This is a genomic window from Zoogloea sp. (assembly GCF_041904905.1).
Lineage (GTDB): Bacteria > Pseudomonadota > Gammaproteobacteria > Burkholderiales > Rhodocyclaceae > Zoogloea.
In genome coordinates this window covers 1-40,739 of record NZ_JAYRMI010000035.1, presented here as the reverse complement: position 1 = coordinate 40,739, position 40,739 = coordinate 1, and the positions used below count along the sequence as shown (strand labels likewise).

Genomic DNA, 40,739 nt, shown 5'->3' with positions numbered 1-40,739 from the left:
CCCGCTCCGCCTCCACCCCCCCCCGGCCGACGCACACCACGCCGCCCCCCTCCTCGCCGCCCACGGCGCCTACACCGCCGGCGACCTGCCCCAGGCCGACGCCCTCTACCGCCGGGCCCTCGCGGTCGACCCGCACAGCGCCGACGCCCACAACGGCCTGGGCGCGATCGCCCTCGTCCGGCAGCGGCCGGCCGACGCGGAAGCCCACTTCCGGCGCGCCCTCCAGGCCCGCCCCGACGACCCCACCGCCCTCGCCGGCCTTGCCCGCCTCCCGTCCGGCAACCCCGCACCGCCCGACAGCCGGCTCCGCGACACCCTCGCCACCCTCGGCGACGCCCCGGAAAGCCTCGCGCCACGGCTCGCCCTGGCCGACCGGCTCGCCCGCCAGCAACGCTGGGCCGAAGCCCAGCAAGCCTACTTCGACGCCCACCGCCTTGCCCCCGCCAGCGCCGACATCGTCTACAACCTCGCCGTCAGCCTCGACCACCTCGGCCAGCAACGCCAGGCCGCCATCCACTACCGCAAGGCCCTCACCCTCGCCGCCCGGCAACCCGACGCCGCCGCCCGCTTCCCCCGGGCCCGCTGCGCCGAACGTCTCGCCGCGCTCCAGCCCACCGCGCCCACCCCATGAACGCCCCCGCCCCCATCGGCCAAACCCTGCTCCAGCTCGGCCTCATCAGCGCCGACCAGCTCCACATCGCCCTGCGCGAGCAGCACCGCAGCGGCGAAGCCCTCGGTCGCCAACTGGTTCGGCTGGGCTTCCTCACCGAAGCCACCCTGCGCGACGCCCTCGCCCAGACCCTCGCCCGAGAAAGCGTCGATCTCACCCACGTCCTGCCCGATCCGGCCGCCCTGGCCCTGGTGCCCCAGTCCGTCGCCAAGCGCCTCAAGCTCATCCCCCTGAGCTACGACCAAGCCCGCCGGACACTGGTGATCGCCTCCGCCGAAGTCGACAACCTCGTCGCCCTCGACCAGCTGCGCAGCCAGCTCCCGCCAGGCAGCACCATCGAAACCCTGCTGGCCGGCGACTCCGAGATCGCCCGCGCCATCGACCAGCTCTACGGCCACACCCTGTCCATCGACGGCATCCTCCACGAACTCGAAACCGGCGAACCCGAACGCCTGGGAGCCGCCGGCACCGGCGGCGAATACACCCAGCCCACCGTGCGGCTCATCGACGCCCTCCTCGCCGACGCGGTTCGCCGCGAAGCCTCCGACCTCCACTTCGAGCCCGAAGCCGGCTTCCTGCGCATCCGCTACCGCATCGACGGCATGCTCCGCCAGATCCGCGCCCTGCACCGGGGCTGCTGGCCGGCGATGGCCGTGCGCCTCAAGGTGATGGCCGGCCTCAACATCGCCGACACCCGCTCCGCCCAGGACGGCCGGATCTCCCTCCACGTCAGCGGCCGCCCCGTCGACTTCCGGGTCTCCACCCTCCCCACGCTGCACGGCGAGAACATCGTGCTGCGCATCCTCGACCGGCAGAAGGGCCTCGTGCCCTTGGGCGAACTCGGCCTCCCCGACACCCAGCTCGACCTCCTCAAGCGCATGCTCGCCCGCCCCGAAGGGCTCATCCTCGTCACCGGCCCCACCGGCAGCGGCAAGACCACCACCCTCTACTCCATCCTCGGCCACCTCAACGCCGAAGGCGTCAACATCATGACGCTCGAAGACCCGGTCGAGTACCCGATGCCGCAGATCCGCCAGACCGCCGTCTCCGAAGCCACCCGCCTCGACTTCGCCAACGGCGTGCGGGCCATGCTGCGCCAGGATCCCGACGTGATCCTGGTGGGTGAAATCCGCGACGGGGACACCGCCCGGATGGCCTTCCAGGCCGCCATGACCGGCCACCAGGTGTTCTCCACCCTCCACACCGGCTCGGCCATCGGCGCCATCCCCCGCCTGCTCGACATCGGCATCCAGCCCAGCATCCTCGCCGGCAACATCATCGGCATCGTCGCCCAGCGGCTAGTCCGCCGACTCTGCCCGGCCTGCCGCAGCGGGCGGCCGGCCCGCGACGCCGAACTCCCCCTGCTCGCCCTCGCCGACACCGCCGAACGCCCGCTCATCTTCGACGCCACCGGCTGCCCCCAGTGCGACCACCAGGGCTACCGCGGCCGCCTCGCCATCATGGAGGTCCTGCGCCTCGACGCCGACCTCGACGAACTCATCGCCCGGCGCGCCACCGCCCGCGAGATCCTCGAATCCGCCCGCCAGAAGGGGTTCCGTGCCCTCGCCGACGACGGCTGCCGTCGCGTGCTCGCCGGCGACACCAGCCTCGACGAACTCCGCCGCGTCATCGACCTCACCGACCGCATGGCCCCATGACCACCTACGCCTACCGGGCCCTCGACCCGCTGGGCCGCCTCGTCCGCGGCCGGCTCGACGCCCTCAACCCGGCCGAACTCGAACAGCGCCTGCAGCGGCGCCAGCTCGAACTCATCCACGCCCGCCCCGCCCTGCGCTGGCCCGGCGCCGACCGGCCGCCCCGGCGCGAACTCATCAACTTCTGCTTCCACCTCGAACAGTTCCTCCAGGCCGGCGTGCCCATCCTCGAAAGCCTCGACGACCTCCACGACGCCACCGACCACCCGGCCTTCCGCGCAACCATCGCCGCAGTGCGTCGCGCCGTCGAAGGTGGCGACAGCCTCTCCCGCGCCCTCGAGAACCACCCCCACGCCTTCGACGCCGTGTTCTGCAGCCTCGTCCGGGCGGGCGAACGGGCCGGCGAGCTGCCCACCGTCCTGCGCGCCATCAGCGCCAGCCTCAAGCGCGACGACGAACTCGCCGCCTTCACCCGCCGCATCGCCATCTACCCCGCCATCGTCCTCGCCATCGTCCTGCTCGCCGTCGGCGTCGCCCTCATCCATGTGGTGCCCGAACTCGCCAAACTGTTCCAGACCGCCGGCCAGCCCCTTCCCCTCCAGACCCGCGCCCTCATCGGCCTCTCCGGCCTCCTCCGCCAGCACGGCGCCGTGCTCGCCGGCATCGCCCTGATCGGCGCCCTCGGCCTGCGCCACGCCATCGCCACCCGCCCCGCCGTGCGCTACCGCCGCGACGCCTGGCTGCTGCGCACACCCATTCTGGGCGAAGTCCGCCGCAAGCTCATCCTCGCCCGCTTCACCAGCCTCTTCGCCCTCATGTACGGCGCCGGCATCACCATCGTCGACGCCTTGCGCGTCGCCGCCGACACCCTCGGCAACCTCCCGATGGAACGCGCCCTCGCCCTCGCCGCCCATCGCATCGAGCACGGCCACTCGCTCTCCGACGCCTTTGGCAGCAGCACCCTGTTCCCACCCCTCGTCGCCCGCATGCTGCGCATTGGCGAGACCACCGGCGCCCTCGACGACGCCCTCACCAACGTCAGCTACTTCTACGAACGCGACGTCCGCGAAGCCATCGCCCGCCTCCAGGCCAGCATCGAACCCGCGCTCACCGTCATCCTCGGCCTGCTGCTGCTCGCCGTAATGAGCGCCGTGATGCTCCCCATCTACGACATCGTCACCCAACTCAAGCTCTGAGCCATGGCCGGACGCACCCTCCTCCACCTCACCCGCGACGGCCTCGCCTGGCACCCCCAGCCCCCGTCCGACGCCACGCCGCCGCAGCGCTTCAGCCCCACGCACGACGGGCTCGCCCGCTTCGCCGAGCACCTCGCCCAGCACCCCACCCTCCGCTTCACCCTGCTGGTAGACGTCCCGGACGAGTTCTTCACCGTCGAACCCCTGCCCAAGCTCTCCGCCGGCGACCGCCGCGCCCTCCTGGCCCGGCGCCGCGAACGCCTCGCCCACGAAACGCCCTACTTCACCGAAGCCCCCCTCCCCGCCCTGGCCGGCGACGCCCCCGCCGACGACTGCCTGTTCGCCAGCCTCGTACGCCCGGACCAACTCAAGCCCTGGCTCGACGCCCTCCGGCACGCCAACGCCGCGCTCACCGGCATCCACTCCGCCCCCTTCGCCGCGCTCCCCCTGCTCCGCCACCTGCCGCCGCCGCCCGGCCCGGCGCAGGCCCGGCTGGTCGCCAGCCTCGGGCCCGCCGGGCTACGGGTCTCCTGCTACACCGGCCCTCACCTGCGCTTCAGCCGCCTCACCCCGGCCGAACCCCACGCCTGGCACACCCACGTCCAGGAACTCCTGCGCACCCGCCAACACCTCGCCAGCCAGCGCCTCCTCCCGCGGGAAACCCCGCTCCAGCTCCTGTTCATCGCCCCTCAGGCCGCCCACGGTGCAATCCGCCAGCTCGCCCCGCCCGACCTCGACTGCGTCGATCTCGCCGCCCTCGCCCGAGCCTGCGGCGCCCCCGAACCGCCCGACGCCGATCTCACCCCGCTCCTCCACCGCACCCTCGCCCGGCACCGGCGCATCCCGTCGATCCACACCCCGGGCCTGCAGCGCCAGCACACCCTCCGGCGCGCCGGCACCGCCCTCATCCTTGGCGCCGCCCTGTTCGCCAGCGCAGCGGGCGTCGTTGCCTACGGCACCCTCGACGCCACCCAGACCACCCGGCAAGACATCGACCGCCTGCGCCAGCACATCGCAAACGCCGAGCGCGCCATCGCCCAAGCCCAAGCCGCGATCCCCCCAACCCCCATGCCCCCCGAGCGCATCCACGCCGCCCACCAACGCCTCCCCCAACTGCTCGCCGGCAGCCAGCCCACCGCCGCGCTCCACGCAATCTCCCGCGCCCTCACCCGCTTTCCCCAGGTCAGCCTCACCCGCCTCGACTGGTCCTTCGACCCCCACGACACCCACACCGCGCCCCGCCTCGACCTCCGCCTCGACCTCCCCGACGCCTCCCCCGATCTCGCCGACGCCTTCACCCAGGCCCTCCGCGAGCAAACCCGTGCCACCGTCAGCCCCATCGACGGCGACACCCTCGACACCGACGCCCCCCGCCAGCGCCTCGGCCTGCGCCTGACATTCGACACCCCGCCCCGATGACCCCGCTCCTCGCCCGCATCCCGCCACCGCTGCGGCGGCCCCTCGCCATCGCCGGCACAGCCATCGCCACCGGCGCCACCCTGCTCGCCTTCGCGCTCCACGCCCACCAAGCCGCCCAGGATGAGCACCAAGCCCTGCGCCAGCGCCTCCAACAACTCGCGCACAATCACCAAACCCTCCTCGCCCGGCAAGCCGACGCCCGCCAGGCTCTCGCCGAATGGGCCGACCTGCGCCAGGCCGGCCTCCTCGCAGACACCCCGTCCCACCGCCTCGCCGCCCAACTCGCCGCCCAACTCGCCGCCCGGCCCGCGGCCGCCTCGTCCACCGCGCTGCGCCTCGCCCCGGCCCCCTCCCACGACACCCCCGAATCGCCCTTCATCCTCGTCGGCATCGGCGTACAGGGCAGGCTCGCCCACGACGGGCACCTGCTAAACTTGCTGGAAGAGCTTGGCGCCCTCAAGCTCGGACTGCTCGTGCCGCTCGCCTGCCGGGTCGAACGCGCCGCCGACGACGGCCCGCCGATCGACATCGACTGCCGGTTTGCGTGGGTCTCGCTCCGCCGCGACACCTGAGCGACCGCGCCGGGCGCCAACGGGCAACGCGCCGGCAAGGCCGCGCCCCGCCTGCACCGGCAGCCGGCAGCCCACCCGCCAGGACGAACCATGCGCAAACAGAACATCCTTCTCGTCGCCCACGATGTCACCCTGGCCCACCTGGCTCGACCGCTGCGGCTCGCCGGTCTGCTCCACGAAGCCGGCCACGACGTGACGCTGGCCGCCTCCGCCGATTCCGCCCCCTTCCTGCGCGACTTCCCCGCCCGCCTCCACACCCTCACCCCCACCGGCAAAGCCCGCTTCATCCGCAACCTCGCCGAAGGCAAGCCCGTCTTCGATCTGGAAACGCTCAAAGGCTTCGCCGCCGAAGACGACGCGCTCCTCGCGCAGTACCGGCCCGACATGGTCATCGGCGACTTCCGCATCACCCTCTCGGCCACTGCCCGGCGCGCCGGCGTACCCTACGCCACCATCACCAACGCCTACTGGAGCCCGGCCTTCGCCCCCCACTTCGTCGTGCCGGATCTACCGATGGTCCCCTACCTCGGCGTCAGCCTGTCCCAGTGGCTGTTCGACCTCGCCCGACCCCTCGCCTTCGCCTACCACAGCCGCCCGATGAACGCGCTGCGCCAGCACTACGGCCTGCCCTCCCTCGGCAACGACCTGCGCCGCGTCTACACCGACGCCGACCTCACCCTCTTCAGCGACATCCCCGAACTCTACGGCCTCACCGACGAACATCACCCCGGCGGCCGCTTCCTCGGCCCCATCCAGTGGGCCCCCAACCTGCCCCGGCCCGACTGGTGGGATCGCCTCAGCCCCGACGCCTCCACCATCTACATCACCCTCGGCAGCTCGGGCGACCCGCTGCTGCTCCCCTCGCTGGTCGAAGCCCTCCGGCCAAGCGGCTTCCAGCTCATCGTCGCCACCGCCGGCGCCGGCGGCGTCACGACCGGCGGCAAGGTCTTCTGCGCCGACTACCTGCCCGGCGACGAAGCCGCCGCCCGCGCATCCCTGGTGATCTGCAACGGAGGCAGCCCCACCTCGTTCCAGGCACTCGCTCAAGGAACACCCATTCTGGGCATTCCGTCGAACCTCGACCAGCACCTCAACATGCACTTCGTCACCCGCGCCGGCGCCGGGCTGGTGCTGCGCCGCTACGCGATGACCCCGGAAACCATCCGCGCCGCCACTGGCCGCCTGCTGTCCGAAAGCACCTTCCGCAACGCCGCCGCAAGCCTCGCCGCAGCCATCAAAAAGCGTGATATTCGCCGCACTCTGAACGACATCGCGATTGACTTTCCAAGCAGAAAATCCGGGGCTTGAAAACCCATTTCAGGCCTCCCCGTAATAGGGCGTCGACATTTTTTACACATGTCACAGCCCCCCACCCAAATCATAAATTTCTTCTTTAAAAATCATCACACTAAAAAATTGGCACAGGACATGCTTAATAGAAGCCGTGAGACAGCGGTCTCCTCACTTCCAACACACTAGGAGTTACACAATGAAGAAATTCAAGCTCGCAGCAGTTGCCGGTGCCCTCGCTCTGGCCGCGGCTTCCGCCCAAGCCGGCATCGTCACCATCTCCCCGCAGGGCAACGGCTCCACCATCTCCGTTGGCTCCCTCGACTGGGCTGCTAACGGCGTTCTGGTGACTCCCGTTTCCGGCACCAACGCTGCCCAACCCGCCGTCGGCGACATCCTCCAGAGCTACGCCCAAGCTGCCCTGTCCGGCTTCCTGGACAACAACGGCGACAACATCGGCGTTGCCGGCCTGAACAGCACCTTCGAGTGGACCTTCGTTGCCGGCTTCCAGGAGCTCGTCACCTCCCGCTCCGTGGGCATCGATCCGGTCACCTTCCTGCCGACCGGTGTTGACTCCCTGAACCTGCAAACCACCACCGGTGGCGACAACTTCTTCAAGATCTACGTGTCCGCGAAGAACGCCAACTCCCTGGCTGGTACCGGCTACGCCGACGGCACCCTGATCATGTCCGGCTCGATCCTGCCGTACAACTCCACCACCAACCGTGGCCAGACCTTGTTCTCCACCTCCGGCGCTGCCCTGATCACCGATCTGGACAAGTCCCCGAACGGTAACGACTACCCGGGCATCAAGAGCGTCACCGGTAGCGGCTCCGCCACCGTCGATGCCGTGGTCCAGTACATCAACAAGGACTACTTCACCGACTACCCCACCGGCCTGAAGCTGGGCGACGTGCTGTCCATCTACCTGGACACCCAAGCCAACGACCCCTTCACCCAAGCCAACCCGTCCGCCCTCTTCACCAAGGGTGACGGCTCCACCCTGGTTGGCGCTCCGTCCGTCGGCCCCATCAACGGCGTGACCGGCCCCAACTTCCTGCTGCAGTCCGACGCTGCCAGCAACTTCCAGGTTCCGGAACCCACCTCCATGGCCCTGGCTGGCCTGGCCCTGGCTGGTGTTGGCCTGACCCGTCGTCGCGCCTCCAAGTAAGAAGCGCCTCGATGGCATGAGCACCCGCAAGGGTGCTTCATGGCACCGGAAGGTAAAGGAAAACCCCCGCCCTGCGGGGGTTTTCCTTTTTCAGGTCTGGGACGAGCCCGCCGCTGCCGACCGCGCATATATGTATACGCTCACAAGCCGGATGCCGGCCACGCCAGCCAGCCCTCGATCGCTCCGCGCAAGAAACAGGATTACGCCCGAACCCCGCCAACATATAATCCCAACCGTTACCCGCGCCCGCCGCCCCGCCCGGCACAGCCCCAATGTCATTCGACGTCTACCGCCGCGACCTGTCCCTTGCCCTGCGTAATGTCGTTCGCCAGAAGCGGCGATCGCTGTTCGCCCTGGCCACCATCTCGGGCGGCGTGATTGCGCTCATCATCGCGGGTGGTTTCATCCAGTGGATCTTCGACAACATGCGCGAGTCCACCATCCACTCCCATCTCGGCCACGTGCAGGTGGTCCGCCCCGAGTTCTTCGAGAAGGGCATCGCCAACCCCTACGCCTATCTCCTGCCCAAGGACGACCCCCTGCAGGGCCAGCTTGCGGGCATGCCCGGGGTCACCACAGTCACGCCGCGCCTGGTGTTCTCCGGCCTCATCAGCCACGACGAGTCGAGCATCGGCTTCTCCGGCGAGGGCGTGGACCCGGCCCGCGAGACCGATCTCAGCCGCAACGTGCACATCGTGTCGGGGGAACCCCTGTCGCCGGCAGAACCGAACGGCATCATCGTCGGCGAGGGGCTTGCTGCCAACCTGGGCGTCAAGACCGGGGACACGGTGGTACTGCTCGCGGCCACCCGCCAGGGCAGCCTCAACGCGGTGGAGTGCCGGGTGCGCGGCCTCTTCATGACCGCCACCAAGGCCTACGACGACGCCTTCCTGCGCGCCCCCCTGCCCATCGCCCAGCAGCTGGCGCGCAGCGTCGGCGCCACCAGCTGGGTCGTGCTCCTCGACCGGACGGAGAACACCGACGCCTTCATCGCCAAGGCCAGGGAAGCCGGACGGACGGACATCCAGTTCGTCGCCTGGCACGAGCTTGCCGACTTCTACAAGAAGACCGTCACCCTCATGTCCAAGCAGATCGACAGCGTGAAGCTGATGATCGCGCTCATCATCGTCTTGTCGATCAGCAACACCCTCACCGCGGCGGTCATCGAGCGCACCGGCGAGATCGGCACCATCATGGCCATCGGCCTGCGGACCCGCGACGTGCTGCGCATGTTCATCATCGAGGGGCTGGTGCTGGGCGTGATCGGCGGGGTGATCGGGGTGATCGTCGGCTCGCTGATCGCCTCGGTGGTGTCCTACGTCGGCATCCCCATGCCGCCGCCGCCCGGCATGGCCCACGGCTTCACCGGCCACATCAACGTGAATCCGCTGATCGCCGCCGAGGCGTTTGCCCTGGCGGTGGTCACCACCCTGCTGGCGAGCATCCTGCCCGCCTGGAAGGCCTCGAAAATGGTCATCGTCGACGCCCTGCGTCACCAGCGCTGAGGGCTGCAAAGCATGTCGAACATCCAGCGCCTCTCCGATCTCTTCGCCCGCATCGGCCTTGGCGGCCTCACCTTCAAGCTGGCGTTCCGCAACGTGCTGCGCCAGAAGGTGCGCAGCGGCATGACCCTCGGCGCGGTCATCATCGGCGTCGTCAGCCTGATCCTCGCCGGCGGCTTTGTGCACGACACCTTCATCCAGCTGGGCGAGGTCATCATCCACTCCCAGACCGGCCACCTCCAGATCTTCAAGAAGGATTTCCTCGAGAAGGGCACCCGCTCACCCGAGCGCTACCTCATCGAGAACCCGGCAAAGCTCGCCGCGGCCACCGCAGCGCACCCAGGCGTCCAGGACGTGATGGGCCGCCTGTTCTTCACCGGCCTGCTCAACAACGGCAAGCGCGACCTGTCGATCGTCGGCGAAGGGGTGGAGCCGGACAAGGAAGCCCGACTGGGCAGCTTCATCCGCATCTCCGAAGGACGGCAGCTCACCGACAAGGATCGGGACGGCATCCTGGTGGGGGCAGGCGTCGCCCGAACCCTCGGGCTCAAGCCTGGCGACCGGGTCACCCTGCTGATGTCCGCAGCGGAAGGCGGCCTCAACACCCTGGACGTCGAGGTGGTGGGCGTCTTCCAGAGCTTCTCGAAGGATTTCGACGCCCGCGCCGTGCGCATCCACCTGGGCGCGGCGCAGGAGCAGATGTTCACCACCGGCGTCAATCTGCTGGTGGTGGCGCTGGACAAGACCGAGGACACCGACCGGGTGCGCGACGCCGTGGCCACGCAGATCGCCGGCGGCCCCTACGACGTGCGGCGCTGGAAGGATCTCTCGGATTTCTACGACAAGACCGTCCAGCTCTACGACCGGCAGTTTGGCGTACTCCAGTTCATCATCCTGCTGATGGTGCTGCTGTCGGTCACCAACAGCGTGAACATGAGCGTCTTTGAGCGTCAGGGGGAGTTCGGCACGATGCAGGCGCTGGGCAACCGCTCGCGGGACGTGGCGCTGCTGATCGTGGTGGAGAGCGCGATCCTGGGCTTTGCCGGTGCCGTGCTGGGGGTGGTGCTCGGCGTGGGCCTTGCCGAACTGATTTCCTTCATCGGCATCCCGATGCCCCCGCCCCCCAACGCGGACGTGGGCTACACCGCTTACATCCAGGTGGTGCCGGGCACCCTGGCCAGCGCGGCCCTGGTGGGCTTCCTTGGCACGGTGCTCGCTTCAATCGTGCCGTCGCTGAAGGTGACCCGGCTGCAGATCGTGGACGCCCTGCGCCAGAACGTCTGACGCGGGCGCCCGCCGTGCCGGCGCTCAGGAGCGGTAGTCGGCGTTGATCTTCACGTAGTCGTACGAGAAGTCGCAGCTCCACAGGGTGGCTGCCGCGTCGCCCCGGGCGAGGTCGACCCGCACCGTGATCTCCGCCGCCGCCATCACGCGGGCGCCGGCTTCCTCACGATAGCTCTCGGCGCGGCCGCCCTTCTCGGCCACCAGCACCTCCTCACCGTTGCTGCCCAGCCACACGCGCAGCTGCGACACGTCCAGATCGTCGATGCCGGCGTAGCCGATGGCGGCCAGGATGCGGCCCAGGTTGGGGTCGGACGCGAAGAAGGCGGTCTTCACCAGCGGCGAATGGCCGATGGCGTAGCCCACCTTGCGGCACTCCTCGCGGGTCTTGCCACCTTCGATCTGCAGGGTGATGAACTTGGTGGCGCCCTCGCCGTCGCGCACGATGGCCTGGGCCAGGAGGATCGACACCTCCAGCACCGCCTGGCGGAAAGCCACGTAGTCGGCCGACGCCGTATCGGCGATGGTCGCATTGCCGGCCTGGCCGGTGGCAATCAGGATGTAGCTGTCGTTGGTGGAGGTGTCGCCATCCACGGTGATGCTGTTGAAGCTCAGGTCGGCCACTTCCTTCAGCAGGGCGTCCAGCACCGGCTGGGCCACGTCGGCGTCGGTGGCGAGGAAGCCGAGCATGGTCGCCATGTTGGGCTTGATCATCCCGGCGCCCTTGGAGATGCCGGTCAGGGTGATGGTCTTGCCGCCGATCTGCACCTGGCGCGAAACCGCCTTGGGGATGGTGTCGGTGGTCATGATGCCGTGGGCGGCGTCGAACCAGCCGTCGGCCTTGAGGGCGACCTTGGCGGCGGGCAGGCCGGCGACGATGCGTTCTACCGGCAGCGGCTCGAGGATCACGCCCGTCGAGAACGGCAGCACCTGGCTCGCCGCGATGCCCAGCTGGCCGGCCACCGCCTCGCAGGTGGCGCGGGCAGCGGCCAGCCCTGGCTCGCCGGTGCCGGCGTTGGCGACGCCGGTGTTGATGACCAGCGCGCGGATCCCGCCGGCCGGCAGATGGGCCTTGCACACCTGCACCGGCGCGGCGCAGAAGCGGTTCTGGGTGAACACCCCGGCCACCCGGGCGCCCGGCGCCAGTTCGATCAGCGTGAGATCCTTGCGATTGACCTTGCGCACCCCCGCCTCGGTGACGCCAAGGCGGACACCGGGCACGGGAAACAGGGCAGCGGCTTCAGGGGGGGAAAGCAGGACAGGCATGAAAGACTCCAGGAACAGGCGCCGATTGGCAGAAGAACGCCATGATAATCCGGGAGACGTTACCGGGACACCTGCCCGTCAGCCCGAACCCCCATCGGCTGCGCACAGCGCCACCGCCAGGCTGGCCTGGAGGGCGAAATGCTGGACGGCCCGCCAGCTCTCGTCGTCCAGCAGCCGGCCGTTGCGGTCGGCGTAGAGCACGCCGATCCGCCGGGTCGCCGACCCGAAAGGCACCACGAAGCCCGACTCGCTGGCGGTGACCGCCAGCAGCCGCTCGGTGCCGCCACGCTCGACGCGGGCCGGATTGACCCAGCACGCCTTGCCGCTGTCGATGGCGTCGTCCACCACGTCGTCCGGGTCGCCATCCATCGAAAACGCAAAACGCGCACACAGCGCCTCGCCGCCTGCACCGAGGCCCATCTTGCCCTGCAGGTGAAGGCGGTCCGGCGTGAGCAGCGCCACCACCACCCGCTCGCAGCCCACGCCCCGCAGGACGCCCTCGGCAGCGAGCTGCAGGATGTCGGCGATGGCCACGCGCTCCAGGCTCATGGCGGCCAGATCCTGCAGGATGCGAAGCTGCAGCGCCGCATCGGGCGCCGCCGGAACGGCCGCCGCCTCCGGCTCCGGCGCCGCGGTGAAAGGCGCCCCCCTGGGAATGGCCCGACCGGCCTCGGGCGCGCCGAAGAAGGCGGCCACCCGGGCGGCCTCGTCGGCGTTGGCGACGACCTCGGCGCTCACCGCCGATGGCGGCAGCGCGAGATAATCGGCCGCCTCGCGGATCGCCCGCCGGGCCGCCGCGGAATCCCAGCCCTCCTCGGCTGCCCGGGCCAGGCGCTCGCCGATCACCACGGCCCGCTCTGGGCCGCGGCTGCGCACATCGCCTTCGATGGCCGCCGCCGCAAGAGAGCCCAGCCGCCACTCGCGCACCAGCCCGGCAGAAAGGTGGCGCAGCGAAAAGCCCAGCACCATCTGCTGGGCCTCCTCCTCGCGCACGCCGCCCTGGCTCATGCAGCGCTCCAGCGCCTGCGCCTGCTCGCCGCCAAAGCACCAGAAGGCCATTTCACCGACCCGCGACAGCAGGGCCGCGATGAAGACCTCCTCGCCCAGCGACTCGCCCCGCCGCTGGATCGCCCAGCGGGCCTGGACCGCCGCATGGAAGCTGCGCGCCATCTCCCGATGAACCCGGCAGCGCACGCCGCCGCCCAGGAGCGCGTCGATGAGCGCCACCGACAGGGCGAGCTGGGCCACCGGGTCGAAGCCCAGCACCACGATGGCCCGCGAGACGGTGTTGATGCCCTGGTGCGCGTGATTGAAGTAGGCGCTGTTGGCGAGCCGCAGCACCTTGGTGGTCATCGGCGCATCCTTGAGGATGACCTGCGACAAGGCGGAGGCCGACGCCCGCTCGTCCCCGACGATTCGTCGCAGGGCGTCGACGGTGCGGGCAAACACCGGCATGTCGCGGCCGCGGATGCGGTCGATCCAGGCCGCCAGATCGGAAGGCACTGCGCTCGTGGAATTCATGGGGTCACCTCTTCCGCGGATAACGGCAGGCGACGTTGCAGCTTGAGGCACCGTCAACGCACAAGGCCCGCTCGAAAGCGGGCCTTGTCAAAGAACGACTACCCCGTTGAAAAGGGGCGGGAAACCGTAGCGAACGGCCCGAGGCTGCGGGGAGGCGCGCAGCTGTACTGGAGTACAGCGAGCACCGCAGTCGCAGGATCGGGTCGCGCAGTAGGTTTATCGCTCCTTTTTCAGGAGAGCTTGCCGTGGCAGTGCTTGTACTTCTTGCCGGAGCCGCAGGGGCACGGGTCGTTGCGGCCGACCTTCGGCGCGAGGTTGGTTTCCGGCTGATTGACGTCGCGGTCCGGGTTGGCAGTGGCCAGCGCTTCGTCGTAGTCGGCGTGGTGATACTGGACGTTCTCCAGCGCCGGCGTCAATTCGGCTTCCTCGATCTGCGCCTCGGAGCGGATCTGGACGGTCATCAGCAGCTTGGTGACTTCAGTGCGCACGACCTGCAGGAGGTTCTTGAACAGCTCGAAGGCTTCGCGCTTGTATTCCTGCTTGGGGTTCTTCTGGGCGTAGCCGCGCAGGTGGATGCCCTGGCGCAGGTGATCCAGCGCGGAGAGGTGTTCGCGCCAGTGGGTGTCGAGGCTCTGCAGCATCACGTTGCGCTCGAAGCCGTGCCAGGCGGCCGGGTCGACCAGGGCGATCTTGTCGGCGTAGGCCTGGGCGGAGGCGTCCAGCAGGCGCTGCAGGATGTCGTCGTCGCTGATGGACGGATCGGCCTTGATCCATTCGCCCACCGGCAGCTTGAGCTGGTAGTCGGATTCGAGAGCCAGCTCGAGGCCCGGGATGTCCCACTGCTCCTCGACCGAGTTCTCGGGCACGTACACGCGGAACAGGTCGTGGAGCACGCCTTCGCGCATGCCGGCGATGGTCTCGGAGATGTCGGTGGTTTCGAGCAACTCGTTGCGCTGCTGGTAGATCACCTTGCGCTGGTCGTTGGAGACGTCGTCGTACTCGAGCAGCTGCTTGCGGATGTCGAAGTTGCGCTGCTCGACCTTGCGCTGGGCGGTTTCGAGGGAGCGGGTCACCATGCCGGCTTCGATGGCCTCGCCTTCGGGCATCTTGAGGCGGACCATGATGGCGTTGAGCCGCTCGCCGGCGAAGATCTTCATCAGCGGATCTTCGAGGGAGAGGTAGAAGCGGCTCTCGCCCGGGTCGCCCTGACGACCGGAACGGCCCCGCAGCTGATTGTCGATACGACGGGATTCGTGGCGCTCGGTGCCGATGATCTTGAGACCGCCGGCCTGCAGCACCTGTTCGTGGCGGACCTTCCACTCGTCGCGCAGCTGGGTGATCTGGGCTTCCTTCTCGGCGTCGGAGAGGCTTTCGTCCTCGCGGATGAGGGAGACAGGCTTCTCGACGTTGCCGCCCAGCACGATGTCGGTGCCGCGACCGGCCATGTTGGTGGCGATGGTGATGACGCCCGGCCGGCCGGCTTCGGCCACGATCTCGGCCTCGCGGGCGTGCTGCTTGGCGTTGAGCACGTTGTGGGGCAGCTTGGCCGCGGTGAGCATGGCGGACAGCAGCTCGGAGTTCTCGATGGAGGTGGTGCCCACCAGCACCGGCTGGCCGCGCTGCACGCAATCCTTGATGTCGGCGGTGATCGCGTCGTGCTTTTCCTTCATCGTGCGGTACACCTTGTCGTTCTGGTCCTTGCGGATCATCGGACGGGTGGTGGGCACGACAACGGTTTCGAGGCCGTAGATCTGGTGGAATTCGTAGGCTTCGGTGTCGGCGGTGCCGGTCATGCCGGCAAGCTTGCCGTACATCCGGAAGTAGTTCTGGAAGGTGATCGAGGCGAGGGTCTGGTTCTCAGCCTGGATCTTCACGCCTTCCTTGGCCTCGACGGCCTGGTGCAGGCCCTCGGACCAGCGACGGCCAGCCATGAGGCGGCCGGTGAATTCGTCGACGATGACGACTTCGCCGTTCTGCACCACGTAGTGCTGGTCCTTGTGATACAGCGCGTGGGCCCGCAGGGCGGCGTAGAGGTGGTGGATCAACAGGATGTTGCCCGGATCGTACAGGCTGGCCCCTTCGGGCAGCAGGCCCAGGTTGCCCAGAATCTCTTCGGCGTGCTCGTGGCCTTGTTCGGTGAGGAGCACCGAGTGGGCCTTGAGGTCGACGGTGTAGTCGCCCGGCGTGGTGATGTTCTCGCCCTCGCCTTCCTGACGGGTCAGCAGGGTGGGCACGGCGTTCATGCGCACGTAGAGTTCGGTGTGATCCTCGGCCTGGCCGGAGATGATCAGCGGCGTGCGGGCTTCGTCGATGAGGATCGAATCCACTTCGTCGACGATGGCATAGTTGAGGCCACGCTGCACCCGCTCGGCCACGTCGTAGACCATGTTGTCGCGCAGGTAGTCGAAGCCGAACTCGTTGTTGGTGCCGTAGGTGATGTCCGCCGCGTAGGCGTCCTTCTTCTGGTCGTGGGGCATCTGCGACAGGTTGCAGCCCACGGTGAGGCCCAGGAAGCGGTAGATGCGCCCCATCCAGTCCGAGTCGCGGCTGGCGAGGTAGTCATTGACGGTGATGACATGCACGCCCTTGCCCGAGAGCGCGTTGAGGTACACCGGCAGCGTGGCGGTGAGGGTCTTGCCTTCGCCGGTGCGCATTTCGGCGATCTTGCCGGCGTGCAGCACCATCCCGCCCACCATCTGCATGTCGAAGTGGCGCATGCCGTGCACCCGCTTGCCGGCTTCGCGGACCACCGCGAAGGCTTCGGGCAGCAGGTCGTCGAGGCTCTCGCCCTTGGCGACGCGCTGGCGGAATTCATCCGTCTTGCCGCGCAGCTCCTCGTCGGTCAGGGCCTGGATCTTCGGCTCGAGGGCGTTGATGGTGCGCACCGTCTGGCTGTACTGGCGGATCAGGCGGTCGTTGCGGCTGCCGAAAATTTTCTTGAGAAGGCCTGCGATCATTTGATTTGGAAGGGAAAACGCGGCAAAGGGCGGATTCTATCATGTCGTCCGGACACGACCGTGACGCAGGACAAGACGCCGCTCACTCTTGTCCGCGGAAAGGCTTCCCCATAGGATGGGGGCGCTTCTCAGAATTCCAAGCCCCGATGGCCAAGACCAACCCGATCGACACCTATCTCGGCAGCGGCGACAGCCTTGCCCGCCTGCAGGCCCACGCGGCCCGACTGCTGCGCCTGCAGCGCCAGCTGGCCAGCCTGCTCCCCGACTACATGGCCGCCGCCTGCAAGGTGGCCAACCTGAAGGGCGAGGATCTGGTGATCCACGTGGAGAGCGCCGGGCTGGCCGTCAAGCTGCGCCAGGCGGTGCCCAGCCTGCTGGCCGACTTCGCCCGCGCCGGCGTGCTGCTGCGGGACATCAAGGTGAAGGTGTCGGTGCCCGAATACCGCCCGCCCGCCCCGCCACCGCCGGATCGCCATGTGAGCGAATCCACCCGCAGCGGGCTGGGCGACCTGGCCGCCAGCCTGCCGGCGGATTCGCCGCTGGCCAAGGCGCTCAGGCGGTTTGTGAAGAGTGCGGGCTAAACGAAGGGAACGAGCACCCGCTCGAGAATCAGCAGCGCAAAGAACACCAGCGCCATGACGAGCGCCCAGCGGAAGAGCTTCCACGCCAGCGCCAGATAGCGCGGTTCGCGGGTGAAGAAGTAGGCGAAGACCGAAGCGCCGATGCCGATCCCGACCAGCACGGCGAGCAGCCGGAGCAGGAGCATCGCGCCAGCCTCAGCCCAGGGCCAGGTCGAAGAGCTGGGCGACCGCCGGCGGGGTGCTGGCGTCTTCCTCGAAGGCGACGATGTCCCAGGCGGTCTTGTCTTCCAGCAGCACGCGGAGGATCTGGTTGTTGAGGGCGTGCCCGGCCTTGTAGGCGCTGTAGGACGCCAGCAGCGGATGGCCGGCGAGGTAGAGGTCGCCGATGGCGTCGAGCACCTTGTGCTTCACGAACTCGTCGGCGTAGCGCAGGCCGTCGGCGTTGAGCACCCGGTATTCATCCATCACGATGGCGTTGTCGAGGCTGCCGCCCAAGCCGAGGCCGTTGGCGCGCATGAACTCCACGTCCTGCATGAAGCCGAAGGTGCGCGCCCGGGAGACCTCGCGCACGTAGGAGTGATCGGCAAAATCGACGGTGACCGAGGTGCCGGTGCTGTCGATGGCCGGGTGGTTGAAGACGATGGAGAAGCTCAGCTTGAAGCCGTCGTGAGGCTCGAGGCGAACCCACTTGTCGCCCTCGACGTACTCGACGGGCTTCTTGACGCGCAGGAAACGCTTGGGGGCCTTCTGCTCCTCGATGCCGGCGGACTGGATCAGGAACACGAAGGGGCCGGCGCTGCCGTCGAGGATGGGGATCTCGGCCGCGTCCACGTCGATGTGGGCGTTGTCGACGCCCAGCCCGGCGAGGGCCGACATGAGGTGCTCGACGGTATTGACCTTGGCGCCCTCGCGCTGCAGGCCGGAGCACATGCGGGTATCGCAGACGGCGTAGGGGTCGGCGGGCAGATCGACCACCGGGTCGAGATCGACGCGATGGAACACGATGCCAGTATCCGGCGCGGCGGGGCGCAGGGTGAGCGTGACCTTGTTGCCGCTGTGCAGGCCGACGCCGGTGGCGGTAACGACGGTTTTGAGGGTGCGCTGCTTCAACATGGCCGGGATCCTGATTCAAGTCACTGAATTTTAACATACGCACCCTGCTGCACCGCAGCAGCGCGTGTCCCGTGTTGCCTGCAAACGACAAACGCGCAGCCGGACGGAGGCGACGTCCGGCTGCGCGTTTGAATGAGCCACCGAGGCGGCCCGGGTGCGGCTTAGTCTGCCTGCTTGCGCAGGAAGGCCGGAATGTCGAGGGTCGACATGCCGTTGGCGCTCATGGCTTCGACGGTGGTGCGGGAGGTGCGGCGGATCACGGCCGGCAGTTCCAGGTTGCCGTAGTCCACTTCCATGCCGATGTTGTCGGTACCGGTGCGGATCACTTCCATCTTGCGCGGCATGGCGGCGGCGCGGACGGCACCCAGGCCGGTGGCGACGACGGTGACGCGGATGCGGTCTTCCATGTTCTCGTCGAACACGGTGCCGTACTTGACGAAGGCTTCCTTGGCGGCGAAGGCCTGGACGGTGCGCACGGCATCGCGGACTTCGGCCATCTTGAGCGAACGGCTGGCGGTGATGTTCACCAGCACGCAGCGGGCGCCGGAGAGCTCGGTGCCTTCGAGCAGCGGCGACACGGCGGCCTGCTCGGCGGCGATGCGGGCGCGGTCGAGGCCGGAAGCCTGGGCGGAGCCCATCATCGCGCGGCCCATCTCGGCCATCGCGGTGCGCACGTCCTGGAAGTCGACGTTGACGAGGCCGGGCACGTTGATGATCTCGGCGATGCCACCGACGGCGCTGGTCAGCACGTTGTCGGCGGAGCGGAAGCAGTCTTCGAAGCCGGCGTCGTCGCCGTAGACTTCGAGCAGCTTGTCGTTGAGCACAACGATCAGCGAGTCGACCTGCTTGGAGAGTTCCTCGACGCCGCTCTCGGCGACGCGGATGCGGTTCTCGAAGTCGAAGGGCTTGGTGACCACGGCCACGGTGAGGATGCCCATTTCCTTGGCGATCTCGGCCACCACCGGGGCTGCGCCGGTGCCCGTGCCACCGCCCATGCCGGCGGTGATGAAGCACATGTGGGCGCCATCGAGGGCGGCCGCGATGGCATCGCGGGATTCCTGAGCCGCAGCACGACCGGCTTCGGGCTTGGACCCGGCACCCAGGCCGGTCTTGCCAAGCTGGACCTTCACCGGGGACAGGCAACGGGAGAGGGCCTGCGCGTCGGTGTTGGCGGTGATGAAGTCGACGCCCTGCACGCCTTCGCGGATCATGTGATCCACGGCGTTGCCGCCGGCGCCACCGACGCCGATCACCTTGATATTGGTGCCGCCGGATGCCTTTTCAACAATTTCAAACATTTAACTCGCCTCCAAGAGAAACTGCACTTGATATTGCCGACGTGCAACCGGACCGTATTTAGTATTAATCGCAAATTTTACAACTAAATAAGGGGGTATTGCACATCAAAGTTCGTTCGGATTCAGGCCGCCGGAGCGGCCGCATCCCCCATCAGAAATTGCGCTCGAACCACGAACGCATCCTCGAAAAAACCTGCCCGACGTTACGCGTCTGGCGTGCCTGGATGCCGCGCCGCTTCTGGGCTGCGCCTTCCATCACGAGCCCCATCGCATTGGCGTAGCGGGGCTCGCAGACCACCTCGGCGAGGGGGCCGTCGTACTTGGGATAACCGATGCGCACCGGCATGTGGAAGACCTCTTCGCCCAGCTCGACCATCCCCTGCATCACGGCGGCGCCACCGGAGAGCACGATGCCGGAGGACAGCAGCTCTTCGTAACCGCTGCGGCGCAGTTCGGCCTGGACCAGCTCGTAGAGTTCGCAGACGCGGGGTTCGATCACGTCGGCCAGGGCCTGACGCGACAGCTTGCGCGGCGGGCGGTCGCCCACGCCCGGCACTTCGATCATCTCGGAGGCATCGGCCAGGGTGTGCATGGCTACGCCGTGGCGGATCTTGATCTCCTCGGCATCGGCGGTCGGGGTGCGCAGGGCCACCGCGATGTCGTTGGTCACCTGGTCGCCGGCGATGGGGATCACCGCGGTGTGACGGATCGCGCCCTGGGTGAACACGGCGAGGTCGGTGGTGCCGCCGCCCACGTCCACCAGGCACACGCCCAACTCCTTCTCGTCCTCGGAGAGGGTGGCGTAGCTGGAGGCCAGCGGCTGGAGCACCAGATCGAGCACCTCGAGGCCGCAGCGGCGCACGCACTTGACGATGTTCTGGGCGGCGGACACCGCGCCGGTGACGATGTGCACCTTCACCTCGAGGCGCACGCCGCTCATCCCGATGGGCTCGCGCACGCCGTCCTGGCCGTCGATCACGAATTCCTGGGTCAGGATGTGCAGGATCTGCTGGTCGGCCGGCAGCGGCATGGCGCGGGCGGTTTCGATGACGCGCTCCACATCCAGCGGAGAGACCTCCTTGTCCTTGATCGCCACCATCCCGTTGGAGTTGAAGCTGCGGATGTGGCTGCCGGCGATGCCGGTGTACACGTCGCGGATCTTGCACTCGGCCATCAGCTCGACTTCCTGGATGACCTTGGAGATCGCGTCCACGGTGGCCTCGATGTTGACCACGACGCCCTTCTTCAGGCCCGACGACGGCTGCGAGCCCAGCCCGATCACCTCCATGCGGCCGTCCGACTTCAACTCGGCCACCACACAGGTGATCTTGGAGGTGCCGATGTCGAGGCCGACGATCAGTTCCTTGTATTCTTTGCTCATCACTTCCCTTTTTTGCTGTCTTGCTTGCCCGTCGGCTCGGCGGAGGCGATCGGCCGGAGGGCAAAACCACTGGGGTAGCGGAGATCCACCACCGCCACGTTCATGTTCAGTCGGCTCCTGGCCTTGGGGTAGTAGCCCACGAAACGGGCCAGCCGGTCGTCGATGGGGGCCTTGGCCTGATCGTGGCCAAGCTCGATGGTGAGGCCGTCTTCCATCTTGAGCTGCCAGGCCTCGCGGGCCGACAGCGAGACGCCCACCAGCTGCTTGCCCAGGGGGCCGAGCTTGCTCGAGAACTCGTCGAACTTGGCGAGGAGCACCCCGGACGAACCCTCGGGCCCGCTGAAGACCGGCATCTTGGCGTTGCTGGCGGCGGTGAAAACCTCGCCGTAGCGATTGACGAGGCGCATGTCGCCGGTCTCGCCCACCCGCCAGTAGGCCGACGCCACGTGCTCTTCGAGGCGCACCTCGATGCCGCCCGGCCACTTGCGGCGCACGTCGGCGCGACGCACCCAGGGCAGCTTCTCGAAGGCGCCGCGCACGTCGTCCAGATCGACGGTGAAGAAGTTGCCGCGCAGGGACGACCGGGCGGCGTATTCGAGCTGGGCGGTGGTCACCTGGGCCAGCGGCGTGGTGACGACGACTTCCTTCAGCGGGTAGATCGGCAGGCGCGACAGCGACGCCACGGCGGCGTAGCCAAGCCCGGCCGCGCCCATCACCAGCAGGACATCGGAGATCAGGTTGAGGAGCTGGGGACGATCCCACAGCCCGTTGCCACCGCCCTCCCGCTGCGGACGCGCGGCGGCGCGCGTGCGCTTGCCGGCCGACGGCTTGGCGCCAGGCTCGGGCGGGACGTTGGAGGTGCTGCGCTCGTCAGCCAAGGCGGGCTCCGGAGAGGATCTCGAGGCACAGGGCCTCGAAGGACAGCCCGGCCACCCGGGCCGACATGGGCACCAGCGAGTGGTTGGTCATGCCCGGCGCGGTGTTGATCTCGAGCAGGGTGAAGGAGCCGTCGTCCCGCAGGATCAGGTCGGCCCGGCCCCAGCCGCGGCAGCCCAGCACCTTGGCGCAGCGCACGATGGCGACCTGGATTTCCTTTTCCTGGGCTTCGGGCAGGCCGCTCGGGCAGAAATACTGGGTGTCGTCGGTGAAGTACTTGTTCTGATAATCGTAGTTGCCGCCGGGGGCGACGATGCGCACCAGCGGCAGCGCCCGGTCGCCCAGGAAGGGCGCGGTGAGTTCCTGGCCGGTGACGAACTCTTCGGCCAGCACCAGCGAGTCGAACCTGGCGGCAAGCTCCCACGCGGCCTTGAGCTGGCCGGCCTCGGTGACCTTGGTGGCGCCCATGCTGGAGCCTTCGTGCACGGGTTTGACGAAGATCGGCAGGCCCAGATCGGCCACCACGGCATCCCAATCGGTGTTGGCGTCGAGGATCGCGAAGCGCGGCGTGGGCAGGCCGGACGACAGCCACACCAGCTTGGTGCGCCACTTGTCCATGGCGATGGCGGAGGCCATCACGCCGCTGCCGGTGTAGGGAATGCCCATCAGCTCGAGGGCGCCCTGGACGGTTCCGTCCTCGCCGCCACGGCCGTGCAGCGCGATGAAGGCGCGGTCATAGCCCTGCTCCTTGAGGATGTGCAGGTCGGTCTCGGCCGGATCGAAGGCGTGGGCATCGACCCCTGCCGCCTGCAGCGCGGCCAGCACGGCGCCGCCCGACATCAGGGAAATCTCGCGCTCGGCGGAGGTTCCGCCCAGCAGCACCGCAACCTTGCCAAATCGATTCTTCACATCCGTCACCACGTCCGCACTCACCTTCTTAAATTTCGCCACTGACCAGCTTGCCCGGCACTGCGCCGATGCTGCCCGCACCCATCGTGATCACCACGTCGCCGTTGCGCGCGGCGGCAAGGATGGCCGCCGGCATCTCCTCGATGTGCTCCACGAAGACCGGCTCGATCTTGCCCGCCACGCGCAGCGCCCGGGCCAGAGAGCGGCCGTCCGCCGCCACGATGGGCGCCTCGCCGGCGGCGTACACCTCGCCCAGCAGCAGCGCGTCGACGGTGGACAGCACCTTCACGAAGTCTTCGAAGCAGTCCCGCGTGCGGGTGTAGCGGTGGGGCTGGAAGGCCAGCACCAGACGCTTGTCGGGGAAGGCGCCACGGGCGGCGGCGATGGTGGCTGCCATCTCCACCGGGTGGTGGCCATAGTCGTCGATGATCGTGGCGGTGCCGCCGTCGGGCAACGCCACCTCGCCGTAGCGCTGGAAGCGCCGGCCCACGCCCTTGAACTCGGCCAACGCCTTGACGATGGCTTCGTCGGAGACGCCGACCTCGGTGGCCACGGCAATCGCCGCAAGGGCGTTGAGCACGTTGTGGCGGCCGGGCAGGTTGAGCACGACCTTGAGCCGGCTGGTGGTGCCATTGACGCGCACCACATCGAAGACCATCCGGCCTTCTTCGGCGTGGATGTTCTCGGCGCGCACATTGGCCGATTCGGAGAAGCCGTAGCGGACGATCTGCTTGGACACCAGCGGCACGATCGAGCGCACGTGCTTGTCGTCGTCGCACAGCACGGCCACGCCGTAGAAGGGCAGGTGCTGCAGGAAATCGACGAAGGACTGCTTGAGCCGCGCGAAGTCGTGCCCGTAGGTTTCCATGTGGTCGGCGTCGATGTTGGTGACGACCGAGATCACGGGCGTGAGGAGCAGGAAGGAGGCGTCGGATTCGTCCGCCTCGGCCACCAGAAAGTCGCCCTTGCCCAGGCGCGCGTTGGCGCCGGCGGCGTTGAGCTTGCCGCCGATCACGAAGGTGGGGTCGAGCCCGCCCTCGGCCAGGATGCTGGCCACCAGCGAGGTGGTGGTGGTCTTGCCGTGGGTGCCGGCGATGGCGATGCCCTGCTTGAGGCGCATCAGCTCGGCCAGCATCTGGGCGCGGGGCACCACCGGGATCTGACGCGCGCGGGCGGCGATCACCTCGGGGTTGTCGCCCTTGACGGCGGTGGAGGTGACGACCGCATCGGCGTCGTCGACGTTTTCGGCCGCGTGGCCCTGGATCACCCGGGCGCCCAGCGACTTCAGGCGGCGGGTGGCGGCGTTGTCGCCCAGATCCGACCCGCTGACCTTGTAACCCAGATTGACCAGCACCTCGGCGATCCCGCTCATGCCGGCACCGCCGATGCCGACGAAGTGGATGCTCTTGACTTTGTGTTTCACATCGATTCCTTTAGGCAGCGAGCCCGGCGCACACATCGGCGACCCGGGCCGTAGCATCCGGCTTGGCACATCCGCGAGCCTTGACGGCCATGGCCAGCAGGCGTTCGCGATTCATCTGCTGCAGCAGCGCGGCGAGGCGCTGCGGCGTGAGTTCGGTTTGCGGCATCAGCACCGCCGCGCCGGCCTCGGCCAGGAAGCGGGCGTTGCCGGTCTGGTGGTCGTCCACCGCATGGGGATAGGGCACCAGCACGCTGGCCACGCCCGCGGCGGCCAGCTCGGCCACGGTGAGGGCGCCGGCCCGGCAGATCACCAGATCGGCGTCGGCGTAGCGGTCGGCCATGTCTTCGATGAAGGGCAGCAGCTCGCCCTCGACCCCGGCAGCCTGATAGCCGGCGCGCAGGGCGTCGATCTGCTTGGTGCCGGCCTGGTGGGTGACCTGCGGCCGGGCGGCCGGCTCGAGCAGCGCCAGCGCCTGGGGCACCGTCTCGTTGAGGGCCGTGGCACCGAGGCTGCCGCCCACCACCAGCACCCGCAGCGGGCCCGTGCGGCCGGCGAAGCGCTCGGCCGGCGGCGCGACGGCGGTGATGTCGGCGCGCACCGGGTTGCCCAGCCACTCCCCCTTCGTGAGCACATCGGGGAAGCCAGTGACGACCCGGTCGGCCACGCCCGCGAGCACCTTGTTGGCGAGGCCGGCAACGGAATTCTGCTCGTGCACCACCACCGGACGCCCCAGCAGGGACGCCATCATCCCGCCCGGAAAGGTGACGTAGCCGCCCATCCCGAGCACCACGTCGGGCTTCACCCGGCGGATCTGGGCGAAGGCCTGGGCGAAGCCCCGCAGCAGATTGAGGGGCAGCAGCAACTTGCGCAGGATGCCCTTGCCGCGCAGGGCGGCGAAGCGCACCCAGGCAACTTCATAGCCACTGGCCGGCACGATGCGGGCTTCCATCCCTTCCGGGTTGCCCATCCACACCACCTTCCAGCCGCGATCACGCAAGGCGTCCGCCACGGCGAGGCCAGGGTAGATGTGGCCGCCGGTGCCGCCGGCCATGACCATCAGCGTGGGCATCAGGCGCTGCCTCCGCATTTCACGAGATTTTGACTCCGCGCCGCCGCAAGCGAGCTTGCGACGCTCCGTCGAAACAGACGAATCATGCGCTGCCTCCGCGCATGATTTGTCTGTTTTCCCAGTCGATCCGCAGCAGGATGGCCAGCGCGACGCAGTTGGCCAGGATGCCGGAACCGCCAAAGCTCATCAGCGGCAGGGTGAGGCCCTTGGTGGGCAGCAGGCCCATGTTCACGCCCATGTTGATGAAGGACTGCACCCCCAGCCAGATGCCGATGCCCTGCGCCACCAGGGCGGCGTAGGTGCGCTCCAGGGTGACGGCCTGCTTGCCGATGGCGAAGGCGCGCTGGATCAGGATCGCGAACATCAGCACCACGAAGCACACGCCGGCAAAGCCCAGCTCTTCGGCGATCACCGCCAGCAGGAAGTCGGTGTGGGCCTCGGGCAGGTAGAACAGCTTCTCGATGCTGCCGCCCAGCCCGACCCCGAACCACTCGCCCCGCCCGAAGGCGATGAGCGCGTGGGAGAGCTGGTAGCCCTTGCCGTAGGCGTCCTGCCACGGATCCATGAAACCCAGGATGCGCTGGCGGCGGTATTCGGAGAAGGTGATGAGGAGCACGAAGCCGATGGCCGCAACGACCGCCAGCAGCACGAACAGCCGCACGTTGATGCCGCCCAGGAACAGCACGCCGAAGGCAATGGCGGTGATGACCACGAAGGCGCCGAAGTCGGGCTCCTTGAGGAGCAGGAAACCGACGAACAGGATCACCCCGGCCATGGGCATGAAGCCCTGCTTGAAGCTGCCCATCAGCGGCAGCTTGCGGGTGGTGTAGTCGGCGGCGTAAAGGGCGGCGAAGAGCTTCATCAGCTCGGAGGGCTGGAGGTTAACCACCCCCAGCGGCAGCCAGCGGCGGGCGCCGTTCACGTCGCGCCCGACGTGGGGGATCAGCACCACGAGGAGCAGCACCACCCCGGCGATGAACAGCCACGGCGCCATCTCCTGCCAGGCGCGCATGGGGATCTGGAAAGCCACCACCCCGGCGATCAGCCCGATGGCGAGGAACACCGCATGGCGCACCAGAAAGTAGGCCGGCTGGTGGCCGAACATGCGGCTGCCTTCGGCGGTGGCGATGGAGGCGGAGAAGACCATCACCAGACCGAGCAGCAGCAGCGCGGCGGCGGACCAGATCAGCCACGGGTCGAGTTCCCGGGGCTGGCCGAGGGGCTGCATCAGCCGCCCGACGGCGCGGCTCGTCACCGGCGCGGCGCTGTCCTCCGCGTGACGGGCGAGGAAACCGGAGATGCTGGCGGCGAGCTTCATACGGGGCGGACGTCGGGCAGGCGCCTGACCGCGTCGATGAAGACCTGGGCGCGGTGGGCGTAGTTGCGGAACATGTCGAGGCTGGCGCAGGCGGGCGAGAGCAGCACCACGTCGCCGGCCTGGGCGCGGGCGTTGGCGTCGAGCACCGCGGCGTCCATGTCGGCAGCGTGGATCAGCGGCACGCCGCAGCCGGCCACGGCGGCTTCGATGGCGCGGGCGTCGCGACCGATCAGCACCACGGCGCGGGCGTAGCGGGCGAAGGCGCCCTTGAGGGGGGAGAAATCCTGGCCCTTTCCGTCGCCGCCGGCGATCAGCACCACCTTGCGGCGCAGGCCTTCGAGGGCGGCCACGGTGGCGCCCACGTTGGTGCCCTTGGAATCGTCGTAGAAGATGACGCCGTCGGCCCGCTCGGCCACCGGCTCGACCCGATGGGGCAGGCCGCGGAAGGCCTTGAGGGCGGCGATCAGCGGCGCCCGCGGCAGGCCGGCGGCTTCGCACAGGGCCAGCGCAGCCAGGGCATTGGCCACGTTGTGGCTGCCGGCCAGCTGCATGTCGGCGCGACGCAGCAGTTCTTCGGCGCCGCGGACGAGCCATTCGCCGTCGTCGGCGTGCAGGGTGCCGAAATCGTCGGGGCCCGCCGGGGTGTCGATGCCAAAGGTGAACACCCGGCGGCCCGGCAGGGCCATGGCCTGGACGCGGGCGTCCTCGCGGTTGAGCACCTGCACGCCCGCCCCATGGAAGACGGCGGCCTTGGCGGCGGCGTAGCCATCCAGCCCGGCGTAGCGGTCGAGGTGGTCGTCGGTGACGTTGAGCACGGTAGCCGACGCAGCGGCCAGCGGCGGCCGGGTTTCGAGCTGGAAGCTGGAGAGTTCGAGCACCCACAGCTGCGGCAACGGCTGGCCGGCATCGAGCCGATCCATCAGCACGTCCAGCGCGGCCGGGCTGATGTTGCCGGCGACGACGCCATCCACGCCCGCCGCCTTGACCATCTCGCCGGCCAGGGTGGTGGTGGTGGTCTTGCCGTTGGTGCCGGTGATGGCGATGACGCGGGTCCGATCCCAGGCGCCAAGCGCTTGCAGGGCCTCGACGAACAGCGTCATCTCGCCGATGACCGGGATGCCGCGCCGGTGGGCGGCGTCGATAAGCGGCTGGCGGGGGTCGAGGCCGGGGCTGATGGCCACGCGGGCCACGCCCGCCAGCAGCGCGTCCGAGAACGGGCCGGTGACGATCTCGGCCGCGGGCGCGTCGGCACGCAGGCGATCGACGCCCGGCGGGGCCTCGCGGGAATCCGCCACCCGCAGGGCCACGCCCTGACGAGCCAGCCAGCGCGCCATGGCCAGACCGGATTCACCGAGGCCGAGGACGAGGGTGAGATCAGCGCTTACCATCGTCGCTTACCGCAGTTTGAGGGTGGACAGACCGAACAGCACCAGCATGATCGTGATGATCCAGAAACGGACCACGACCTGCGTCTCCTTCCAGCCGCCAAGCTCGTAGTGGTGGTGCAGCGGCGCCATTCGGAAGATGCGCTTGCCGCCGGTGTACTTGAAGTAGAGCACCTGCACCATCACCGACATGGCTTCGGCCACGAACAGGCCGCCCATGATGAAGAGCACGATCTCCTGGCGCACCACCACCGCGATGGTGCCCATCGCCGCGCCCAGCGCCAGCGCGCCCACGTCGCCCATGAAGACTTCGGCCGGGTAGGCGTTGAACCACAGGAAGCCCAGGCCCGCCCCGGCGATGGCGCCGCAGATCACCGCCAGCTCGCCCGCGCCGGGGATGTAGGGCACGCCCAGATACTTGGAGAAACCCATGTGACCGGCCACGTAGGCGAAGATCGCCAGCGCGGCGCTGACCATCACCGTTGGCATGATGGCGAGGCCGTCGAGGCCGTCGGTGAGGTTCACCGAGTGGCTGGTGCCGTTGATGACGAAGTAGGTGAGCACGATGAAGCCCACCACGCCCAGCGGGTAGGACACCGCCTTGAAGAAGGGCACGATCAGTTCGAGCTGCGCCGGGATGGTGGCGGTGAGCCCGAGGAAACTCGCGGCCGCCAGGGCGATGGCGGAAGTCCAGAAGTACTTCCAGCGGCTCGCCAGCCCCTTCGGGTCGCGGTAGACCACCTTGCGCCAGTCATCCACCCAGCCCACGGCGCCGAACCCGAGGGTGACGAGCAGCACCACCCACACGTACTTGTTGCGCAGGTCGCCCCACAGCAGGGTGGTGACGGCGATGGAGATGAGAATCAGGGCGCCGCCCATGGTGGGCGTGCCGGCCTTGGTGAGGTGGGACTTCGGGCCGTCGTCGCGCACCGCCTGGCCGATCTTTTTTGCGGCCAGCCAGCGGATCACCGGCGGGCCGAAGACCAGCGACAGCACCAGCGCGGTGCCGGCAGCCAGCACCGTGCGCAGCGTGATGTAGCCGAACACATTGAAGAAGCGCGCATCTTTGCCAAGCCACAGGGCCAGTTCAAGCAGCATGGTGCTCCCCCGGGTTCATTGCGGAAGAAACTGCAGCCAAGCCGGTACAACACAAACTCATCTCAAGCCTTCTCCGCGATGGCGTCCACGACCCGTTCCATCTTCATGAAACGCGAGCCCTTGACGAGCACCACGGTGTCTTCGTTCAGTTCCGCCTTCACCGCCGCGACGAGGTCGTCGAGCCTGGTGAAGTGGCGGCCACCTTCTCCGAAGTTGCGCGCCGCAACCTCGCTCATCTCACCCAGCCCGAACAGGAAGTCGACGCCCTCGCTCTTCGCGTAGCCGCCAATCTCGTCGTGGTACTGGAAACTCTGTTCGCCGATCTCCCCCATGTCGCCGATCACCAGGATCTTGCGGCCGGGGGTGGCGGCCAACACCGCGATGCCGGCGCGCATCGAGTCGGGGTTGGCGTTGTAGCTATCGTCGATCACCACCGCGCCGCCGAGGCCCTTGCGCAGGTGCAGGCGGCCCGGGGTGCCGGCGTAGCCGCCCAGGCCTTCGGCCACCGCGGCCAGCGAGGCGCCCGCGGCCAGACAGGCGGTGGCCGCCGCCAGGGCGTTGCGCACGTTGTGCCGACCCGGCACGTTGAGCCGGAAGTGGGCCTCGCCCTGGGGCGCGACGAGCACCATGTCGTTGGCGAAGCCATGGCTGGTGCAGCGGGCGGTCACGTCGGCATCGGCGGACAGCCCGAAGGTGAGGGTGCGACGCCCGGCGTTGAGGGCCTTCCAGTAGCCGGCGAAGGCGTCGTCGGCGTTGACCACCGCCACGCCGTCGGACGACAGGCCTTCGTAGATCGCCCCCTTCTCGCGGGCCACCTCGTTCACGCTGCCCATGCCCTGGAGGTGGGCGCGCTGGGCGTTGTTGACCAGCGCCACGGTGGGGCGGGCGAGGTGGGTGAGGTAGCCGATCTCGCCGGGGTGGTTCATCCCCATCTCGATGACCGCCGAGCGGTGGTTGCCGGACAGGCGCAGCAGCATCAGCGGCAGGCCGATGTCGTTGTTCAGGTTGCCCTTGGTGGCGAGCACCGCCAGCTCCGGGTCGAAGCCGTCGAGGCGGGCCTGGGCACGCAGGATGGCGGCGCACATTTCCTTCACCGAGGTCTTGCCGTTGCTGCCGGTGACGCCGATGAGCGGGAGATCGAAGCGGGCGCGCCACCCGGCGGCCAGCCGGCCAAGGCCGATGCGGGTGTCGTCCACCACCAGCAGCGGCAGCGGTACGGGGTTGGCGGCCGCCCAGGCGCGGTCGACCATGGCGGCCACGGCGCCCTGGGCCGCCACCGCGGCGAGGAACTCGTGGCCGTCGAAGCGCTCTCCGCGCAGGGCGACGAACAGCTGGCCCGGCTGGATCGCCCGCGAATCGGTACTCACCGAGACGAAGGCGACGTTGCCGCCGACCGCGGTGCCGTCGGTAGCCAGCGCGGCTTGCTGGAGATCCATCATGAGAGTTCTCCCTGGGCGTCGTTCCAGGCTTCGAGGGCGTCGCGGGTCTGGTCCACATCCGAGAACGGGTGACGCACGCCGTTGATCTCCTGATAGGGTTCGTGGCCCTTGCCGGCGATGACGATGACGTCGTCGGGGGCGGCGGCGAGGATCGCGCTGCGGATCGCATCGGCCCGGTCGGGGATGGTCTCGACGTCGGCGCCGGCGCCCGCCGCGATGTCGCGCAGGATGGCGCTCGGGTCTTCGCCGCGGGGGTTGTCGCTGGTGAGCACCACCTTGTCGGCCAGGCGGCTGGCCACCTCGCCCATCAGCGGGCGCTTGCCGGGGTCGCGGTCGCCGCCGCAGCCGAACACGCAGGTCAGGCGCCCGCCCCGGGCCTTGACGGTGCCGCGGATGGCGGTGAGCACCTGCTCCAGCGCATCGGGCGAGTGGGCGTAGTCGACCACCACCAGCGGATCGCCGATGCCGCCGAGGGTCTGCATCCGGCCCACCGGCGGGGTGAGGTCTTCGGCCACGGTGGCCGCTTCCTCGAGCGTGAAACCGGACGCCATCAGGGTACCGATGACGGCCAGCAGGTTGGAGACGTTGAACTGGCCCACCAGATTGGGGCACAGGTCGGCCGACTCGTTGCCGCTGCGGGCGGTGAAGCGCAGCCCGGCGGCGGTGGTGGTGAGCCGGTCGGCCAGGATCAGGCGATTGACCGGGGCGGCGTCGGCGTTGCTGGCCACCAGGGTGTAGCCGATCACCTGGATGCCGCTGCCGGCCAGACGCCGGGCCTGCTCCATGCCGAAGCGGTCGTCCAGGTTGAGCACCGCGGCCTTGAGGCCCGGCATGTCGAACAGACGGGCCTTGGCGGCGCCGTAGTTTTCCATGTTGCCGTGGTAGTCGAGGTGATCGCGGGTGAGGTTGGTGTGCACGGCCACGTCGAAGTGCAGGCCGTTGAGCCGACCCTGATCGAGGCCGATGGAGGACACCTCCATCGCCACCACATCGGCCTTGGCGGCGCGGAAGTCGGCCAGCGTGGCGTGCAGGGTGAGGCTGTCCGGGGTGGTGTTGAGGCTGGCCTTGAGGGCGCCGGGAAAGCCGATGCCGAGGGTGCCGATCACGCCGCACTTGCGCCCCAGCGCGGCAAACGCGCGGGACAGCCACTGGGTGACGGAGGTCTTGCCATTGGTGCCGGTCACGCCCACCAGCCAGAGGGCTTCGGACGGCCGCCCGCAGACCTCGTTGGCCAGATGGCCCGACAGGTTGGCGAGGCCGTCGACGGGGATGTTGGGCACCTCCAGGGTGTCGTCCCACCCGTGGCCGGCGCGCTCCCACAGCACGGCGGCGGCGCCGGCATGGACGGCATCGACGATGTAGCGACGACCGTCCACCCGATGCCCCGGACAGGCCAGGAACACGTCGCCGGCGCAGACGTTGCGCGAGTCGAGGCACAGCCGGGTGACTTCAACCCCGGCGGCGGCGAGCTGGGCGAGCAGCGCCTGGGCTTGCTGCTGGGCGGTTGCGCTCACATGGCCTCCCGGGTGGTGGCAACGCCCTGACGGGCGACCTGCAGGGGTTTGAGCGGTGCGTCCGGCGCCACGCCGAGGGTGCGCAGGGCGCCGCCGGTCACCTGGGCGAACACCGGCACGGCCACATCGCCGCCGTAGTGCTTGCCGTTGGTGGGCTCGTCGATCATCACGGCGACGATCAGGCGCGGATCGGAGATCGGGGCGATGCCCACGAAGGAGGCCACGTAGCGGTTGGCGTAGCGGCCGCCGACGAGCTTCATCGCGGTGCCGGTCTTGCCGCCGACCCGGTAGCCCGGCACGTTGGCCTGCTGGGCGGTGCCGCCCGGCTGGACGACCATCTCGAGCATCTGGCGGACTTCGCGGGCGGTCTGCGGCGAGAACACCCGGGTGCCGTGCACCGGCGGAGTATCCAGGCGCGACAGCGACAAGGGCACGATGTCGCCATCGCGGGCGAACACCTGATAGGCGTTGGCAATCTGCATCAGGCTGACCGACATGCCGTGGCCGTAGGACATGGTGGCCTGCTCGATGGGGCGCCAGCTCTTGGCGGGGCGCAGCCGGCCGCCCACCTCGCCGGGGAAACCCAGCTTGAGGGGCGAACCGAAGCCCAGATCGTCGAGCATCTTCCACATGGTTTCGGGCGGAAAGCTCAGAGCCATCTTGGCCGCGCCGATGTTGGACGACTTCTGGATGACCTGGGCCACGCTGAGGGCGCCGTGGGGGTGGGCGTCGGAGATCGTCGCGGAGCCGATGGTCATCCGGCCCGGCGCGCAGTTGATGATGGTGTTGGCGGTGACCTTACCCTTCTCCAGCGCCAGCGCGGCGGTGAAGGGCTTCATCGTGGAGCCGGGCTCGAAGGTATCGGTCAGGGCGCGGTTGCGCAGCTGGTCGCCGGTGAGCTTGACCCGGTTGTTCGGGTTGTAGGTGGGGGCGTTGGCCAGGGCGAGGATCTCGCCGGTCTTGGCGTCGATCACCACCACGCCGCCGGCCTTGGCCTTGTGATCGGTCATCGCCTGCTTGAGCGCGGCGTGGGCAAGGTACTGGATCTTGTTGTCGACGGACAGCGCCACCTCCTTGCCGTCCTGGGACGGGCGGATCGACTGGACGTCCTCGACCACGTTGCCGCGGCGGTCCTTGACCACCCGACGGGAACCCGGCTTGCCGGCCAGGGCCGGCTCGTAGGCCAGCTCGATGCCTTCCTGGCCCTTGTCCTCGACGCCGGTGAAGCCCAGCACATGGGCCATCACCTCGCCGCCGGGATAGAAGCGGCGGTACTCGCGCTGGTCGTGGATGCCCGGCAGCTTGAGGGCAGCGATGCGCTCCGCCAGCTCGGGCGACACCTGCCGCTTGAGATAGACGAAATCCTTCTCGACCCCCAGCTTCTGGTTGAGATCCTGCACCGGCATCTCCAGCAGGCTGGCCAGCTGGCGGGTCTGGGACGGGTTGAGGCGGGCATCCTCGGGGATCGCCCAGATCGACTTGACCGGCGACGACACGGCCAGCACGTCGCCCTGCCGGTCGGTGATCTTGCCGCGGGTGGCGGGCACCTCCAGCACACGGGCGTAGCGGGACTCGCCCTTGGCCTGCAGGAACTGGTCGTTCACGCCCTGCAGGTAGGCCGCGCGGCCCACCAGGGCCACAGAGCCGCCCAGCAGGCACAGCAGGACGAAACGCGGCCGCCACGCCGGAAGCTCCGAACGCAGCAGCGGATTGTGGTTGAAGGTGACGCCCTTCTTGGCCTTCTTCATGGCCGCTCCTCGATGGCGATGATCTGCCCGGGCAGAGGCGGGCGCATCGCGAGTTTCTCGCGAGCGAGTTTTTCGATGCGGGCGTGGGCCGCCCAGGTGCTTTGTTCCAGTTGCAGCTGGCCCCACTCGACCTCCAGCTGCTGGGAGCGCTGCTGCTCCCGCTCGACCGCGGCGTAGAGCTTGCGGGCATGGTGCTGGGACGCCACCACGCCGAGGCTGCTCGCCACCACCAGCATCACGAGAAATCCGGTCAGCCGCGCCATGTCAGTCTGCCTGCCTTTCGGCCACGCGCATCACCGCGCTGCGGGAGCGCGGGTTGGCCGCGATCTCGTCGTCGGACGGGCGCACCTGCTTGCCGACGAGCCCGAGCTTCGGCTTGGGCAGGTCGGCCGCACGCACCGGCAGCCGCGCCGGAAGCTGCGGCGGCCGCGACTCGTCGCGCATGAAGCGCTTGACGATGCGGTCCTCAAGGGAATGAAAGCTGATGACCACCAGACGGCCCCCGACCGCCAGCGCTGCCACAACCTGCGGCAGGACTAGCGACAGCTCCTCAAGCTCTTGATTGACGAAAATCCGTAGAGCCTGGAAGGTGCGCGTCGCAGGGTGCTGACCCGGCTCGCGCTTCCAGACCGTCGCTTCCACGAGCGCGGCAAGCTGTCCAGTGGTTGCAACATGCCCCCCTGTCCGAGCAGCAACAAGCGCCTTTGCAATCTCATAAGCAAACCGTTCTTCACCGTATTCCCTCAGCACCCGGGTTATGTCGGCGACCGGCGCTTCCGCCAGCCACGCTGCCGCGGTCATCCCGCGGGTTGTATCCATTCGCATGTCGAGCGGCGCATCGAAGCGAAAACTCATGCCCCGCTCCGCCTCGTCCAGTTGAGGGGACGAAACCCCCAAGTCCAGCAGAACCCCATCCACCTTCGTCACGCCGCGCGCCGCCAGCGCCTCGGCAAAGTCGGAGAACGGCGCATGGACCAGCTCGAAACGCGGATCGCCGATCGCCGCGCCCGCGGCGATGGCCTGCGGATCGCGATCGAAGGCGATGAGCCGGCCCTGCGGCCCCAGCTGCGCCAGGATCGCCCGACTGTGACCGCCGCGACCGAAGGTGCCGTCCACGTAAACGCCGTCCGGCTTGATCGCCAGCGCTTCCACCGCCTCTTTCAGCAGCACCGTGATGTGCGGTGCGGTACTCACAGCGGCAGGTTTTCCCAACCGGCGGGCATGAGATCCGTGCCCAGGGCGAAGATCGCCTCCTGCTGCTTCTGCCAACCGGCATCCGACCACAACTCGAAGTGATCGCCCTGCCCCACCAGATGCACCTGCTTTTCCAGCTGGGCGAAGCCGCGCAGCTCCGGCGCGATCAACACGCGGCCGGCCGAATCCATCTGCTCGTCACGGGCAAAACCCACGAGCAGACGCTTGAGCAGGGCAGAACGCTGATCGAGGCTCGAACCGGCCAGCACCTTGTCGCGGATCGGCCCCCAGGCGGGGGCGGGATAAATGAGGAGGCAGCGATGGGGGTGCGCGGTGAGGATCAACTCGTTTCCGGCCAGCTCGGCGAGCGCGTCCCGATGCCGCGCCGGAATCGCCAGGCGACCCTTCGCATCGAGACTGAGCGCCGCTGCGCCTTGAAACATTGAAGACCCCACTTTCCAACCCCGACGAACCGGAAAAACTCACTTTTTCCCACTTTCGTCCACTTCGTCCCACTTTAGAGCAAAAAAAATACCCGGTCAAGTTGGGTCCGGAGCAAATCTCTTTTCGCCACAAGCACTTAGGATTTGGACGACGCGTTGTAGGAAATCCGCTTACAAATCAACACCCGTAGCGGAGATTGCAAAAGTTGAGGATGAATTCACGGATCGCCCGCCCCGCCGAAAGGCAGCCGAGAGCCTTCAAGGCACGGGAGCGCAAAAGAATGTTTCGCGTCAGCGTTCAGCGCGAAATAAGTCTCGGACGTGGAAAAAAGTGGAGGACGACGACGAACCGTGGGGCGAAGTGGGGAAGTCCGCCGATAAGCCGGGTTCTGTCGAGCGGGCCGATCCGGAAACCGGCCCGCCGGGCAATCATTCCTCTGGTCGACGCGTTGCCGCGCCGCTCTAGCAGCCTACCCGGGGACTCAGCGAGCAGCCTCAACGTCCCCCTATTTGGCCTTGCCCCGGATGGGGTTTACCGTGCCGTCACTGTTGCCAGTGCCGCGGTGGGCTCTTACCCCACCGTTTCACCCTTGCCTGATCCGCCCGGAGGCGGCCATCGGCGGTCTGCTCTCTGTTGCACTTTCCGTCGCTTTGGCCCGAAGGCGTATGGCGCCCGGCCGTTAGCCGGCATCCTGCTCTGCGGGGCCCGGACTTTCCTCGATGCGCGAACGCACCGCGATTGCCTGGCGAACTTCCCGGCGCGGAGTATAGCCGCTCCCGCCGGTAAAAGCCCGCCGCGTCAATCCGGGTCGCGCAGTTCGGCGGCGCGGGACACCACCTCCTCGATCACGCAGTCGAGGCGGGCGTGGAAGGACGGGCTGTCCGCCTCGCCCCAGGCGGTGAGGGATTCGCCCACCGAGATGCCGACCCGCAGCTCGCCGCACCCGTCGGCGCCGGCCAGCCCGGGGATGCGCCCGGCCACCCGCCGCCCGAGGCGCCCGCCGCCGGCAAAGACCACCACCACGTCGTCGCTCCTGGGGTCGACCCCGAGACTGCGGATGCCCATCGCCCGCAGCGCCGGGCCGTGGGTCACCTCCACCCGGTCGGCGAGCGCCGGATCGTTGCGCCGCCGGTCGTCGGGCGGCTCATCCTGCAGATACAGCACGATGCCCACCGCGAGCAGGATCAGCGCCCCGAGGGCGATCACGAGTTTGCGTACGTCCATGAAAAAGCCCAGAAACCGTGTATCGTCATTTTCCCCGTTTCGGGTTTCGATGCACCCTGCCAACGGCAGCCCGACGACAAAAAACGCACCTGTAAGCAATTCTTGCCGCGGCCCCTTGCGTCACATCCCGTTACGACTTGTGCCGGCGATGGCTTACACCGAAACCCCGACGGTGCTGCAATGATGCCGGTAACCGACTGGAGCACTGCGCCATGAACAAACCCCTTGCCCGCCCCTGGCCGCTGACCCGGCGCGTCCTGATCGCCGCCCTGCTGACGGCCGGCACTTCGGTTGCACTCCCCGCCCACGCCGACCGGGGCGTCCGCGTGCATGGCGCCCCGGGCTGGGGGCGGGCTTACGCGCCGCCACCGCGGATGTGGGTCGGCCCGCGTTACCACAGCGGCTTCAACGGCTGGTGGATCGTCGGCGCCCCGTGGGTTTTCTACCCGCCCCCCTACTACAGCCCGCCGCCGGTCATCGTCGAGCCGGAGCCGCCCATCGTGCTGCCCGACCTGCCCCGCCGCCGCAGAGCTGGTATTTCTGCGACAGCGCCCGCGCCTACTACCCTTACGCCCAGACCTGCCCGGAAGGCTGGCGGAGCGTGCCCGCCGCGCCCACCGGCGACACCCAGCCGGCCCCCGCCAGCAGCCAGAACTGGTACTACTGCGAGAGCGCCAGAGCCTACTACCCCTACGTCCAGCGCTGCCCCGAGAAATGGCGCCCGGTCGCCGCCCAGCCCCCGACACCGCCCCAAGGCGCCGTCCCCCCCGCCCCGGAAGGAGCCCCCAAGCCATGAACACCTCCAAGCCCCCCTCCAGCCGGCTCCGCCGCGCCCGGCTGATGGCGCTGCCGCTCGTCCTCCTCGCCGGCTGTGCCAGCCTGCCCAGCGGCCCGCGGGTGGCGGTGATGCCGGCCCCCGGCAAGCCCCTCGACCTGTTCTCGATGGAAGATCGCCAGTGCCGCAACTACGCCGATCAGGCCATCGGGATCGCCCCGCGGGACAGCGCCGCCCAGAACATGATCGGCAGCGCGGCGGTCGGCACCGCCATCGGCGCCGCGGTGGGCGGGCTTGCCGGCGGCAACCGCGGCGCGGCCACCGGCGCGGCGGTGGGCATGGTGGCCGGCTCCGCCAGCGGCACCAACCAGGCCGCCTATGCCGGCGCCGACGCCCAGCGCCGCTACGACATCGCCTACCAGCAGTGCATGTACGCCAAGGGCAACCAGCTGCCGGGTTATGGCTACCGCACTCCGGCGCCCACCACCGGCGGCGGCACGCCTCACTACTACCCGCCCCCGCCGCCGCCCCGCTGAGCCCGATCTGCAGCTTCGGGTGACTTCCCCTGCGCCCTCCGGCACAATCCGGGCGCAGGAGATCAGCCATGAAATTCGATGTACTCATCGTGGGCGCCGGGCTTGCCGGCGCCGCCCTCGCCGCCGCGCTGCGCGGCAGCACCCTGAAGGTCGGCATCGTCGAAACCCGCCCCCCGGCCCGCCCGGATGGCTGGGACGCGCGCATCTACGCGATCAGCCCGACCAACGTGGACTTCCTCTCCGCCATCGGCATCTGGCAGCACCTCGACCCGGCCCGCATGGCGCCGGTGTACGACATGGAGATCCACGGCGACGCCGGCGGCCGGCTCGACTTCTCCGCCTACGACAGCGGCCTGCGCGAGCTGGCCTGGATCCTCGAATCCAGCCTGATGCAGCTCGAGCTGTGGGAAACCGTCAAGCGCCAGCACAACGTCACCCTGATCTGCCCCGCCGCACCCGCGGCGCTGGCCATCGACGCCGCCGCCGCGCGCCTCACCCTCGCCGACGGCCGGCGCATCGAGGCGAAGCTCGTGGTGGCCGCCGACGGCCGCGACTCGTGGGTGCGTCAGGCGGCCGGCATCGGCGCCCGCAACACGCCCTACGACGAGAAAGGCGTGGTCGCCAACTTTCGCTGCGAGAAGCCCCACCGCAACGCCGCCTTCCAGTGGTTCCGCCCCGACGGCGTGCTGGCCTATCTCCCGCTGCCCGACCGGCAGATGTCGATGGTGTGGTCTGCGCCGGATGCCCTCGCCGACGAACTCGTCGCCCTGCCCCCCGAAGCCCTCTGCGCCCGGGTGGCCGAAGCCGGCGGCTACCGGCTCGGCCAGCTCGAACCCCTCACCCCGGCGGCGGCCTTTCCGCTGCGCCTGATGCGCGTCGAGACCGCGGTGCGCCCGCGCCTCGCGCTCATCGGCGACGCGGCCCACGCGATCCATCCGCTGTCGGGCCACGGCATCAACCTGGGCTACCAGGACGCCCGCGTGCTGGCCGAGCAGATCAAGGATCTGCCCGCCTGGCGCGACCCGGGCGAGCTGCCGGTGCTGCGCGCCTACGCCCGCGCCCGCGCCGAAGAAACCGCCCTGCTCCAATACACCACCCACGGCCTCAACCGCCTGTTCAAGCCGGCCGACCCGATCCTCTCGGGGCTGCGCAACATCGGCCTGAACCTCACCAACAGCGTGCCTGTCCTACGCAATGCGCTGGTCCGCTACGCCATTGCCGGCCGCTTCTGAAACCCGACACGCCCGCCCCCTGGAGACACCCGGATGAAACTCCCCCTCGTACGCCCGCTGCTGGCCACCCTCCTCTTCGCCGCCGGCATCGCCCACGCCGCGGCCGACGAAGCCACGGTCAAGAAGAACTTCGAAAGCTTCGTGGGCGGCCCGGCCGTCGACAGCGTCAAGAAAACCCCCTACGGCGGGCTCTACGAGGTGGTGCTCAAGTCCGGCGAGCTGATCTACACCGACGCCGCGGTGAGCTTCATCGTCGACGGCAACGTGATCGACGCCAAGACCCGCAAGAACGTCACCCAGGCGCGGATGGCCCAGCTGCTCAAGATCGACTTCGCCACCCTGCCCCTCGACCAGGCCATCAAGCAGGTGCGCGGCAACGGCAAGCGCGTGATCGCCAGCTTCGAAGACCCCAACTGCGGCTACTGCAAGCGCCTCGCCAAAGACATGCAGGGCCTCAAGGACGCCACCATCTACACCTTCCTGTACCCCATCCTGAGCCCCGACTCCACCGAGAAGTCGAAGAACATCTGGTGCGCCAAGGATCGCGTCGGCGCCTGGAACGACTGGATGACCGCCGGCAAGGCGCCCGCCGCCGCCGCGGCCGGGTGCGACACCAGCGCCATCGACAAGAACGTGGCCCTCGGCCAGAAGATGAAGGTCACCGGCACCCCGACGATCTTCACCGCCGACGGCAACCGCCTGCCCGGCGCCGTGCCCCTGGCCCAGCTCGACCAGGCCATGAACCAGGCCGCCGCCGGCAAGTAAGCCTCCACGCCCCACGCGACAAGGGCTGCCCGCGGGCAGCCCTTTGTCGTTTCGGCGCTCGGGCCGGCGCTCCCGCCGGCGCTCAGGCCGCGGCGCGCGGCCGGCGCGGCCTGGGCACCGGCAGGCAGTGGGCCGCCGGCCGGCCCAGCAGATGGCCCTGCAGCCAATCCACCCCCGCCTCCCGGGCCACCTCCAGCTGCAGCGGGTTCTCGATGCACTGGCACACCGCGCCCATGCCCAGGCGACGGATCTCCCCGCTCATCTCGGTCATCACCCGCTTGGCAAGGCTCAGGTGGCCGGCGTGGCCGATCAGGCTGCGGTCGAGCTTCACCACGTCCGGCGCCAGCTGCGCCAGCCGCTCCAGATCGGCGGTGTGGCGCCCGAAGTTGTCGATGGCCACCCGGTAGCCCCGCTCCCGGTACTCGGCGATCGCCGCGGCCAGCGGCCCGGCCGGCTCGAAGCCGTCGTCGGTCAGCTCCAGCAGCACCCGGTCGGGGGTCAGCCCGCAGCGGGCCAGCACCGTCTCGAACACATGGCCGTGGTGGTCGCGCACCGCGCGGATGAGCTGGGGATGCACGTTGAGGGCCAGGAAGCCCCCGTGCTGCTCGCGCTCCAGCAGAAAGTTGAGGGCGTGCAGGGTGCGGGCCATGCGGTCCAGGTGCACCAGCTCGGCGTCGTCCCGGGCTTCGAGGAACACCGCCTGGGCCGGGGCCGCCGCGGCCCCCGCGCCCAGCACGTGCAGATGGGCCTCGTGCCCGGCCGGATGGCTGCCGGCCCGCCCGACGATGGGCTGGAAGCGGGTGCCGAACACCCGCCCGGGCAGTGTCCCGGGAAGTGGTGTAACAGCGTGAGTGGGTGAGGTGTTCGCCGTGGAGGCCCTGCAGGGCCTCCACGGCGGGCGCGAAATCGGTGGGTCA

36 protein-coding genes and 1 other RNA gene are annotated in these 40,739 nt (G+C 68.9%); 14 read left to right on the top strand and 23 right to left on the bottom strand.

The window, feature by feature from the left end; genetic code table 11:
• The 9 genes from ACE3N6_RS11445 to ACE3N6_RS11405 form a co-directional block, all read left to right on the top strand.
• Positions 1-631, top strand: a 631-nt coding sequence (locus tag ACE3N6_RS11445) for a tetratricopeptide repeat protein (protein WP_374245885.1), incomplete at its 5' end; no start/stop codon positions are given.
• Complete coding sequence (locus ACE3N6_RS11440; protein ID WP_374245883.1) at positions 628-2,328, top strand: GspE/PulE family protein; 1,701 nt, start codon at positions 628-630, stop codon at positions 2,326-2,328. The genes ACE3N6_RS11445 and ACE3N6_RS11440, both read left to right, overlap by 4 nt.
• Positions 2,325-3,521, top strand: a complete 1,197-nt coding sequence (locus ACE3N6_RS11435; protein WP_374245881.1) for a type II secretion system F family protein — start codon at positions 2,325-2,327, stop codon at positions 3,519-3,521. Before ACE3N6_RS11440 ends, ACE3N6_RS11435 begins: the two co-directional genes overlap by 4 nt.
• Before the next feature lie 3 nt (positions 3,522-3,524).
• Positions 3,525-4,940: a hypothetical protein gene (locus ACE3N6_RS11430; protein ID WP_374245880.1), complete on the top strand. Its 1,416-nt coding sequence runs from the start codon at positions 3,525-3,527 to the stop codon at positions 4,938-4,940.
• The gene (locus ACE3N6_RS11425) at positions 4,937-5,512 is read left to right on the top strand and encodes a hypothetical protein (protein WP_374245878.1); all 576 of its coding nucleotides are present in this window, start codon (positions 4,937-4,939) and stop codon (positions 5,510-5,512) included. Before ACE3N6_RS11430 ends, ACE3N6_RS11425 begins: the two co-directional genes overlap by 4 nt.
• Before the next feature lie 90 nt (positions 5,513-5,602).
• A complete protein-coding gene (locus tag ACE3N6_RS11420; RefSeq protein WP_374245876.1) occupies positions 5,603-6,820 on the top strand; it encodes a glycosyltransferase in 1,218 nt (405 codons plus the stop codon).
• Positions 6,821-7,001: 181 nt separating this feature from the next.
• Positions 7,002-7,973, top strand: a complete 972-nt coding sequence (locus tag ACE3N6_RS11415) for a PEP-CTERM sorting domain-containing protein (protein ID WP_374245874.1) — start codon at positions 7,002-7,004, stop codon at positions 7,971-7,973.
• Positions 7,974-8,245: 272 nt separating this feature from the next.
• Positions 8,246-9,478, top strand: a complete 1,233-nt coding sequence (locus ACE3N6_RS11410) for an ABC transporter permease (RefSeq protein WP_374245872.1) — start codon at positions 8,246-8,248, stop codon at positions 9,476-9,478.
• A 12-nt stretch (positions 9,479-9,490) separates the two neighbouring features.
• Positions 9,491-10,759, top strand: coding sequence for an ABC transporter permease (locus tag ACE3N6_RS11405; RefSeq protein ID WP_374245870.1), 1,269 nt, complete (start codon positions 9,491-9,493; stop codon positions 10,757-10,759).
• Between the two features lie 24 nt (positions 10,760-10,783).
• On the opposite strand, the gene argJ is transcribed toward ACE3N6_RS11405, so the two are convergent.
• The 3 genes from argJ to secA all read right to left on the bottom strand — a co-directional run bounded on the left by argJ (position 10,784) and on the right by secA (position 16,500).
• Positions 10,784-12,022, bottom strand: coding sequence for a bifunctional glutamate N-acetyltransferase/amino-acid acetyltransferase ArgJ (gene argJ / locus ACE3N6_RS11400; protein ID WP_374245868.1), 1,239 nt, complete (start codon positions 12,020-12,022; stop codon positions 10,784-10,786).
• A gap of 78 nt (positions 12,023-12,100) precedes the next feature.
• Positions 12,101-13,543, bottom strand: coding sequence for an HDOD domain-containing protein (locus tag ACE3N6_RS11395; protein WP_374245866.1), 1,443 nt, complete (start codon positions 13,541-13,543; stop codon positions 12,101-12,103).
• A 230-nt stretch (positions 13,544-13,773) separates the two neighbouring features.
• Positions 13,774-16,500: a preprotein translocase subunit SecA gene (gene secA, locus ACE3N6_RS11390; RefSeq protein WP_374245864.1), complete on the bottom strand. Its 2,727-nt coding sequence runs from the start codon at positions 16,498-16,500 to the stop codon at positions 13,774-13,776.
• A 146-nt stretch (positions 16,501-16,646) separates the two neighbouring features.
• Between secA and ACE3N6_RS11385 the strand changes: the two genes are divergently transcribed.
• Positions 16,647-17,081: a DciA family protein gene (locus ACE3N6_RS11385; protein ID WP_374245862.1), complete on the top strand. Its 435-nt coding sequence runs from the start codon at positions 16,647-16,649 to the stop codon at positions 17,079-17,081.
• Here the strand turns inward: ACE3N6_RS11385 and ACE3N6_RS11380 are convergent.
• The 19 genes from ACE3N6_RS11380 to ACE3N6_RS11290 all read right to left on the bottom strand — a co-directional run bounded on the left by ACE3N6_RS11380 (position 17,078) and on the right by ACE3N6_RS11290 (position 36,514).
• Positions 17,078-17,266 (bottom strand): hypothetical protein, encoded by a 189-nt coding sequence (locus tag ACE3N6_RS11380; protein WP_374245860.1) that lies wholly within the window; start codon positions 17,264-17,266, stop codon positions 17,078-17,080. The genes ACE3N6_RS11385 and ACE3N6_RS11380 overlap by 4 nt on opposite strands.
• Before the next feature lie 10 nt (positions 17,267-17,276).
• A complete protein-coding gene (gene lpxC, locus ACE3N6_RS11375) occupies positions 17,277-18,194 on the bottom strand; it encodes a UDP-3-O-acyl-N-acetylglucosamine deacetylase (protein ID WP_374245858.1) in 918 nt (305 codons plus the stop codon).
• A 161-nt stretch (positions 18,195-18,355) separates the two neighbouring features.
• Complete coding sequence (ftsZ, locus tag ACE3N6_RS11370; RefSeq protein WP_374245856.1) at positions 18,356-19,492, bottom strand: cell division protein FtsZ; 1,137 nt, start codon at positions 19,490-19,492, stop codon at positions 18,356-18,358.
• A gap of 151 nt (positions 19,493-19,643) precedes the next feature.
• Positions 19,644-20,873, bottom strand: a complete 1,230-nt coding sequence (gene ftsA / locus ACE3N6_RS11365; RefSeq protein ID WP_374245854.1) for a cell division protein FtsA — start codon at positions 20,871-20,873, stop codon at positions 19,644-19,646.
• Positions 20,873-21,751 carry a cell division protein FtsQ/DivIB gene (locus ACE3N6_RS11360; protein ID WP_374245852.1) on the bottom strand — a complete coding sequence of 293 codons (879 nt, stop codon included), beginning with the start codon at positions 21,749-21,751 and terminating at the stop codon, positions 20,873-20,875. Before ACE3N6_RS11360 ends, ftsA begins: the two co-directional genes overlap by 1 nt.
• On the bottom strand, positions 21,744-22,658 hold the full coding sequence (locus tag ACE3N6_RS11355; RefSeq protein WP_374245850.1) for a D-alanine--D-alanine ligase: 915 nt from the start codon (positions 22,656-22,658) through the stop codon (positions 21,744-21,746). Before ACE3N6_RS11355 ends, ACE3N6_RS11360 begins: the two co-directional genes overlap by 8 nt.
• A gap of 28 nt (positions 22,659-22,686) precedes the next feature.
• Entirely contained in the window at positions 22,687-24,081 is a 1,395-nt protein-coding gene (murC, locus tag ACE3N6_RS11350) for a UDP-N-acetylmuramate--L-alanine ligase (RefSeq protein ID WP_374245848.1), read from the bottom strand.
• 10 nt (positions 24,082-24,091) lie between these two features.
• The gene (murG, locus tag ACE3N6_RS11345) at positions 24,092-25,150 is read right to left on the bottom strand and encodes an undecaprenyldiphospho-muramoylpentapeptide beta-N-acetylglucosaminyltransferase (RefSeq protein WP_374245846.1); all 1,059 of its coding nucleotides are present in this window, start codon (positions 25,148-25,150) and stop codon (positions 24,092-24,094) included.
• 82 nt (positions 25,151-25,232) lie between these two features.
• Positions 25,233-26,468: a putative lipid II flippase FtsW gene (gene ftsW, locus ACE3N6_RS11340; RefSeq protein ID WP_374245844.1), complete on the bottom strand. Its 1,236-nt coding sequence runs from the start codon at positions 26,466-26,468 to the stop codon at positions 25,233-25,235.
• Positions 26,465-27,856, bottom strand: coding sequence for a UDP-N-acetylmuramoyl-L-alanine--D-glutamate ligase (gene murD, locus ACE3N6_RS11335; protein WP_374245842.1), 1,392 nt, complete (start codon positions 27,854-27,856; stop codon positions 26,465-26,467). The genes ftsW and murD overlap by 4 nt, the downstream gene beginning before the upstream one ends.
• A 6-nt stretch (positions 27,857-27,862) precedes the next feature.
• Positions 27,863-28,951, bottom strand: a complete 1,089-nt coding sequence (gene mraY, locus ACE3N6_RS11330) for a phospho-N-acetylmuramoyl-pentapeptide-transferase (RefSeq protein ID WP_374245840.1) — start codon at positions 28,949-28,951, stop codon at positions 27,863-27,865.
• Between the two features lie 62 nt (positions 28,952-29,013).
• A complete protein-coding gene (gene murF / locus ACE3N6_RS11325) occupies positions 29,014-30,390 on the bottom strand; it encodes a UDP-N-acetylmuramoyl-tripeptide--D-alanyl-D-alanine ligase (RefSeq protein ID WP_374245838.1) in 1,377 nt (458 codons plus the stop codon).
• On the bottom strand, positions 30,387-31,904 hold the full coding sequence (locus ACE3N6_RS11320; protein WP_374245836.1) for a UDP-N-acetylmuramoyl-L-alanyl-D-glutamate--2,6-diaminopimelate ligase: 1,518 nt from the start codon (positions 31,902-31,904) through the stop codon (positions 30,387-30,389). Before ACE3N6_RS11320 ends, murF begins: the two co-directional genes overlap by 4 nt.
• Positions 31,901-33,652 carry a peptidoglycan D,D-transpeptidase FtsI family protein gene (locus ACE3N6_RS11315; RefSeq protein WP_374245834.1) on the bottom strand — a complete coding sequence of 584 codons (1,752 nt, stop codon included), beginning with the start codon at positions 33,650-33,652 and terminating at the stop codon, positions 31,901-31,903. Before ACE3N6_RS11315 ends, ACE3N6_RS11320 begins: the two co-directional genes overlap by 4 nt.
• Positions 33,649-33,915 (bottom strand): cell division protein FtsL, encoded by a 267-nt coding sequence (gene ftsL, locus ACE3N6_RS11310; RefSeq protein ID WP_374245832.1) that lies wholly within the window; start codon positions 33,913-33,915, stop codon positions 33,649-33,651. Before ftsL ends, ACE3N6_RS11315 begins: the two co-directional genes overlap by 4 nt.
• A 1-nt stretch (position 33,916) precedes the next feature.
• Positions 33,917-34,846 carry a 16S rRNA (cytosine(1402)-N(4))-methyltransferase RsmH gene (gene rsmH, locus ACE3N6_RS11305; RefSeq protein ID WP_374245830.1) on the bottom strand — a complete coding sequence of 310 codons (930 nt, stop codon included), beginning with the start codon at positions 34,844-34,846 and terminating at the stop codon, positions 33,917-33,919.
• A complete protein-coding gene (gene mraZ, locus ACE3N6_RS11300) occupies positions 34,843-35,289 on the bottom strand; it encodes a division/cell wall cluster transcriptional repressor MraZ (RefSeq protein ID WP_153161993.1) in 447 nt (148 codons plus the stop codon). Before mraZ ends, rsmH begins: the two co-directional genes overlap by 4 nt.
• A gap of 362 nt (positions 35,290-35,651) precedes the next feature.
• An RNA gene (rnpB, locus tag ACE3N6_RS11295) (RNase P RNA component class A) lies at positions 35,652-36,044 on the bottom strand.
• A gap of 44 nt (positions 36,045-36,088) precedes the next feature.
• A complete protein-coding gene (locus ACE3N6_RS11290) occupies positions 36,089-36,514 on the bottom strand; it encodes a hypothetical protein (protein ID WP_374245828.1) in 426 nt (141 codons plus the stop codon).
• A 433-nt stretch (positions 36,515-36,947) separates the two neighbouring features.
• Between ACE3N6_RS11290 and ACE3N6_RS11285 the strand changes: the two genes are divergently transcribed.
• From ACE3N6_RS11285 to ACE3N6_RS11270, 4 genes are all read left to right on the top strand, one after another.
• Positions 36,948-37,310: a hypothetical protein gene (locus ACE3N6_RS11285; RefSeq protein WP_374245826.1), complete on the top strand. Its 363-nt coding sequence runs from the start codon at positions 36,948-36,950 to the stop codon at positions 37,308-37,310.
• A complete protein-coding gene (locus ACE3N6_RS11280) occupies positions 37,307-37,825 on the top strand; it encodes a YMGG-like glycine zipper-containing protein (protein ID WP_374245824.1) in 519 nt (172 codons plus the stop codon). The genes ACE3N6_RS11285 and ACE3N6_RS11280 overlap by 4 nt, the downstream gene beginning before the upstream one ends.
• Before the next feature lie 68 nt (positions 37,826-37,893).
• On the top strand, positions 37,894-39,057 hold the full coding sequence (locus tag ACE3N6_RS11275) for a UbiH/UbiF family hydroxylase (RefSeq protein ID WP_374245822.1): 1,164 nt from the start codon (positions 37,894-37,896) through the stop codon (positions 39,055-39,057).
• 33 nt (positions 39,058-39,090) lie between these two features.
• Positions 39,091-39,822 carry a DsbC family protein gene (locus ACE3N6_RS11270; protein WP_374245820.1) on the top strand — a complete coding sequence of 244 codons (732 nt, stop codon included), beginning with the start codon at positions 39,091-39,093 and terminating at the stop codon, positions 39,820-39,822.
• A gap of 82 nt (positions 39,823-39,904) precedes the next feature.
• On the opposite strand, the gene ACE3N6_RS11265 is transcribed toward ACE3N6_RS11270, so the two are convergent.
• On the bottom strand, positions 39,905-40,633 hold the full coding sequence (locus ACE3N6_RS11265) for an EAL domain-containing protein (RefSeq protein ID WP_374245818.1): 729 nt from the start codon (positions 40,631-40,633) through the stop codon (positions 39,905-39,907).
• Positions 40,634-40,739: the final 106 nt, after the last annotated feature.

What these genes read in the sequence shown, in the direction of transcription:
- ACE3N6_RS11440 (WP_374245883.1), top strand. Translation starts at nt 628, where the DNA reads ATGAACGCCCCCGCCCCCATCGGCCAAACCCTGCTCCAGCTCGGCCTC.
- ACE3N6_RS11435 (WP_374245881.1), top strand. Translation starts at nt 2,325, where the DNA reads ATGACCACCTACGCCTACCGGGCCCTCGACCCGCTGGGCCGCCTCGTC.
- ACE3N6_RS11430 (WP_374245880.1), top strand. Translation starts at nt 3,525, where the DNA reads ATGGCCGGACGCACCCTCCTCCACCTCACCCGCGACGGCCTCGCCTGG.
- ACE3N6_RS11425 (WP_374245878.1), top strand. Translation starts at nt 4,937, where the DNA reads ATGACCCCGCTCCTCGCCCGCATCCCGCCACCGCTGCGGCGGCCCCTC.
- ACE3N6_RS11420 (WP_374245876.1), top strand. Translation starts at nt 5,603, where the DNA reads ATGCGCAAACAGAACATCCTTCTCGTCGCCCACGATGTCACCCTGGCC.
- ACE3N6_RS11415 (WP_374245874.1), top strand. Translation starts at nt 7,002, where the DNA reads ATGAAGAAATTCAAGCTCGCAGCAGTTGCCGGTGCCCTCGCTCTGGCC.
- ACE3N6_RS11410 (WP_374245872.1), top strand. Translation starts at nt 8,246, where the DNA reads ATGTCATTCGACGTCTACCGCCGCGACCTGTCCCTTGCCCTGCGTAAT.
- ACE3N6_RS11405 (WP_374245870.1), top strand. Translation starts at nt 9,491, where the DNA reads ATGTCGAACATCCAGCGCCTCTCCGATCTCTTCGCCCGCATCGGCCTT.
- argJ (WP_374245868.1), bottom strand. Translation starts at nt 12,022, where the DNA reads ATGCCTGTCCTGCTTTCCCCCCCTGAAGCCGCTGCCCTGTTTCCCGTG.
- ACE3N6_RS11395 (WP_374245866.1), bottom strand. Translation starts at nt 13,543, where the DNA reads ATGAATTCCACGAGCGCAGTGCCTTCCGATCTGGCGGCCTGGATCGAC.
- secA (WP_374245864.1), bottom strand. Translation starts at nt 16,500, where the DNA reads ATGATCGCAGGCCTTCTCAAGAAAATTTTCGGCAGCCGCAACGACCGC.
- ACE3N6_RS11385 (WP_374245862.1), top strand. Translation starts at nt 16,647, where the DNA reads ATGGCCAAGACCAACCCGATCGACACCTATCTCGGCAGCGGCGACAGC.
- ACE3N6_RS11380 (WP_374245860.1), bottom strand. Translation starts at nt 17,266, where the DNA reads ATGCTCCTGCTCCGGCTGCTCGCCGTGCTGGTCGGGATCGGCATCGGC.
- lpxC (WP_374245858.1), bottom strand. Translation starts at nt 18,194, where the DNA reads ATGTTGAAGCAGCGCACCCTCAAAACCGTCGTTACCGCCACCGGCGTC.
- ftsZ (WP_374245856.1), bottom strand. Translation starts at nt 19,492, where the DNA reads ATGTTTGAAATTGTTGAAAAGGCATCCGGCGGCACCAATATCAAGGTG.
- ftsA (WP_374245854.1), bottom strand. Translation starts at nt 20,873, where the DNA reads ATGAGCAAAGAATACAAGGAACTGATCGTCGGCCTCGACATCGGCACC.
- murG (WP_374245846.1), bottom strand. Translation starts at nt 25,150, where the DNA reads ATGCCCACGCTGATGGTCATGGCCGGCGGCACCGGCGGCCACATCTAC.
- ftsW (WP_374245844.1), bottom strand. Translation starts at nt 26,468, where the DNA reads ATGAAGCTCGCCGCCAGCATCTCCGGTTTCCTCGCCCGTCACGCGGAG.
- murD (WP_374245842.1), bottom strand. Translation starts at nt 27,856, where the DNA reads ATGGTAAGCGCTGATCTCACCCTCGTCCTCGGCCTCGGTGAATCCGGT.
- mraY (WP_374245840.1), bottom strand. Translation starts at nt 28,951, where the DNA reads ATGCTGCTTGAACTGGCCCTGTGGCTTGGCAAAGATGCGCGCTTCTTC.
- murF (WP_374245838.1), bottom strand. Translation starts at nt 30,390, where the DNA reads ATGATGGATCTCCAGCAAGCCGCGCTGGCTACCGACGGCACCGCGGTC.
- ACE3N6_RS11315 (WP_374245834.1), bottom strand. Translation starts at nt 33,652, where the DNA reads ATGAAGAAGGCCAAGAAGGGCGTCACCTTCAACCACAATCCGCTGCTG.
- ftsL (WP_374245832.1), bottom strand. Translation starts at nt 33,915, where the DNA reads ATGGCGCGGCTGACCGGATTTCTCGTGATGCTGGTGGTGGCGAGCAGC.
- mraZ (WP_153161993.1), bottom strand. Translation starts at nt 35,289, where the DNA reads ATGTTTCAAGGCGCAGCGGCGCTCAGTCTCGATGCGAAGGGTCGCCTG.
- ACE3N6_RS11290 (WP_374245828.1), bottom strand. Translation starts at nt 36,514, where the DNA reads ATGGACGTACGCAAACTCGTGATCGCCCTCGGGGCGCTGATCCTGCTC.
- ACE3N6_RS11280 (WP_374245824.1), top strand. Translation starts at nt 37,307, where the DNA reads ATGAACACCTCCAAGCCCCCCTCCAGCCGGCTCCGCCGCGCCCGGCTG.
- ACE3N6_RS11275 (WP_374245822.1), top strand. Translation starts at nt 37,894, where the DNA reads ATGAAATTCGATGTACTCATCGTGGGCGCCGGGCTTGCCGGCGCCGCC.
- ACE3N6_RS11270 (WP_374245820.1), top strand. Translation starts at nt 39,091, where the DNA reads ATGAAACTCCCCCTCGTACGCCCGCTGCTGGCCACCCTCCTCTTCGCC.